Annotated in this window: 58 protein-coding genes, 1 other RNA gene, 1 pseudogene and 1 riboswitch (2 of these 61 cut by a window edge); of the genes and pseudogenes, 8 read left to right on the top strand and 52 right to left on the bottom strand. The window is 41.9% G+C overall.

The features are described 5' to 3' along the window. From MKZ02_RS10930 to MKZ02_RS10890, 9 genes are all read right to left on the bottom strand, one after another. Window positions 1–536, bottom strand: partial view of a lmo1851 family serine protease gene (locus MKZ02_RS10930; protein WP_120032416.1) — the 5' end (the start) only. Its footprint begins 940 nt before the window's first position; only the first 536 of its 1,476 coding nucleotides appear in the window; the start codon lies at window positions 534–536; the stop codon falls past the left edge of the window. Window positions 537–661: 125 nt separating this feature from the next. Then, window positions 662–1,465 carry a M15 family metallopeptidase gene (locus MKZ02_RS10925; protein WP_120032418.1) on the bottom strand — a complete coding sequence of 268 codons (804 nt, stop codon included), beginning with the start codon at window positions 1,463–1,465 and terminating at the stop codon, window positions 662–664. A 128-nt stretch (window positions 1,466–1,593) separates the two neighbouring features. After that, window positions 1,594–2,298, bottom strand: a complete 705-nt coding sequence (gene deoD / locus MKZ02_RS10920; RefSeq protein ID WP_340853534.1) for a purine-nucleoside phosphorylase — start codon at window positions 2,296–2,298, stop codon at window positions 1,594–1,596. A 98-nt stretch (window positions 2,299–2,396) separates the two neighbouring features. After that, a complete protein-coding gene (locus MKZ02_RS10915; protein ID WP_120032422.1) occupies window positions 2,397–3,167 on the bottom strand; it encodes a sporulation protein in 771 nt (256 codons plus the stop codon). A 169-nt stretch (window positions 3,168–3,336) separates the two neighbouring features. Beyond that, window positions 3,337–3,567: a YozE family protein gene (locus MKZ02_RS10910; protein ID WP_120032424.1), complete on the bottom strand. Its 231-nt coding sequence runs from the start codon at window positions 3,565–3,567 to the stop codon at window positions 3,337–3,339. A gap of 134 nt (window positions 3,568–3,701) precedes the next feature. Further along, complete coding sequence (gene msrB, locus MKZ02_RS10905) at window positions 3,702–4,139, bottom strand: peptide-methionine (R)-S-oxide reductase MsrB (protein WP_340853533.1); 438 nt, start codon at window positions 4,137–4,139, stop codon at window positions 3,702–3,704. Then, complete coding sequence (gene msrA / locus MKZ02_RS10900) at window positions 4,129–4,665, bottom strand: peptide-methionine (S)-S-oxide reductase MsrA (protein WP_340853532.1); 537 nt, start codon at window positions 4,663–4,665, stop codon at window positions 4,129–4,131. The genes msrB and msrA overlap by 11 nt, the downstream gene beginning before the upstream one ends. 121 nt (window positions 4,666–4,786) lie before the next feature. Next, window positions 4,787–5,365, bottom strand: a complete 579-nt coding sequence (locus MKZ02_RS10895; RefSeq protein WP_120032430.1) for a YpmS family protein — start codon at window positions 5,363–5,365, stop codon at window positions 4,787–4,789. Next, window positions 5,362–6,132: an SGNH/GDSL hydrolase family protein gene (locus MKZ02_RS10890; protein WP_340856381.1), complete on the bottom strand. Its 771-nt coding sequence runs from the start codon at window positions 6,130–6,132 to the stop codon at window positions 5,362–5,364. The genes MKZ02_RS10895 and MKZ02_RS10890 overlap by 4 nt, the downstream gene beginning before the upstream one ends. A gap of 161 nt (window positions 6,133–6,293) precedes the next feature. Here MKZ02_RS10890 and MKZ02_RS10885 point away from each other — a divergent pair, with 161 nt between their 5' ends. Further along, window positions 6,294–6,800, top strand: a complete 507-nt coding sequence (locus MKZ02_RS10885; protein ID WP_120032434.1) for a PCYCGC motif-containing (lipo)protein — start codon at window positions 6,294–6,296, stop codon at window positions 6,798–6,800. A gap of 58 nt (window positions 6,801–6,858) precedes the next feature. On the opposite strand, the gene MKZ02_RS10880 is transcribed toward MKZ02_RS10885, so the two are convergent. From MKZ02_RS10880 to mntR, 18 genes are all read right to left on the bottom strand, one after another. Further along, window positions 6,859–7,701: a DegV family protein gene (locus tag MKZ02_RS10880; protein ID WP_340853531.1), complete on the bottom strand. Its 843-nt coding sequence runs from the start codon at window positions 7,699–7,701 to the stop codon at window positions 6,859–6,861. A gap of 155 nt (window positions 7,702–7,856) precedes the next feature. Beyond that, a complete protein-coding gene (locus MKZ02_RS10875) occupies window positions 7,857–9,908 on the bottom strand; it encodes a sigma-54 interaction domain-containing protein (RefSeq protein WP_340853530.1) in 2,052 nt (683 codons plus the stop codon). A gap of 155 nt (window positions 9,909–10,063) precedes the next feature. After that, entirely contained in the window at window positions 10,064–11,224 is a 1,161-nt protein-coding gene (gene iadA, locus MKZ02_RS10870; protein WP_340853529.1) for a beta-aspartyl-peptidase, read from the bottom strand. Between the two features lie 21 nt (window positions 11,225–11,245). Next, window positions 11,246–12,697, bottom strand: a complete 1,452-nt coding sequence (nhaC, locus tag MKZ02_RS10865) for a Na+/H+ antiporter NhaC (protein WP_340853528.1) — start codon at window positions 12,695–12,697, stop codon at window positions 11,246–11,248. A gap of 297 nt (window positions 12,698–12,994) precedes the next feature. Continuing rightward, window positions 12,995–13,789, bottom strand: coding sequence for an ABC transporter ATP-binding protein (locus tag MKZ02_RS10860; protein ID WP_120032444.1), 795 nt, complete (start codon window positions 13,787–13,789; stop codon window positions 12,995–12,997). Next, a complete protein-coding gene (locus MKZ02_RS10855) occupies window positions 13,764–14,783 on the bottom strand; it encodes an ABC transporter permease (RefSeq protein WP_120032446.1) in 1,020 nt (339 codons plus the stop codon). The genes MKZ02_RS10860 and MKZ02_RS10855 overlap by 26 nt, the downstream gene beginning before the upstream one ends. 58 nt (window positions 14,784–14,841) lie before the next feature. Further along, a complete protein-coding gene (locus MKZ02_RS10850) occupies window positions 14,842–15,840 on the bottom strand; it encodes an ABC transporter substrate-binding protein (RefSeq protein WP_340853527.1) in 999 nt (332 codons plus the stop codon). 660 nt (window positions 15,841–16,500) lie between these two features. Continuing rightward, window positions 16,501–16,986: a dihydrofolate reductase gene (locus MKZ02_RS10845; protein ID WP_120032452.1), complete on the bottom strand. Its 486-nt coding sequence runs from the start codon at window positions 16,984–16,986 to the stop codon at window positions 16,501–16,503. 70 nt (window positions 16,987–17,056) lie between these two features. After that, window positions 17,057–18,085, bottom strand: a complete 1,029-nt coding sequence (locus MKZ02_RS10840) for an STAS domain-containing protein (RefSeq protein WP_120032454.1) — start codon at window positions 18,083–18,085, stop codon at window positions 17,057–17,059. Between the two features lie 202 nt (window positions 18,086–18,287). Then, window positions 18,288–19,244, bottom strand: a complete 957-nt coding sequence (locus MKZ02_RS10835) for a thymidylate synthase (protein WP_120032456.1) — start codon at window positions 19,242–19,244, stop codon at window positions 18,288–18,290. Window positions 19,245–19,249: 5 nt separating this feature from the next. After that, on the bottom strand, window positions 19,250–20,062 hold the full coding sequence (locus MKZ02_RS10830; protein WP_120032458.1) for a class I SAM-dependent methyltransferase: 813 nt from the start codon (window positions 20,060–20,062) through the stop codon (window positions 19,250–19,252). A gap of 41 nt (window positions 20,063–20,103) precedes the next feature. After that, on the bottom strand, window positions 20,104–20,538 hold the full coding sequence (locus tag MKZ02_RS10825) for a BrxA/BrxB family bacilliredoxin (RefSeq protein ID WP_340853525.1): 435 nt from the start codon (window positions 20,536–20,538) through the stop codon (window positions 20,104–20,106). Window positions 20,539–20,556: 18 nt separating this feature from the next. Next, entirely contained in the window at window positions 20,557–21,681 is a 1,125-nt protein-coding gene (locus MKZ02_RS10820) for a conserved virulence factor C family protein (RefSeq protein ID WP_340853524.1), read from the bottom strand. 70 nt (window positions 21,682–21,751) lie between these two features. Further along, the gene (locus tag MKZ02_RS10815) at window positions 21,752–23,632 is read right to left on the bottom strand and encodes an ABC-F family ATP-binding cassette domain-containing protein (RefSeq protein WP_340853522.1); all 1,881 of its coding nucleotides are present in this window, start codon (window positions 23,630–23,632) and stop codon (window positions 21,752–21,754) included. Window positions 23,633–23,656: 24 nt separating this feature from the next. After that, window positions 23,657–24,184: a hypothetical protein gene (locus MKZ02_RS10810; RefSeq protein WP_340853521.1), complete on the bottom strand. Its 528-nt coding sequence runs from the start codon at window positions 24,182–24,184 to the stop codon at window positions 23,657–23,659. A gap of 9 nt (window positions 24,185–24,193) precedes the next feature. Further along, window positions 24,194–24,871, bottom strand: a complete 678-nt coding sequence (locus MKZ02_RS10805) for a class I SAM-dependent methyltransferase (RefSeq protein ID WP_340853520.1) — start codon at window positions 24,869–24,871, stop codon at window positions 24,194–24,196. A gap of 117 nt (window positions 24,872–24,988) precedes the next feature. After that, entirely contained in the window at window positions 24,989–25,417 is a 429-nt protein-coding gene (locus tag MKZ02_RS10800; RefSeq protein WP_182916969.1) for a hypothetical protein, read from the bottom strand. 186 nt (window positions 25,418–25,603) lie between these two features. Then, on the bottom strand, window positions 25,604–26,023 hold the full coding sequence (gene mntR, locus MKZ02_RS10795) for a transcriptional regulator MntR (RefSeq protein WP_340853519.1): 420 nt from the start codon (window positions 26,021–26,023) through the stop codon (window positions 25,604–25,606). A gap of 252 nt (window positions 26,024–26,275) precedes the next feature. Here mntR and cspD point away from each other — a divergent pair, with 252 nt between their 5' ends. Then, window positions 26,276–26,476, top strand: coding sequence for a cold-shock protein CspD (gene cspD, locus MKZ02_RS10790; RefSeq protein ID WP_041096853.1), 201 nt, complete (start codon window positions 26,276–26,278; stop codon window positions 26,474–26,476). Window positions 26,477–26,517: 41 nt separating this feature from the next. Here the strand turns inward: cspD and MKZ02_RS10785 are convergent, their stop codons facing one another. Beyond that, window positions 26,518–26,706 carry a zinc-finger domain-containing protein gene (locus MKZ02_RS10785; protein ID WP_406909049.1) on the bottom strand — a complete coding sequence of 63 codons (189 nt, stop codon included), beginning with the start codon at window positions 26,704–26,706 and terminating at the stop codon, window positions 26,518–26,520. 21 nt (window positions 26,707–26,727) lie between these two features. After that, window positions 26,728–27,381 (bottom strand): reverse transcriptase-like protein, encoded by a 654-nt coding sequence (locus MKZ02_RS10780; protein ID WP_340853517.1) that lies wholly within the window; start codon window positions 27,379–27,381, stop codon window positions 26,728–26,730. A gap of 121 nt (window positions 27,382–27,502) precedes the next feature. Between MKZ02_RS10780 and MKZ02_RS10775 the strand changes: the two genes are divergently transcribed. The 3 genes from MKZ02_RS10775 (at window position 27,503) to MKZ02_RS10765 (ending at window position 29,731) form a co-directional block, all read left to right on the top strand. Further along, window positions 27,503–28,174, top strand: coding sequence for a queuosine precursor transporter (locus MKZ02_RS10775; RefSeq protein ID WP_120032476.1), 672 nt, complete (start codon window positions 27,503–27,505; stop codon window positions 28,172–28,174). Window positions 28,175–28,436: 262 nt separating this feature from the next. Then, window positions 28,437–28,829, top strand: a complete 393-nt coding sequence (locus tag MKZ02_RS10770) for a reverse transcriptase-like protein (protein ID WP_340856380.1) — start codon at window positions 28,437–28,439, stop codon at window positions 28,827–28,829. Continuing rightward, window positions 28,826–29,731, top strand: a complete 906-nt coding sequence (locus MKZ02_RS10765) for a DMT family transporter (protein ID WP_340853516.1) — start codon at window positions 28,826–28,828, stop codon at window positions 29,729–29,731. Before MKZ02_RS10770 ends, MKZ02_RS10765 begins: the two co-directional genes overlap by 4 nt. A 27-nt stretch (window positions 29,732–29,758) precedes the next feature. Here MKZ02_RS10765 and MKZ02_RS10760 read toward each other — a convergent pair whose 3' ends face one another. The 19 genes and pseudogenes from MKZ02_RS10760 to MKZ02_RS10675 all read right to left on the bottom strand — a co-directional run bounded on the left by MKZ02_RS10760 (window position 29,759) and on the right by MKZ02_RS10675 (window position 48,957). After that, window positions 29,759–30,034 (bottom strand): DUF6123 family protein, encoded by a 276-nt coding sequence (locus MKZ02_RS10760; RefSeq protein ID WP_340853515.1) that lies wholly within the window; start codon window positions 30,032–30,034, stop codon window positions 29,759–29,761. Between the two features lie 20 nt (window positions 30,035–30,054). Then, a complete protein-coding gene (locus tag MKZ02_RS10755) occupies window positions 30,055–30,972 on the bottom strand; it encodes a 5'-3' exonuclease (protein ID WP_340853514.1) in 918 nt (305 codons plus the stop codon). A 96-nt stretch (window positions 30,973–31,068) separates the two neighbouring features. Continuing rightward, on the bottom strand, window positions 31,069–31,905 hold the full coding sequence (locus MKZ02_RS10750) for a sulfurtransferase (RefSeq protein ID WP_340853513.1): 837 nt from the start codon (window positions 31,903–31,905) through the stop codon (window positions 31,069–31,071). A 15-nt stretch (window positions 31,906–31,920) separates the two neighbouring features. After that, on the bottom strand, window positions 31,921–32,148 hold the full coding sequence (locus tag MKZ02_RS10745) for a hypothetical protein (RefSeq protein WP_340853512.1): 228 nt from the start codon (window positions 32,146–32,148) through the stop codon (window positions 31,921–31,923). After that, the gene (locus MKZ02_RS10740) at window positions 32,129–35,770 is read right to left on the bottom strand and encodes a dynamin family protein (protein ID WP_340853511.1); all 3,642 of its coding nucleotides are present in this window, start codon (window positions 35,768–35,770) and stop codon (window positions 32,129–32,131) included. The genes MKZ02_RS10745 and MKZ02_RS10740 overlap by 20 nt, the downstream gene beginning before the upstream one ends. Before the next feature lie 663 nt (window positions 35,771–36,433). Then, entirely contained in the window at window positions 36,434–37,024 is a 591-nt protein-coding gene (locus MKZ02_RS10735; RefSeq protein WP_340853510.1) for a restriction endonuclease, read from the bottom strand. A gap of 745 nt (window positions 37,025–37,769) precedes the next feature. Next, window positions 37,770–39,077: a nucleobase:cation symporter-2 family protein gene (locus tag MKZ02_RS10730; RefSeq protein ID WP_120032491.1), complete on the bottom strand. Its 1,308-nt coding sequence runs from the start codon at window positions 39,075–39,077 to the stop codon at window positions 37,770–37,772. Further along, window positions 39,074–39,658, bottom strand: coding sequence for a xanthine phosphoribosyltransferase (locus MKZ02_RS10725; RefSeq protein ID WP_120032493.1), 585 nt, complete (start codon window positions 39,656–39,658; stop codon window positions 39,074–39,076). The genes MKZ02_RS10730 and MKZ02_RS10725 overlap by 4 nt, the downstream gene beginning before the upstream one ends. Window positions 39,659–39,778: 120 nt before the next feature. After that, window positions 39,779–39,880, bottom strand: a riboswitch (purine riboswitch). Window positions 39,881–40,010: 130 nt separating this feature from the next. Then, window positions 40,011–40,847, bottom strand: a complete 837-nt coding sequence (locus MKZ02_RS10720; protein ID WP_120032495.1) for a cytochrome c oxidase assembly protein — start codon at window positions 40,845–40,847, stop codon at window positions 40,011–40,013. A gap of 128 nt (window positions 40,848–40,975) precedes the next feature. Then, window positions 40,976–42,118, bottom strand: a complete 1,143-nt coding sequence (locus MKZ02_RS10715; RefSeq protein WP_340853509.1) for a THUMP domain-containing class I SAM-dependent RNA methyltransferase — start codon at window positions 42,116–42,118, stop codon at window positions 40,976–40,978. A gap of 107 nt (window positions 42,119–42,225) precedes the next feature. Continuing rightward, an RNA gene (gene rnpB, locus MKZ02_RS10710) (RNase P RNA component class B) lies at window positions 42,226–42,620 on the bottom strand. A gap of 73 nt (window positions 42,621–42,693) precedes the next feature. Continuing rightward, on the bottom strand, window positions 42,694–43,011 hold the full coding sequence (gene gpsB / locus MKZ02_RS10705; RefSeq protein ID WP_120032499.1) for a cell division regulator GpsB: 318 nt from the start codon (window positions 43,009–43,011) through the stop codon (window positions 42,694–42,696). 82 nt (window positions 43,012–43,093) lie between these two features. Continuing rightward, complete coding sequence (locus MKZ02_RS10700) at window positions 43,094–43,654, bottom strand: DUF1273 domain-containing protein (RefSeq protein ID WP_340853508.1); 561 nt, start codon at window positions 43,652–43,654, stop codon at window positions 43,094–43,096. Between the two features lie 58 nt (window positions 43,655–43,712). After that, window positions 43,713–43,948 (bottom strand): annotated as a pseudogene (locus tag MKZ02_RS23985) (CotD family spore coat protein). A 251-nt stretch (window positions 43,949–44,199) separates the two neighbouring features. After that, a complete protein-coding gene (locus tag MKZ02_RS10695; protein WP_340853507.1) occupies window positions 44,200–45,435 on the bottom strand; it encodes a ribonuclease H-like domain-containing protein in 1,236 nt (411 codons plus the stop codon). Window position 45,436: 1 nt separating this feature from the next. Beyond that, window positions 45,437–47,719 carry a DEAD/DEAH box helicase gene (locus tag MKZ02_RS10690; RefSeq protein ID WP_120032505.1) on the bottom strand — a complete coding sequence of 761 codons (2,283 nt, stop codon included), beginning with the start codon at window positions 47,717–47,719 and terminating at the stop codon, window positions 45,437–45,439. A gap of 131 nt (window positions 47,720–47,850) precedes the next feature. Further along, window positions 47,851–48,222, bottom strand: a complete 372-nt coding sequence (locus MKZ02_RS10685; protein ID WP_340853506.1) for a YppG family protein — start codon at window positions 48,220–48,222, stop codon at window positions 47,851–47,853. Window positions 48,223–48,285: 63 nt separating this feature from the next. Next, window positions 48,286–48,636 carry a DUF1798 family protein gene (locus MKZ02_RS10680; RefSeq protein WP_340853505.1) on the bottom strand — a complete coding sequence of 117 codons (351 nt, stop codon included), beginning with the start codon at window positions 48,634–48,636 and terminating at the stop codon, window positions 48,286–48,288. 99 nt (window positions 48,637–48,735) lie between these two features. Continuing rightward, entirely contained in the window at window positions 48,736–48,957 is a 222-nt protein-coding gene (locus tag MKZ02_RS10675; protein ID WP_340853504.1) for a hypothetical protein, read from the bottom strand. 392 nt (window positions 48,958–49,349) lie between these two features. Between MKZ02_RS10675 and recU the strand changes: the two genes are divergently transcribed. The 3 genes from recU (at window position 49,350) to MKZ02_RS10660 (ending at window position 54,571) form a co-directional block, all read left to right on the top strand. Beyond that, on the top strand, window positions 49,350–49,955 hold the full coding sequence (recU, locus tag MKZ02_RS10670) for a Holliday junction resolvase RecU (protein ID WP_120032513.1): 606 nt from the start codon (window positions 49,350–49,352) through the stop codon (window positions 49,953–49,955). A 55-nt stretch (window positions 49,956–50,010) separates the two neighbouring features. Then, window positions 50,011–52,896, top strand: a complete 2,886-nt coding sequence (locus MKZ02_RS10665) for a transglycosylase domain-containing protein (protein WP_340853503.1) — start codon at window positions 50,011–50,013, stop codon at window positions 52,894–52,896. 316 nt (window positions 52,897–53,212) lie between these two features. Further along, a complete protein-coding gene (locus tag MKZ02_RS10660) occupies window positions 53,213–54,571 on the top strand; it encodes an IS1182 family transposase (RefSeq protein ID WP_063442743.1) in 1,359 nt (452 codons plus the stop codon). A 121-nt stretch (window positions 54,572–54,692) separates the two neighbouring features. Here MKZ02_RS10660 and MKZ02_RS10655 read toward each other — a convergent pair whose 3' ends face one another. The 4 genes from MKZ02_RS10655 to asnS all read right to left on the bottom strand — a co-directional run. Further along, window positions 54,693–55,202 (bottom strand): YpoC family protein, encoded by a 510-nt coding sequence (locus MKZ02_RS10655; RefSeq protein ID WP_340853502.1) that lies wholly within the window; start codon window positions 55,200–55,202, stop codon window positions 54,693–54,695. Beyond that, on the bottom strand, window positions 55,199–55,852 hold the full coding sequence (nth, locus tag MKZ02_RS10650; protein WP_340853501.1) for an endonuclease III: 654 nt from the start codon (window positions 55,850–55,852) through the stop codon (window positions 55,199–55,201). Before nth ends, MKZ02_RS10655 begins: the two co-directional genes overlap by 4 nt. Before the next feature lie 15 nt (window positions 55,853–55,867). Continuing rightward, window positions 55,868–56,557 carry a DnaD domain-containing protein gene (locus tag MKZ02_RS10645; RefSeq protein WP_120032521.1) on the bottom strand — a complete coding sequence of 230 codons (690 nt, stop codon included), beginning with the start codon at window positions 56,555–56,557 and terminating at the stop codon, window positions 55,868–55,870. A 204-nt stretch (window positions 56,558–56,761) separates the two neighbouring features. After that, a protein-coding gene (gene asnS / locus MKZ02_RS10640; protein ID WP_340853500.1) for an asparagine--tRNA ligase crosses the window boundary here: on the bottom strand, window positions 56,762–57,671 show its 3' portion. Its footprint extends 383 nt past the window's final position; 910 of the gene's 1,293 nt are visible here — the last part of the coding sequence; the start codon falls outside the window, past its right edge — the gene reads right to left on this strand; its stop codon occupies window positions 56,762–56,764.

The following is a 57,671-nucleotide window of genomic DNA, read 5'->3' as shown; positions in this document are numbered from 1 at the left end:
CCTCTGATCAACAGAACGGCTTCCGATGAACTCATTCCCTCTAAGCTCTTGCCGTCCACTGACATAATGCGGTCATTCGGCCGGAGCCCCGCTTTCTCTGCAGGAGATCCTTTGATCGGTGAAACAATTTTGATCATGCCTTTTTCTTCTTGTATTTCTGCTCCAATCCCTTGAAAGGAGGAAGAAACACTTTCATGGAATTGGCTGGCTTCCTTTTTGTCCATATAGTCAGAATATGGATCATCAAGGGAGTCAATCATTCCATTAATAGCGCCATTCACCAGCTTATCTTTATTGACATCTTGGTAATAATTTTTTTCTAGTTTATCATAGGCCTCATACAGCTTTTCAAATTCCGGATGCGGCTTCATGCCGACCTCCGCCGCCTTTTCTCCTCCAAAAGCGAGCGCGAGCGTCGTAATGGCCGCCGTCGCGAATACGAGGAAGAATACAAGCATAACAAAATGAAATTTCTTCAACCGAATGTAAGGGGATTGATGCTTGCTGCCAGGCTGGTCAGACTTGTTTTCATCCATGATGCTCACCGCTTTCCATGCTTAATAATCATTAATTTAACTCTTATATTCTATCAGTTTTCTATTGAATTAAAAAGAAAAAACCTCTCCCGGTCAAAAGAGGAGAGATTTCAAAGGATGCCCTATTATATTTTTTGAACGTGATCAAAATATTCTTCCAGCGTCCAGCCATGCTTGTAAATCTCTTCTGCTGCCTTTATGCCAACATAGCGAAAATGCCACGGTTCATACATATATTTGGTCACATTCTCTTTTCCCTTTGGATAACGCAGAATAAATCCGTATTTATGAGCATTATTAGCAAGCCACTGTCCTTCTTTTGTTGTTTCAAACGCTTGAAGCAAATCAAATTGGACACTTTCTGCTGATATATCCATGGTAAGGCCTGTCTGATGTTCACTTTGCCCTGGTGGTGCTACAGCTTGAGCGGCTTTTTCGAAGGTGCCTACCTTCGCTATTTGGTTGTTCATGATTTCTACTTGTCGTTTATAAGAACGATAGCCAGAAACAGCAAACAAGTCAATTTGCTCCTGTTTAGCTGCTGCAAACATTTTTTCCAGCGCCCCGGCAGCTTCTTTTCTCATGTGACTTTTTTCAATATCTTGTTCACCAAACGAAAATGGCACTTTCGGCCGGACCAAATCTGGCGGTGTATAGTCTCCTGGCAAAGAAAACTCCTTATTAACGAGCACCATCATATTTTCAGGGTTTGTAATTACGGCTTTTCCGTTTACTTGTTTAATCTCATTAAAAAAAGCGGCTTCAAGCTTTAGACCGGCAGCAGCTTCCTTTTCCTGCGGCTGATCCGCCGGCTTTTCAGCCTTGTTTTTTTCCTGGGTTTCTGTCTGCTTGTCTTTTTCTGCTCCGTCCATCTGCTGGCAGCCGCTGAGCAGCAAAGCAGCCGTTAGTACCCATCCTGCTTTCTTCATTTTATCACCTTATTTTCTGCTATTATCTCTTAAAGCTCAGGCAAATGTTCAAAGGAAAACCAGCCCGTCAACAGGCTGGTGTTTTTTATTATTATCAAATGCAGTATCCTTCACCGCTCTATTGGATTTTACTCTTGAATAGCGGCTTCAAGGGCTACCTCGATCATCTCATTAAATGTTGATTGCCGCTCTGCAGCAGTCGTTTCTTCCCCTGTTAAGATGTGATCGCTCACCGTTAATACAGAAAGCGCTTTTCGATTGTATTTTGCCGCCAGTGTATAAAGAGCAGCTGTTTCCATTTCGATAGCAAGGATGCCATAATCAGCCCACTTTTGATGTTCGGCATTGTCGTTGTAGAACATGTCTGCAGTAAATACGTTGCCAACCTTTAAGTGAAGTCCTTTTTCGATACCGGCATCAAATGCTTTTTTCAATAACTCCCAATTAGCTGTGGGGGCATAATCAACTCCATTGAATGTAAATCGATTCATTTGAGAATCAGTAGACGCACTCATAGCTAAAATAACATCTCTTACCTTGACGTCTTTTTGGATCGCCCCGCAAGTACCGACACGGATTAAATTTTGAACATTATAGCTTTGCATCAGTTCGTTTATGTAGATGGAAATAGAGGGAACGCCCATCCCAGTTCCTTGCACTGAAATTTTCTTCCCTTTATATGTCCCTGTGTACCCGAACATATTTCTGACTTCATTATAACAAGCCGGACTTTCCAAAAATGTTTCTGCAATATATTTTGCCCGAAGCGGGTCACCTGGAAGAAGGACTGTTTCCGCTATTTCATTCTCTTTCGCTCCGATATGAATACTCATTGTAAACCCTCCTAAATAATCTCTCTCCGCTTTCACTATTGTAATTGTTTTTAGAAGGGTCTGCAATGAATATGAGTGCTTTCTTGTTCTACAGCAATTTAAGCATATTTAGCAATCACTTGTCTTAACTTTGCATTTAGCGCTGGAATTTCTGGGGAAGTCACTGTCATTCTAATATGGGTTTCATCCATCTCAAGCGCCTCTGCAAACAATCCGCCAATCCCTCTTGCTTTTCGATCGACTTGGATAAGCAGTTCCGCTCTTTCTTCTGTCTGGGCTAAGAACATAATTTCCAATTCATCTAGTTTGCCGCGAAAAGGCCCGCTTGTCGGCACGAATTCAAATTCTTGTACAAATGGAAAGCGGCTTCCTATTCTTCTTGGCGCCTGCTCACACTCTACCTCCCGAAGCCGAAAGCCAATTTGGCCAATCTCCTCAAGAACCGAAGCGACAAGCCTTGTTGGGCGTACTTCTATATAATCTTTATCGCTCGGATCGGCTGCATTTTTAATGTCGAGCCCCGTCGCCACCCAGACACGTGTATTGCCGTAGGTAATGGGTGTATCTATCGGGAGCTCCAATGAGAAAGGAAACGACTTTGTCTCATTCGCACCAATTTTAAATGGCTCATTCAATTTATGCTTTTTAACCGCTGCGTGATCGGTATACTTGCGGTCATCGGATTCTCGGATAAATGTTGTATATATCGTTAAGTAAATAGAATCAATTTGCTGCTCGGTGCTTCCCCCGTATATTTCTACTTGCCCTCTAATGGTTTCACCGGCTGTATAAGCTGACTTCTCAAGCTTTGTATCTACCTTAGCGCCTCCAATCCCTATACTGGCAAGCATCTTGTTGAAAAATGACATCTAAATTCCCCCTTTTCTATTTATACATTCACTTAACATACGCCATGTGGAATAAAAAGTTTCATCTTTATTTTCTTGAACCCTTCAAAAAAATAAGACTGCCTGCAAATGCCCTTCTCCACACACTAGCTGCAGGGGAGGTGTCCGGCTCTTTGCTTGCGGCAGTCTCTTATTTTTCTTCTTCCATATAGCGGTCCCACGCTTCATCAAATACCGTCATGCTTGATAAATAAAAACCATTCATTTCTAAATATCGGCTTAATTCATCGTAGTGACGAGACATTTTTGGAAAGCTGTGGTCGGTGAATGCATGATTCGCAAATGCCGCCAATTCATCTCTGGGCGGCTCTTCGCGAAATTTCATTAAATAGTGGAAAAATGACTTTCGCAAAAACCCCATCTCCTTTTTCACCAAATATAAAGGACAGGGGCACTTCATGTAAAGAAAAAATTTTTCAACTGATCACCCCTCAAAATAGATAAAGGGCTAGAGTTGATGAAGAAAAAACTTCTTCACATGGATTGCGTCAGTATTTATTTTTCTTCGAACAAGGGTAAAAGTTCGGCATAGCCTTCTTCCTTCATGTTCTCTTTTGGAATAAAACGCAAAGCAGCCGAATTGATGCAATAACGCAATCCTGCTGGTCCCGGCCCGTCAGGAAACACATGGCCAAGATGGGAATCTGCAGCTTTGCTTCTTACTTCCGTTCGTACCATATTGTGACTGAAGTCTTGCTTCTCTATAACCTCCCCATCTTCAATCGGTTTTGTAAAGCTTGGCCATCCACAGCCAGCATCGTACTTGTCCCGAGAAGAAAATAACGGCTTACCGGAAACAATATCGACATAAATGCCTTCCTCAAACGTGTTCCAATATTCGTTGCGAAAAGGCGGTTCTGTTCCATTATTTTGTGTTACTTCATACTGCATCCTGTTTAGCTTTTGCTTTAATTCTGGCTGATTATCTTTCATTTCTCTTTCCTCCCCAATGATTTCGGATAAAGGCTGCTCTTCCTGATCCTTGATGATAGGCTTCGTAATGAGACGGATTCTTTTTATAATAATATTGATGGTATTCTTCAGCTGGATAAAATGGTTTTGCCGGTAGAATCTTCACATTAATAGGAACAGGAAAACGGCCGCTTTCATTTAGCTTTTGCTTGGACTCTTCTGCAAGGCGCCGCTGCTCCTCTGTATGATAAAAAATAGCAGGCTGATAAGATTGCCCCCGGTCATAAAATTGGCCGCCAATGTCTGTTGGATCAATATTCATCCAATAAATATCAAGAAGCTGCTCATATGGAAAAACGGCCGGATCATACGTAATTTCTACCGCTTCATAATGTCCTGTCGTTTCACTGCATACCTCTTCATAAGTTGGGTTTTCTGTAACTCCTCCGGTGTATCCGGAAATGATTTTTTTAATTCCCGGCTGTTCATCAAACGGCTTCACCATACACCAAAAACAGCCTCCGGCAAAGATTGCTTTCTCTTCCATCAATTATCACCTCTTCAGAAAGTAATACCCCTTTTTATCATTTTAAATGTCTTCACAAAAAAGAGGAATTATTCAGCTCATAAAAAAGCTTGCCCCTGCATATAGGGGCAAGCTTTTTTTGCTATTGTTCTACGGGAAGCTGAAACGTAAAGCGGATATCATCCTTTTTAAGATCAATGCGATCCGCTTTAACCTTCAAATCACTCTCAAGCTTCATTTTATCTAAGGAGATATAAATTAATTCATCGTTAGGCATAATCTTTACCCAATCAGGAAATTGATACGCATCTCTTGCTGCTTTCAGCACATAGGAAACAGGTAAATTAATTCTACCCACTTTGATTCCCTTTTGCCGCAAAATCACATTGCCATTCTTTAAAGCTTCAGGTTCAAATGTTAGTTTATAGTCAATTCGCTCTGAAAATACGGCTATATCCCCATATAACTCTACTTGATCGCGCAAGTATACATTATAATCAACAAAACTTTTCTCTTTTTCTTTTTCAATAAATGTTTTTATTACTCTATTTAAATCTTCTTTATTGGACCGCACATGAAATTCAACAGCCTCCTTTGCTGGATAAGCTTTTGGCAACGGTTCATCTTTTATCGGTGAGAATAAGCCGATAACAAGGATAAAGATAATAATTACATTTAAAGCAAGCAACCCTAAAAACGCTAGTTTCCAACCTTTTTTCATTCGCTCTCCTCATTTGCGTAGATAATTTTTTTGTTCGTCAGCTCCTCAAGCTTCTGCCCGTCGATCGTTTCAAATATCCTGTTTGCTATCTGTTCATACCCTTTATCATTTGGATGAAACTGGTCATTGTACAGGAGATTTTCCTCCGTATTCTCGAAAAGATCTTCTACAGTAACAAAGCATGTTTGGTCATATTGTTCAACTACATGCTTGCTCGCCTCATTCCAATCATCTATAATAGCCGATACTTCCTTTACATCAGACAATACCTTCATAAACGGATTATAAAGACCCACTAAGACGATACCTGCATCTCTGTTTTCCTTTCTAACCGTTTGAATAACTTTATCAAGCCGCTCTTCATAAGATCCCCGCTGCTTGTCAAACGCCTTAACACTCAACTGTGTCAAGTTATCTTTAAATACCTTCATTATGTCATTTCCGCCGATTGTAATGATAACAAGGTCTGCTTTTTTCAGAGACTGTCTGACCTCTTGTTGATTTAGCCTTTTAAGCAGCTGGTCTGTGCGATTTCCTTTTACTCCGTAATTCACGAAACGGGCCTTTTTCACCTCGGCAAGCTGTTCTAGCTGCCGTTGCAAATAAGGGATATATCCGCCGCTTTCTGTACTGTCTCCCACTCCTTCAGTTAGAGAATCGCCAATTGAAACGACGTCTAAATTTTTCGGAATTACTTCTGTTGTTTCGTTTGGAAATGTGGAGCAGCCTGTTAAACTGAACACAAAGGCCAAGAAAATGATCCACATTTTTCTCAAGTTGTTCACCCCGCAGTTTGAATTATTCATATTATAGCATATTCCTTTTTTCGAAGAAGCATTGGCTTATCTTTCTAAATAGGCTCTTGATCGATTGTATAGTATACTATGTTTGACCGTATAGCAAAAACACTGAAAAGGAGTTTATTCCCATGAAGTCGCTTTATTATTTCGCTGTTCTTGGTATTTTGCTCGTCTTGATTGCCGGCTGTTCATCAAAATCGGAAAAAGAAAAAGCCAAAGAGCCTGAGCATTCCGGCCAACACGATGCACACACTTTGCCAAATGGAGATCTGCAAGAAACTACCTCTTCCGTTAAAGAAATGCCTACCTTTTTAAATGATAAAAACGATGACATGAAAACTGTCTATTTAGCAGCTGCTCAGCATCCCGATGTGCTTGCCTCGATGCCCTGCTATTGCGGATGCGGCGATTCAGCTGGACATAAGAGCAATTTAAATTGCTTCGTCGCTGACATTTCAGAAAATAAGGTCGTCTGGGACGATCATGGCACCCGCTGTGGCGTATGCTTGGAGATTGCTGCAGAATCCATCCTTATGTCAAAAGAAGGTAAATCACTGCAGGAAATCCGTCAATATATTGATGAAAAATATAAAGAGGGCTACGCCAAGCCTACACCAACTCCAATGCCAGCATAAAAAAGTGTTCCGAAAGCATACAGCTTTCGGAACACTTTTTATGTGGCAAACGAATCACTTACTTAGCCCAATACATCACGCCAAGAGCGCCTAATCCTGTATGCGTTGAAATAATTGGAGTGGTTGTTTCAATTTCAAAATTTTCAAACCCTGTCAACTCGATTAACTTCGCTTTAAGGCGGCTAGCCAATTCATAGCCGTCGGCGTGAACGAGACCGATCTTCATTATTTTTTTTCCTTTCACTTCTTCGGCAATATGAGTAGACAAATATTTAATGACTTGGGCATGGCTTCTTACTTTTGCCACCGGACTCAATTCGCCTGTGTCAAGATTAGCAATGGGCTTTATATTTAAAAGCGACCCGATAAAGCCTTTCGCTTTGCCGATACGCCCGCCCTTTATTAAATTTTCCAGTGTATCGACGACAATATAAAGCTTCGTCTGTGAGCGGATTTCCTGTAGCTGGCGAACGATCGCCTCCATCGGTACTCCTTGTTCAGAAAGCTTGGCTGCTTCCACTACTTGAAAAGAAAGCGCTTTTGAAATATAGCCCGAATCTACCACCGTAACATCCGATTGACTCATTTCCGCTGCTTGTTCAGCAGCTCGTACCGTTCCACTCATCTTTCCTGTCATATGGATAGACAGAATCTGGCTGCCATCTTTTCCTAACTCATCATATAATTCTACAAATCGCCCAACGGAAGGCTGCGAGCTTTTTGGCAATTCATTCGCCTTCTTCATTTCTTCTAGAAATTCATCAGGTGAAATATCAATAGTATCTAGATATGTTTTTCCATCTATGAAAATCGTTAAAGGTACGATCGTAATCCCGTACTGATCCAGCACTTCCTTTTTCAAATCTACTGTTGAATCCGTTACAATCTTAATTTTATGCACGACTCCACATCCTTATCATCAATCAACCTGAGGATATTATAACGTTAAATAAGACAATTAACATCCTCTTCTTTTGACAAAAAAAAGAACGAAGAGGATCTTCGTTCTTGAAAGAAACCTGTTTTTTCTTGCAGACAGATAACGGACAGAGCTCTTTATTGACTTCCTCCGTATGAGGGCAATTGTGCCATAATTTTTTTCGCTTGCTGTTTTCCTTTTTCACTTACCATGCAGCCCCTTACCCCTCTGTTCACTTCTATCCATCCCTTTTCCCTTAATGCATTTACTATGCTTTTTACCTTGCCTTCTCCAATAGACAGACCTTTTTCCATTAATTCCTCGACAATGCGCCTTCTTCCAATACCAAATTTTTGATAAATGATTAGAAGCACATGATCTTCTTCTGAAATCGATTTCTTTACATAATAGGGCTCTTTCAGCTGCTTATCCTTTTCCCATTCAAACATAAAATAGGCCGGCAAATCCTCTAAACTAATTTTTTGTCCCGGGTTTTTCATGCTTACCATGTATTCTACGACATTCACTAGCTCTCTTACATTTCCCGGCCAAGGGTGGTGGGTTAAAAAGTCCATCGTTTCTTTGTCTACATACTCATTTACATGATACACATCCTGTTGAGAAAAGAGGTTGAAATAATGATGAACGAGAGGAAGAATATCCTCTCTTCTTTCCCGTAAAGCTACCGTTTGCAACGGCAGAACATTTAACCGGTAGTACAGATCTTTTCTAAACGATCCATCAGTAATTTTACTTACTAGGTCTTGGTTTGTCGCGGCGATAATCCGAATGTCTACAGGTACCTGATGGTTGCCTCCGACTCTTCTTATTTCTCCTTCTTGGATTACCCTTAACAATTTCACTTGCAAATCAAGGGGCGCCTCTCCGATTTCATCCATAAAAATCGTCCCACAATTAGCCTCTTCAAATAGCCCTCTTTTCCCTCCTTTTTTCGCGCCGGTAAATGCTCCTTCTTCATAACCGAATAATTCACTCTCTAAAATAGAAGGAGAGAGCGCTGCGAAGTTCACTGGAACAAAGGGCTGATCAGAGCGTGACGATTCATTATGGATCGCTTGAGCAAGCAGCTCTTTTCCTGTGCCACTTTCCCCTTGAATAAGAATCACAGCATTTCTTCTTGCCATCCGCTTAGCCAATTGAATCATTTTATTCATCTTTTCATTGCGAGTATGCAGATGAGTGAAGTGATAGCGCGCTCTAAATTTACTGCTGTTAATTTTAGAACTGATTACCTTATCTACATACTTAAACGTGTCGTAATTTTCAAGTTCAATTAAATAACAAATGACCTCCTCTTCGTTTTCTACTTTATCTACTGATACGATATATGTATTGTTTTTTAAATGAAAAACTTCTTCCTCATAATGTGGAGCAGTACTTACATCAAATTCTGATCCAAACAAATCTTTCACATTTACATTTAGAAGGATATTCCCTTCAAAAATCCACTTCATTTTCTCATTGGAATAGGTAACATTCCCTTGTTCATCGCAAAACAGTAATGCTTTCGGAAACTTATCGAAAATAGTGGTCAAAAGGAGGTTTGAATGATCTAATTTCTGATTAATGGTTGATAGATACTTTGTTAAGTCAATGATTTCACTCACGAATTCAGAGGAAGCCAACATTCCTGCTTTTTTAAGAACATTTAATTCAGACATGATTTCAGTAATAGTAGTAATGTCAATTTGTCTGTTTCCTATGTCGATCACTTCTTGAATCTCCGGAGGCACAAACCGGCTCTCTCCAGGTGTGATTGCTATGGAACAGGAGGAATAACTCTTAATCCCTGGGTAGTAAGGGGAAAAAGTGAGTGATTGAAATCCGTGCCCCTTCAGTTGTTCAATCGTTTCATAACAACTTTCTTTCGTGTCATTGACTAATAAAATATTTGTTTTTTCTTTTAACATAAAAATCTTTTCGATGTGCCGATAGCTTAGTGCCCGTCTAGCAATGATAATCTTCTTAGCTTCCTGTACCTGTTTGGATACATGGGGCAAAATAGGTGCTCCTGTCAACAGTACAATTTTATCTTTAAAGGTTGCCTCTACTCCTTTTTCAATTGAATAACCTCGAATGATTACTTCGTCTCCTAGATAACGTTTAATTTGTTTGGTCATACTCTGCAACGTGTTATCACCTAAAGAAATAATAATCAGTTCCTTCACAGATAGCCCTCCTTCTCTACCAATCCCTCATTTACTATGACTCCCATTTTTAGCAGTTGGTCTCAGTATAAATAATAGAAGCATAATAAAAAAGAGTGAGTTCACCCCACTCTCATTCATTGTTCCTGCACAAATTGAATATGCTGCATACCTTGTTATTCAAATGCCCCTTTCTTTAATAGCTGATAATCTCTCATAAATGGGACCCCATTAACCCATACATCACGTATTTCCATATTTTCATCCATTAAGACGATATCTGCATAGCTTTGCTCTGCTATTGTCCCTCTAAATGGATACACACCTATCCCTTTTGCCGGAGTAATGGTGAACGGCTTTAATGCATCCTCCATTGAAAGCCCTTGTTCATTCACCAGTTCTTTTAAGGCCTGAATTGTGGGTTCGAACCCGGCTACTTCCAACCCTTCCAATTCACCTGTTTTATTAAATACCGGCATGCTGCCATTCGCATCAGAACTAACAGTAATTTGACTGATTGCCACACCATGATCCAGCAAATACTTGAGCGCTTGGGCAGCAGACAGTCGGCTGCCTTTTTTCTTTGTATTTATATTTGACGTAATATCTACAAGTCCCCCGCGATTGGCATATTCTATCGAAGCTTCTAACAAATCCTCACTGCGATTAATATGCGTTGGGCTAAATAAACTAATCGGCAAATCTGTTTCATACAGAATCTCATAGAGAGTATTGTAATGGTTTTTTCCCGTTCCCATATGCAAATGAATGAATCCTTTTTTGCCCGAAAGCATAGAAGCTACTCTTACGTGTGAGGCCAACCTTTTCAATTCTTCTTTTGTGACGTAAGAAGAACGGTGATCCTCAATCGCAAGCTTCAATCCTAATACTTCCTGGAAGAACATAATGTCTTCCCTCACGTCTCCGGTAAGTGTACTTGGCGGATAGCCATATCCTCCTGTTAGAATATAAGCATTCATTCCTTCTTCGTTTAAAGATTTAGCCTTAGACAATAAGCTTTTTGAATTCCGCCCTATATCATTTGTCCCCAGCAGGCCGACCACAGTAGAAATCCCATTTCTTATTAAAGATCCTAATTGAACTTCAGGTGTGCTTGAAGAGAATCCACCTTCACCGCCGCCTCCGGTAATATGAACATGACGATCGATTAGTCCTGGTATACATATCGTATGTTTCCCATTAATAATTTCAACATCTATCCCGCTTATTATAATGTCATCATCTATTTTAATAATTTTATCTCCCGCAATAAGAACGTCTTTTTCCCCTGCATACTCTGGTGAATAAACGTTTGTCTGTTTAATTACTTTCAACATTGTGTTTCCCCCTGCAACCGTTTAAATTTTATATTGAAAATCATCCTCTTTTGATGATTGTCCTTCTGTAGCAGCTTTGACTTTTTCAATTGAAAACCCAGTGTATCCATAAATAATGGCAAAAATAAACCCGACGTAACACATGACAGCCCAAGGTAAAAACTCTATGACGGGTACTCCTAAAGTGCTTGACATATACACTCCAGCTAAAGACCAAGGAACGATTGGGACTACTACAGTACCGGAGTCTTCCAACGTCCTTGAAAGATTTTTAGCATGTAATCCTCTTTCAGCATATACATTTCTAAAAAGCTCACCTGGTATTAAGATAGACAAGTATGAGCTTCCCGTTGTGACTGCAATCGTAATGCAAGACAATACTGTAGCCAAAATTAAACTGCCTGTTGACTTTGCCTTTTCATTCACTTTTTCCAATACGACTTCTAAGCATCCTACCTTACTGACTACCCCAGCAAAAGCGAAAGAACAAAAAGCAATTAAAGTGGTTCCCATCATCGAGCTCATTCCGCCACGATTGAGCAAACCTGAAACGTCTTCCGGTATTGTAGAAACATCTACCGTTCCTGACATCATACTGATGTTGAACCCGCTGACAGTTGCCAAGAAAGCATTTTCAACAGATATACCTTGAAACACAATTCCAAGAATAATAGCAGTTGCGGAAGAAGCAATCATGACTGGAATAGTTGGATATTTTAAAATAGAACCGGCTAAAACGATAATAATAGGGACCACCAATAAAACATTCCAATCAAATGTAGAGGTTAACATGGATGTCATTTCATTCAAGCCCTCTTGGTTATTTCCACCTTTTACTTCCATCATTTTACCTGCAATGAAATAAACAATTACTCCGATAATAGCGGCTGGAATAGTTGTATACATCATATGTTTTATATGTTCATACAATTTGCTTCCTGCCGCAGCTGGGGCTAAGTTTGTAGTATCGGAAAGAGGAGACAACTTATCTCCAAAATAAGCCCCAGCTACGACCGCACCCGCTGTAACCGGCAGTGAAACGCCTTGAACGAGCGCAATTCCCATCACTGCCACTCCAATCGTTCCTGCCGATCCCCACGAAGTACCGGTAAATGTTGAAACGATAGCTGCCACAAAAAAAGCAGTGATCAATAAGTAATTAGGATCGATTAATTTCAACCCATAGAAAATCATCATTGGAATCGTTCCTGAAACCATCCATGTGCCTATTAAAATACCCACAGTAATTAAAATAAGAATAGCAGACATCGATTTAGCTGTTGTTTGAACAATTCCTTCTTGCATCTCTTCCCATGAAACCCCTAAACTTTTTCCAATAAGAGCGGCGATGGCTGCGGCGATTAGAAGCAATGGCTCTGCCCTTAAATGAAACACACCGTATCCTATTCCCAGCAGCAGCAGCAAGGCGATGATAGGAGTGATGGCTAACATAAGACCGGGCTTCTTTTTCATCCTAAATTCCTCCTCTTCACTTTATCTATCTTTTATAATGCAATAATCATGCCATTAGTAAATTAATCAGAATTTACTGATATCTGCATACTATAAGCATGCTATCTCTTGTTGAAAGGGATAAAACGGGATAAGATACACCCATTGGACCGTTTCATCCCTTTCAACAAGTCCGTTTTATGCTCTGGCTTTCCAAGGCTATTTTGACAAGACAACAAAAAAGAGTTCGGAATGTTTTCATCCGAACTCTTTTTATCGAGCCGTCAAATCGAAGACGTTTTTCGATTCCACTCTTTATTAAGCTAGAAGTGAACGGTCACTTAGGAGGGCTTCGCCGCGAATTCTTTGGAATTCCGCCAGCAGCTTTTCTACCGTCAGATCCGGCTTTTCTTTTTCGTTTGCCTGGAAAATAATTTGACCTTTATCCATCATAATAAGGCGGTTGCCAAGATCTAGCGCCTGCTGCATATTGTGGGTGACCATTAGAGTTGTTAATTGAAACTTTTCAACAATTTCTTTTGTTAACTTTGTGATCAAATCTGCTCTTGCCGGGTCAAGCGCGGCTGTATGTTCATCCAAAAGTAAAATATCCGGTTTTGTAAATGTAGCCATCAACAAGGAGAGTGCCTGCCGCTCTCCGCCAGACAGCAGCCCTACCTTGGCCTGCAGGCGGTTTTCCAAACCAAGATGAAGAATTTCAAGCTGCTCACGAAAGAATTCGCGGCGCTTTTTAGTGACTCCAAATTGAAGCGATCTTGGCTTGGTTCGGTTATAGGCCAGCGCCAAATTTTCTTCAATGGTCATTGTCGGTGCTGTTCCAGCAAGTGGATTTTGAAAAACCCGGCCGATTTTTCTAGCTCGCTTATGCTCAGACATGGAAGTCATATTCGTACCATTAATATTTACTGTTCCATAATCAGGGAAAATATTTCCGGAAATGATGTTCATTAAAGTCGACTTTCCAGCTCCGTTACTTCCGATAACGGTTACGAAGTCACCTGGCTGCATTTGTAAATATAACTGATTCAGTGCAATTTTCTCATCCGGAGTACCTTCATAGAAAACTTTATAAATCTGATCTAGCTGCAGCAACCTGATCCCCTCCATTTGGCTTGGCCGAACTTAATTGTGCGGCCCGTTTTTTCTTTCTTGCTCCGGCTTTTTGCTTATCAATTAATTTAGGGACAACCAAAGCAAAGATAACAATAATAGCCGTAATCAACTTCATGTCACCTGTTTCAAGAAAATCTGCTCTTAGGGCCAATGTGACGATCAAACGATATAAAATAGCTCCGATCAATACAGCAAGTGTAGCCCTAACAATCGTTGCATTTCCGATGACAGCTTCTCCAATAATAACTGAAGCCAACCCAATAATAATCATCCCGATTCCCATTCCAACGTCACTGAATCCGTTATATTGAGCAACTAATGCTCCTGAAAAGGCAACTAATGCATTGGAAATACCTAATCCGAGAACTTTGAGCCAATCGGTGTTAGCTGAAAAGCTTCGCACCATTCCGTCATTGTCACCGACTGCCCGCAAGCTTAAGCCGATTTCTGTTTTAAGGAAGACGTCAACGATTTTCTTAATAGCAAAAGCTATGATGAACATAACAATGAGGATTCCCCAGGTAGAAGGAACATAATCAGCTAAACCAATAGAAGACAATAGACTTTGCATCATGTTGTCGAACCCTAATCCTTGCCACCAGGAAGTAATCTTGGTGATCACTGTTTCTTCCGAAAGAAGCGGCACATTCGGTTTATCCATAATGCGTAGGTTGATAGAATAAAGGGCAATCATCATTAAAATACCAGATAATAACGGATTAATTTTTCCTTTTGTATGAAGAATACCCGTCACACATCCCGCCAAAAACCCGGCTACCAATGCTCCAACGGTTGCAAGGAAAGGATTGACGCCGGAGATAATTAATACTGCGGCCGTTGCTCCTCCTGTTACAAAGCTCCCGTCAACTGTTAAATCAGGAAAGTCTAATATTCTAAAGGATAGATACACTCCCAAAGCCATAATGGCATAGATAACACCAACTTCTACTGAGCCAAATAAGGCCGTAAACATATAAATCTCCCCCTATTGGACGGATGATAAGGAGGCTTTGGCTAAGCCTCCTCATTTATTACTTTACAAATTCCGCTTCTTTTTTCCATTCGTCTTTAATTGGAATATTCATTTCTTTTGCTGCATTCTCATTAATAAGCAGCTTTAAATTTTGTGGAGGCTGTACAGCCATATCACCTGGCTTCTCTCCGTCTTTTAATATTTTCACTGCCATTTGTCCCGCTTCATAGCCAATGTCATAGTACTCAAAGCCGAAGGCCGCAAATCCGCCGCGCTTTACAGAATCAAGCTCACCAACAAATAAAGGTATATCTTTTTGGTTGGCCACTTGAACAACTGATTCAAGTGCAGATACAACCGTATTGTCCGTAATGATATAAATCATGTCAGCTTTTCCAGCAAGTGACTCGGTAGCCTGCTTTACCTCTGAAGAAGCCGATACCGTTACTGGCACCATTTTTAAACCATTTTTCTCCATGACTTTTTTCACTTCATCTACTTGGGCGACAGAGTTTTGTTCTCCCGCGTTATAAATAACACCTACACGCTTTCCTTCAAACTCTTTAGCCATAAATTCGATCGTTTTCGGGATTGCCTCTGGGTGCAAATCTGTTGTTCCTGTAAGATTTCCGCCCGGCTTTTCAGGGTCTTTTACTAAACCTGCTGCCTTCGCATCTGTAACTGAAGTGAAAACAATCGGAATATCTTTCGTCGCATTTAATGCGCCTGTAGCACTTGGAGTAGAGTTTGCGAATATTAAATCTACTTTGTCCCCGGCAAAGTTATTGGCGATGGTCTGATTGTTATTTTGATCGCCCTGAGCAATCTGCACATCATAATCTGCTTCTATCCCAGCATCTTCTAAAGCTTTCTTAAAGCCTTTGTAAGCGTTATCAAGGGATGGATGCTCAACAATTTGCGTAACGCCAATCTGGTACTTTTCCTCGCCCTTTCCTGAGGCTTCTTGTCCTTTTTCTTTGCTTTCTTCTCCGCAGCCAGCCAATAAAAGAGTACTCGCTATCCCAGCTGCCGTCATCCCTTTTATCCACTTTTTCATTCAATCTCCCCCTTTAGTCCCTATATTTCTGAAAATTTTGTACCTCTCTCTAAGATAAATTTATTATGCTTGAAAGGAAACAGAAAATCAAGTGTTTTCAGAATATTATTAAATTCGGTTTTTGGCGTTAATGCTTTTGTGCGTCATAGCATGAAAACTGAGTTTTCTCATAACTTTTATTTTTTGCATATTATCCAAAAAAAGCTTTCCTTGCATTTTTATCTGTTTTTTCTGACTATTCAAATCACCAAAATTACTATGCTTAAAAGCGGTTGTCCCTCTCCGGCAGCAAAATATAATCGTTAATCAGATTTGAAGACACCTTTGGAAAGTGACCATTTGGAAAAGACGAAAGGCCAGTCGTACTTTTCCACAAATAAATAACAGTATGGCTATGTTTTGCTCAGTCATCGCAGAGAAGTACTTTTCTTGCTTTAAAATTTAGTGCGGGAGAACTCAAATAGAAAGCAAGAGATTAGCCTCTCTTGCTTTCTTTATTTATATAGCGTTATGGTGGTTGGAGACTAGGCAAACAATGCCTTTTGCTTGTCAGCCAACAGGATCTTCCTTCTCTTTCATCCATATTTTTTATTTTAACTATAAATGAATGGAAGCCCATCCCGAAGGTTGGCTTCCAAAAAGAAACACGAATTCCTTCTATTATCTTCTTTTATAAATTCGGAAATAATATTCATAAGGATTGCGTTCGTTTTTGTCCCCTTGCTTTTCAGAAATGAGCTGCCAGTCCTCCCACTCAATGACATCAGGGAAAAATGTATCTCCTGGAAAAGAATGTTGGATAGCCGTTACATAAAGTTTATCCGCGTAAGGCATCATTTGTTCAAAGATTTCTGCCCCACCCGTGATAAATAGTTCCTCTTCATTCTTAGCTCTTTCGAACAGTTCTTCAAAAGAATGAACAACTGTGCAGCCAGCTGCTTTGTAATTTTTATCGCGGGTAATAATAATATTCTCGCGTCCCGGGAGCGGCTTGCCAATTGATTCATATGTTTTTCTGCCCATTACAATCGGATGGCCCATGGTTGTCTCTTTAAAAAACTTTAAATCCTCAGGAATTCGCCACGGTAAAGTATTATCCTTACCCATCACTCCATTTTCATCCATTGCCCAGATAAAAGAAATCACTCTCGTCACCTTCTTTTCAATTTGCCGTTGTACAGTCTTCAATAGAAAATACGGCTCATTTTACTCTTCCTCAAGTATTCTCACTTTTTCTTATGATTTGTAATCCTTGTTGGTCCAGAGCATAATGAATGCCTTGCTGTAATGTTGAGAAACAAGGCACTCCATCTATCTCATAGCCGCTCTGGGTAATTTGCATGCTCAGCTCCGGTGCTATTCCAACTAGCAGGCAACTCGTTCCCAGCAGAGAGGCTGCCTGGACAAACTTTTGCAGAAAAGATAACGTATACTCATCGACACCTTTTATCCCTGTCAAATCAAGAATGAGATAGGACGCCTGATAATTCGGCAAATTGAGCAGCGTTCTATTTAACAGCTCTTCCGCCCTGAACTCCTCATACTTTCCTACAAGAGGAATAACCAAGATCGATTCAATAACAGGAATAATAGGAGACGATATATCTTTAATAATGTCGGAAAGTATCTTTGTTCGCTCAGAAATACTCTTTTCCAATTCTCTTTGAGCTTGTTGCTCTTCTTCCTGAAACATGGCCTTAACATTTAATGTAGGCGTTATGTGAGAAGGGAAAAATTCATATTCAGTATAATCATCTCCCTCAATCTGGCTTTTTAAAATTTTGTACCAGATGTTCGCGTTAAATAGCCCACTCAACACACCAGCCCAATGCCCAGGCAGGAAAGTACCTTCCTCTTCCTTTTGCTGAGCTACATTAATTTTATACTCCCAGCTATTCTTTACTCGGACAATCGCTGTCTTTTCTTCTTCTGAAAAAGACTGAATCCCTGTGACGCCCCATCCGGCCGTCAAGTATGTATTCGGTAGTTTTTCTAAAATCGTTCCAACGTCCCCAATGGATTCCAAATAAAAGTTACTTACAATTCTCCCTGTCCTGTAGCCAGCCGTCTCCAACACAAGCTTAGCTGCCTTTTCGCCTGATATTTCTTCAATGGAATCAAGCAATGTTTTAAAAGCAGTATTCACCCAGAATAAAACGACTTCATCATTTTCAAATTTCAATGTCCCTTTTTCCAAATCCCAATCAAATAGAGAACCTTGAACATTTATCTCGTAGTTTGCCAACTTGAATGACCTCCACTATTTTTGCACGAATAATCCTGCTAGTATGTTGTTCCATCAGGCGAAAAAGAATCCGCTCATCTTATAAGGAAACATGCCCTTTCATTATAATAGTGCGATGAGGGCATTGTAAATTCAAATGGAATAGGGGACAGTAATAAAAAGCAGTGGAATGATTCACACTCCACTGCTTGCCTCCATATGTTCAAACTGCTACAGGCGCTTTAATAGGACCATGAGGATGGTAGCCGATTAACTCTATATCTTCTATAGAAAAGTCAAAAATATGTTTCACCCCAGAGTTCAACTTTAACTGCGGAAGCTCTCGCGGCTCTCTCAACAACTGCTTTTCCACCTGCTCCACATGGTTAGAGTAGATGTGCACATCAGCTCCTGTATAAATTAACTCGCCAACTTCCAACCCACACTCATGGGCAATTAAATGGGTAAGCAAGGCGTAGGAAGCAATGTTGAAAGGCAGTCCTAGGAAAACATCGTTTGAGCGCATGTTAAACATGCAGCTAAGCTTTCCATCTACCACATAAAATTGAAAAGCGTAGTGACAAGGAGGCAGCTGCTGATTTTTAAGCTCTGAGGCACTCCAGGCGTTGCAAAGCAGGCGCCGTGAATCCGGGTTTCGTTTAATTTCATCAATAATATACTGAATTTGATCGTATACTTCCCCATCTGCCCCTTCCCAGCTGCGCCACTGCTTGCCATATACACTTCCTAAATCACCAAATTTTTGAGCAAAAGCATCGTCATTCAGTACGTTCTCTTGGTAAATGGCAAGCTGCTCTTCATACATCCGCTTAAATTCTTCGTCTTTTTGGCTTCTAAGGCCAAAATCTTTCATATCCGGGCCGTCATATTCCTCAGACTCTACCCACTTTTGAAATCCCCATTCATCCCAAATATGATTATTATTTTGCAACAGATAGCGGAGATTCGTATCTCCTTTTAAAAACCACAAAAGCTCGCTGACAATGAGCCGGAAAGGAACCCGTTTTGTCGTTAGCAACGGAAAACCTTCCTGCAAGTCAAAACGCATTTGATAGCCAAATATACTAATGGTCCCTGTTCCTGTTCGATCTTCTTTTCTTCTTCCTTCTTTTAAAATATATCGGCATAAATCTAAATATTGCTGTTCATTCTTACTCATTCTGTTCACTCCTTGTTCGTCACACCGGCTGCCGTCTCTTTTTCACCTACTTCCATTGTTCCGAAATGAAAGAGAGACGTCGGCCGGATTTGTTGATGAAAGCCCAGATTGGAAAACCGGCTGGATTGATAATGGTCCTTTAATACGATTCGTTGCTTAGCCACTCGGAGTGCTTCTTGAATGGTCTCCTGTGTCAGCTCATCCTGAACAGCAAGCTTTCTCAGTCCCGCGATTCCTTCTGAAGTCAATATAGGCTTTGTAAACATTGGATCAAAGTAAACAACGTCAACCGACTGATCAGGGAGAGAGGCTAGCACCTGCTGATAAGAGCCGCTAATGACATGGATTCGCTTCATAGCCTCGCCCAACTCACGCAGCGATGATTCCCACTCGTTCAACCCATGCTTCACCATATAAGCAAGTACAGGGTTCCCCTCTATTCCCGTCACACGGCCGGATGGCCCGATTACAAAGCTTGCCGCAATGCTATCCGATGCCAGACCTAATGTGCAATCCAGCAGAGACATTCCCGGTTTTAGCCCGGAGGCCGTGATAAAAGGATCATCCTCTCCTCTCATTAACCGTTTCACTCGAAAAGAAGCAGAATTTGGATGAAAGAAAAAAGGCTCTTCTGCATCGGACGCGTAAAATTCCAGCCGATTTTTAGCAACAATCAGACAATCTGAATCATAATCAGCCTGGAGAGAGGCAACCGATCGTTTGTTCCTTTTTACAAACGGGCAGTCCAGTTCAGCGGCTGCCCTTCTCGCTTTTTCTTCGATTTTTTTATTAGTACGTGCAGATGTCGATACAATCATCTTTTCTCCTGTAAAAAAGGATGCCCGGAGACATCCTTTGTTTATTTGCAGTATTGGTCGAATGCTTTTGTTAAATCTTGAATAATGGAACCTATATTGTTTCCTTCAATGTGTTCCCTCGGGACGAAATGAACGACTTCCTGGCCCTTTAATAATGCCATTGATGGGGAAGATGGTTCATAGCCATCAAAAAACTCACGCATTTGAGCAGTCGCTTCCCGATCTTGTCCAGCAAATACCGTTACTAAATGCTCAGGTGCCGGCTCATGCATAGTGGCTTGTACTGCAGCAGGACGAGCAAGCCCGGCAGCACAGCCGCAAACAGAATTTACTACTACAAGTGTTGTTCCTTCTACAGTGGAAATAAATTCATTCACTTCTTCTGCTGTCGTCAACTCTTTAAACCCAGCATTCGTTAATTCAGCTCGCATCGGTGCAGCCATTTGCTTCATATATTCTTCATAAGCATTTGTCATGTTTTATCCCTCCATTAATCATTTTTCTCTTGCTTCCGTCATTTGCTTCCAAACAGACCCCTTTGCTTCCTCACCGACTTGAATGCGCTCAATCGCCATTTTAACCTGCATTTGCACTTCAAATTCCGGATCATTCTCTGCTTTCTTTAAGGCAGGCAAAGCTGTTTCATCGCCGACTTCATACAAAAACATAGCGGCCCGCCAGCGGACAATTTTACTTTTATCTTCAAGAGCCTTACACATAGCTGGAATCGCTTCTTTGAAACCAAGATCAGAAAGACAATCACCAGCCGTGCGGCGAACTGTTACCGTTGCATCATTCAGCCCCTCATATAAAAGCGGCAAAACTTGTTTGTCTTCGAGCATGCCGATATAAACAACAGCTAGACGGCGAATGGCTGGTTTGCCGTCTCTCAGAGCCAGCTGTAAGACAGGCAGATCTTCTTCAGTAGGGTCTTCCATCTGCTCAAGCCATTGATAACGCCGGCGCCAGTCTTCCTCTTCCTGCCACATAGATGTGGTGATTTTTAAGCCGCGCCGTTTTACCTCGGGTATTGCCTTGCCCTCCGCTCCGGCAGCGGCCAATCCTTCTAGACGCTCACGAGGATAGGCGGCAACAATCTCTTCCAGCGTTTCTTTTCCGACTTCATTCAAATCGCCGTAGCGAATGCCGAACTCCTCCCACTTTCTTTGAAGCACATAGTTATCATCTGTTAGCTGCGCTTTTTTGAATGCTTCCAAGAAATAATCAGGCAGCGGAAAGCGTTTTTCTTCCGTGGCAGAGGTTAGTTTCAGCTGAATAGGGATTCCTTTAAATGTTTGGATAGATGCCTGCACTTCTCCATACGCCTCTTCTGTCCCTTTCGAAGCGTTATCTCCTGAAACAGCTTCACCGAACACTTCTCTCACTTGCGGAAGCAAGCCTTGCCAATCATATTTTCCATTGCGTTCAATCGCTAAAAAATCAGCCACATGGTAGACGCCCTTTATTCCTTCGATAGAAAGGATAGATTGAATCTCTTTTGGGGCTCCTTCTCCAGCTCCAGCTTTATAATTGTTGCTTTTGCCCGCAGGCAGTTCTTCGTCCAAAATTACTTTCATTGTATTCGGACTTGGTGTAGGTTCAATTTTTAAAATACGCAAAGTGAACGGCTCCTTTCACAATCTTTACCGCCATTCTACCATAGATAAAACAACTGGCGCTTTCTTTTGCTCACTGCGTGAATTCTGATAAATAGCTCCAGCGTTCAATGAGCTGCTCCAGCTTTTCATTGAGCTGTTCCAGTTCCATGCTTAACTGCTGAGCTTTTTCAAAATCGCTGCCCACTGCTTCCAATTCTTCGTCCGCTTGAACTATACGATCTTCTACTTTAGCAATCTCTTCTTCAATGGTTTCCCATTCCCGTTGTTCATGATAGCTTAGCTTTTTCTTTGGCTTTTCTCTGACAGGCTCAACTTTCGTCTCTTTAACGGGTGCCTCCTCTAGCTTTTCAGCCATGGCCTGTTCGGCTAAATAGTCACTATACTGACCATAGTAGGATCCGATTACACCATCGCCCTCAAAGATAAGCAGCCGATCCGCCGTCTTATCCAGGAAGTAACGGTCATGGGACACGGTGATAACGACTCCAGGAAAATCCTCCAAGTAATCTTCAAGCACAGTCAGCGTCTCTGTATCCAGATCATTTGTTGGTTCATCCAGCAGCAAGACATTTGGCTGTGTCATTAACAGTTTCAATAAATAAAGGCGTCGCTTCTCTCCGCCGGATAGCTTGTAAATCGGTGTACCATGGGCATGCATAGGAAAAAGAAAACGCTCAAGCATTTGAGCAGCAGAAATTTTTTCTCCTGTCTTTGTTGTTATAATCTCTGCGGACTCGCGGATATAAGCAATTATACGCATATTTTCGTCCATGTCTGTCCGCTCTTGTGTATAATAAGCAATCTTCACTGTTTGACCGGTTATCATTTCCCCGCAATCAAATGGCAGTTTTCCAGCGAGCAAGTTCATAAAAGTAGACTTGCCGCTTCCGTTTTTTCCAATAACGCCAAAACGGTCTCCAGGTTTTACGAGCAAGTTAAAGTCCTTCAGGATCGCTTGGCCATCAAATGATTTAGAAACATTTCTTAGCTCAAACACTTGTTTGCCGAGCCGGCTACCCTTTACCGACAAATCAACCTGCTCTTTTTTTGGCCCTTGACCGAGTGCGCCTTCTAATTGTTCAAAGCGGCCAATCCGCGCTTTTTGTTTTGTTGTTCTTGCTTTAGCGCCCCGGCGCATCCAGGCCAGCTCCCGGCGATATAAATTTCTTCGTTTGTCTTCTTCGGCAGCCTGTTGTTCCTCACGCTCTGCCTTGGCAGCAATATAATCCTGATAGTTGCCTTTATATGTATATAAACGGCCATGGTCAAGCTCGAACATTCTATTTGTCACTCTATCCAAAAAGTACCGGTCATGGGTAACAAGCAGCACGGCTCCGGAATATTTGCTTAAGTACTCTTCCAGCCAGCGGATCGTTTCATAATCTAAATGGTTCGTTGGTTCATCAAGGATTAACAAATCAGGCGTTTCAATCAATACTTGCGCAAGCGCCACCCGCTTTTTCTGCCCGCCGGACAGCTCGCTGATTTTTCGGCTAAAATCAGGGATACCCAATCTTGTTAAAATCGCTTCGGCATTTGTGTTTGCTTCCCAGGCACCTAGTGCATCCATCTGCTTTTGCAGCTCAAACAACTGCTCGGCTACCTCTTGATCCTGTGGATCCTGTTCGAGCTGTTTTAATGTGCTTTCATATTCTTTTAGCAATTGAATCACTGGTGCGTCACTTAAAAATACTTGATCCATTACAGTCAACTCCGGATTCATTTCCGGTTCCTGTTCTAAATAAGCAATCGTATAATCATTCGGGCAAACAATCTCCCCGCTGTCAGGCATGTCTTTTCCTGCGACGATTTTTAACAGACTAGATTTCCCTGTGCCATTCACACCAATCAAGCCAGCCCGTTCTTTTTCGGCAATGGAAAAAGTGATCTCGTCAAACAGCAATTTTTCTCCGTACGATTTTGACATATCTTGCACAGTAAGTGCTCTCATTTTCTTTCTCTCCCCATTTGCAAATCATTCACTGCCTTTTGTTATCATTTGCAGCGAATCAGCGATAAAGCTGATTAACTCACCAAACTCTGTCATCATCTCTTCCGTGATCATTCGTTCAAAGTAAACGTGCCACTCACACATGGTCTCTGTTTGATCAGACTCGATTCTTCTCCATTCATAACGCCTCTCTTTTCCCCATATTTTTTCTAAAAGGCTCATATCCGCCGATGTCAAATCTTGCTCTGTCCCGCTGTATAAAATATGCAGCGACACGCCCGGAATAGCACCGGGAAGAGGCAACAGTTCGCCCGCCAACTTTTCAAGATTTGCTTCAACGGTCAGTGACACCTTGAGTTGCTCGTTTTCTTTGAGCGAAAATGTGATCGCTGCTTCTCGACTAAGATTGGCAAGATCCATCTTATCCGTACGGTTATGAATGTGAAAAAGGCCGGCCAGATCCCGGTCATATATTTCGGCTTGTATCATGAATTTGATGTTATCAAAAGCAGTCGGATCAAACAAATCAACACCTTCTTTATTGTTGTTCAAACAAACATCCTATTCTTTCTCCATCATAAATAATGTAAAAAAGGTCAATGACTGTTTCAATTCAGCGGAAAAAGACTGTACCGCCGCTTCTGTCATGCCGCCTTTATAAACATATTCTTCTGCTATAGGCTGAAAGCCGTTTTCTCGTGCGAGCTTGACAAATTCCCAAGGCATCATTGTATTCATAATAACTGGCTGGCCGCTCAAACGATTATAGCTGTTTTCCCGCGGACCGGCTGTTGGGCCTAATATCGCTGCACAAAATTTCCCAGAAGGCTTCAGCACTCGTTTAATTTCTTTTAACACATGATAGGGATTCTCAGTCCACTCCAAAGAATTAATGGCCATTACAGCATCGAGTTCATCGTTTTGAAAAGGTAGATTGGCTAAATCACCTTGCTTAAAAGTTAGCCGCTCTGTCTCAAATTTTTGTGCAAATTCCACCATTTTATTGGACAAATCGATTCCAACTACTTCGTATCCTGCTTGGTTCAGCTTTTGACTGCCATAGCCATCTCCACAGCCTAGATCGGCCACCAGGCTGTTTTTCGGGACGTAATTGGCAAAGAAAGGACAGACTCCTTTACGGCTGCCATTTTCCCACATGTCGGCACTTTTAGCTTGCCACCCGCCTGCTCTCGCATTCCATTGGTTTTTCGCTTCTTTTTGCCACGATACATCCGCCATTTTCATCCCTCCTGCTTTCTTTCATTGTAAGGGAATAGAATAGCTTTCGGCAATATAAATGAAACCGCTCCTGAGGTCAGGGGCGGCTTCCTTTTCATTCGAACGTGAAGGATCACTTTATGAACTGATCAGCGGACTTCTTGAGAAATAACGCAACGACTCTTCTTTGATGCGGGTAAACAATTGGGGATTAACGAAAGGAATAAGCTCTTCAGCAATCCTCCAGGCATTTAACTCAATTTGAGCCAAAACTTCGACGCTTTTCGTTTCTTCCAGTCGGGCACTTAAGGAAGGCAGCTCCTGGTCTAATGCATGCCCAAGCTCATGGGCAAAAATAATCCATTCATATTCCTTCAACTGCTCCAGTGATCCAAGAAGCCTTTCGCATTGAATGGCAATGTCTTGTTTAAAGAGGGTAATCGAATGGGTAGCGGGCGAATACTTCCCTCCTACACAACGAGCTCCTGGAAACTCTTTTTTTATTTCCAGCGTTAACGTCTGATCCATCTTCTTCATTAAAGAATAAAAATTTGGTTCCCCCTGCATTTCACTCTCAACTCACTCTGCTTTTTATCTTTATTATTTTCATTTTCGCCTTTTTATGCTTCTATGTAGGTTTGAAGGCTCATTAGTTTTTTAATAATAGATGAAAAGCATCAGTTTGTATATAGGCAGTAAGAACCATTAAAAAATTGTCCCGGCAATCAGCTGAAACTTTTGCGGGACAATTTTTTATTCTAACGGTTTTTTTTGCAGAGAGTGAAGCATGTCAACTCTTTCCGGATCTTCATTAAAATAATCCACCAGATCAGCAATGCGGTCAATAGAATTCCAGCTTAAATGATGTTCAATACCTTCTACATCTTCATAAATGTGTTCTTCTTTCACGCCGATGATCCGCAAAAACTCCTCAAGCAAATCATGTCTTTCTACAAGGCGTTTGCCAATTTTCTTTCCTTTAGCAGTTAAAACCAGCCCACGGTATCTCTCGTATACTAAGTACTCATCCTTGTCCAGTTTTTGGACCATTTTTGTTACAGATGAGGGATGGACAGATAATGCTTCCGCAATATCAGACACACGGGCGTATCCTTTTTTATCTATAAGTATAAAAATTTGTTCTATGTAATCTTCCATGCTTGGTGTCGGCATCGGGACCCTCCTGAATATACTCATCCCTTTAAGTTTACTATAAGAGCGATTTGAGCACAAGCCACCGGGCTTTTCCTATTCATAGGGAACAATGAAATTTTTTGACTTTTTCCCCTTTCCCTTCCTTGACTAATTTTACTTTTTCCGGTATATTATACGTATTATAAACAGTTTTTTCTGTTTGTAATGAATATTTTGATTTGGGCACATATAGATAAGATGTGTTTCGAAGATTTAGGAGGATTCATTAATATGCAAAACGGTAAAGTAAAATGGTTTAACAATGAAAAAGGCTTTGGATTTATCGAAGTAGAAGGCGGAGACGATGTATTCGTTCACTTCACTGCAATCGAAGGCGACGGATACAAATCCTTAGAAGAAGGTCAAGAAGTTTCTTTTGAAATCGTAGAAGGAAACCGTGGACCTCAAGCAGCTAACGTTGTAAAACTATAATTGAACTCATAAAGCCGGCAAGATTTGCCGGCTTTTTATTTTTATTTAAGCAGCTGTTCTCCACATTTTCTCAGCTGTTCCCCTACTGTGCATTTAGTGATACAAAACTTATGGGCATATGCTTTCCCCTTTTCCTTTCGAAATGTCACCTTGAGCAGGCATCCATCGCAATATGTTTGTAGAATCTCCTCTACCTCTGCCATAAGCTGTTTTCTTTCCAAGTAAGTCACACCTTTCTATACAGCTTTTGCTTAAGAAATCACGGAATGGCTGCTGACGAAATTTCCCTGCAGTGCTTGGTTCGCCAGTTTGTCCGCTTCTTTATTTTGCCTTCTGTCTACCGGTTTGTAAAGCGGTGACAAATGAAGCGATTGCATCTTTTGTTCAATCCGATCAAGCCATTTATTTAATGTTTCATCAAAGCAAGGCCATTCCCCTGACAGCTGTTTCAAGACTACATGAGAATCTCCTGTAATTGTAACCGGTACTTGTTTGACGCCGATTTCTTCAAGCAGTTCAATGGCCTTATAAAGGGCTGCATATTCCGCTTCGTTATTGGACTCCAATTGGAGAAGCTTTTCATTTATCCGACAGCGCCAATCTTCTCCATTCTTTTTATAGTAAACAGCAATCCCAATGCCGGCTATTTGGTTTTCTCTGTCAAAACCGCCGTCAAAATACACTTCTACTTCACCTGGTGCCTCATCAAGCTGCTTGTTTAGTTTAGTGAATTCCTTCACTGTCCATTCATTTAAGAGCTCATCAGTAACTGTAGCATTTTTCATTCTCCCTGTTTTATTTAAATCTTCAACAATGGGCAGCACCAGGTCTTTGCTTAGCCACTCTGATTCAAATTCTGTTTTCCTGCCTTTAAATTCATATTGCCACTTAATTTTCATTTTCATATTGATCCCCGCTTTCTTCTTGACCAATTTTCATGTTTTTGTATAATGTACGTTATGCTCAAACACAAGAATAAAGACAGACATTTTTCCGCTATTTCTTTCATATCACAGGAGGTTTTGTATGTTCAATGAATGGTTTGGCTTTATATTTATTATCATTAACTTTACTATATTTTTAGCCATGTATCGACTATTTGGGCGTACAGGATTGTTTACATGGGTTGGTGTCGCCACCATACTGGCTAATCTTCAAGTAGTGAAGACTATTGAAGTGTTCGGCTTAACCGCTACCCTTGGCAACACGATGTATGGGACCGCCTTTCTGGCCACGGATTTGCTCAATGAACGCTATGGGAAAGAAGATGCAAAAAAAGCAGTGTGGCTCGGCTTTTTTACGCTAGTCATGATGACAATGATCATGCAAATGGTTCTTCTTTTTAAGCCAGGACCATCAGATTTTGCTCAGGAGCCTATGAGCCAGTTGTTTAGTTTATTGCCCCGCATTGCTGTTGGAAGTCTTGCCGCCTATTTAGTGAGCCAATTTGCCGATGTATATATCTTTTCTTATTTAAAGAAAAAGTTTCCGACAGATTCACAATTTTGGATTCGTAACAACGGCAGCACGATGATCAGCCAGCTGCTGGATACTCTTGTTTTTACGAGCATCGCCTTTCTCGGTGCTTTCCCACTAGATGTTTGGGTACAGATTTTCCTTTCAACCTGTGCTTTAAAATGGATTATAGCGTTATTGGATACCCCATTTGGCTATATCGCTAAACGTTTTCCTAAATAATCACGAATCGATGGCTGAACGAAGCTCCATTTGTCAGTCATATTTTTTATGAGCGGAAACCAGGAACTAGTGGAACGTCCCTCCTTGGGCTCGAGGTCATAAGTCGACCTGGTTATGTGGCTGAACCACGCCACTCCACCATTTCGCCTTATGCTTGTCGCCCCAGGACAGGCGGCTTCGCTTTTCTTATTGCAAATTGTTTGTTTTTTCCGTAAAATTTATTGGTATGAAGCTAAACAAGGGGGGAATTCGATTGTTCGAAGTGTATACAGATGGAGCCAGCACTGGTTCTCCCGGCTGGGCGGGAGCGGGTGTTTTCATTAAAGAGGGCAGTCGTGTTGACCGCTATTCATTCCCTCTTGGTATAAGAGATACACATGAAGCGGAGTTTCTGGCCGTCATTCAAGCATTAAAGCTATTAAAAGAAAGACAAGCAGCGACCATTTCTTTGCGCAGCGATTCTCAGACAGTCGTTCAGGCAATTGAAAAAGAACATATACATAAAAAACTCTATCAACCGCTGCTGCAAGAAATCCTTTCACTATCAAAAGAGTTTCCGCTCTTCTTCGTCAAGTGGATCCCTAGCAAAGAAAATCGCGCGGATGGCCTTGCCCGTGAGGCAGTCAGACAAAATAAAGGTGTCGAAAAGTCATGAGATGGGCGGCTGAACTTTCCTTATTGTTTGTGGCCCTCATTTGGGGAGTGACTTTCGTCATTGTTCAACAAGCGATCGATCTGTTACCGCCTTTATTATTCAACGGTATTCGCTTTTTATGCGCTGCTCTCCTGCTTTTCCTGATAATCTTTCTTCGGAAGAAGATGGCCGGACTTACGATAAAAACATGGAAGCACGGCATTATACTCGGTATTTGTCTAGCCATCGGCTATGCTTTTCAAACGATCGGCCTTTTATATACAACAGTTTCTAAAACAGGCTTTATTACCGGCTTAAGCGTTGTGCTCGTGCCGCTTCTTTCTCTTATTCTTTTGAAAAAGAAGCCTGCACCAGGGGCGGCAATTGGTTCTGTTACCGCTGCGGGCGGTCTTTATTTGCTAACAGCTGGCGGAGCCGACGGCTGGAACATCGGTGACTTTTTTGTGTTAATCTGCGCCTTTGGGTTTGCCTTTCATATCATCTTCACCGACATATACACTCAGCTTTCTTCTGCATTGTCCTTAACAGCTGTACAAATTACCACGGTTGCTGTTTTGTGTCTTTTAGGCGGATTTATACTGGAAGACTGGCAATCTGCTTTAACCGCTGCTAATTTGCTTAACTCTTCTGTTTGGAGTGCGCTGCTCATTACTGCTTTTCTAGCGACAGCTCTTGCATTTTTTGTTCAGAGTGCAGCTCAGAAACATACAACACCGACAAGGGTCGTTCTCCTCCTGGCAATAGAGCCAGTGTTTGGCGCCTTAACCGCCTTTTTCTGGATTGATGAACGGCTCACTGCAGCGGGGTTAACTGGGTGTGCCTTTATTTTCATTGGCATGCTGCTCGCAGAGATCCCTGTCCAAAAATTACTTAGCTTAAGGTCTGCTGCCAATAAATCATAAAAAACGTCCGGAGAACCCGGACGTTTTTTATGATAGCAACCCATTAGAATAGGCAAAACTCAGAGCTGTCTGCCGATCTGCTATTCCTTTTTCCTTAAACCATTCTAATAAGGATAGAAAAAAGCTGCCGTCAAATTCCTTCTGTACTTTTAATGTAAGCTCTATGCCTGCTATGACCAATAGGTCTGAAGCATTGGTGGACCTCTTGCCAAAATAAATAAAAGCAATCACCTCGTCAGAAAAGCGAAATCCTTTTTCCTCCAGCTTGAGCAAATAATCTGCCAGCGTCTGTTCTTTCTCCACTTAAGTTCCCACCTTGAATGTTATGCAAACGGATCAGCTGTCTCTGCATAGGCAGCTGCAGCTTTCATTTGTGCCACATGGCGGCGTACCACTTTTAATTCTAGTTCTTCCACTGCGACCTCTGCCCCTCTTTCAATTCCTGTCCAGTCTGCTTCTTTAATATCCCAAACTAGCGGGACATGGCAATCAATTTCCGCCAGCTGCCGCGACAGTTGGAGCATGTCCACTCCCTCTGTTATCTTCTTCTGTTGTGAAGGAGTGAGCTGTTCAATATTTGAAAGAATCCCCTCAATGGTGCCAAACTCCCGTACAAGCTTAAAGGCTGTTTTTTCGCCGATTCCCTTAACACCTGGATATCCATCACTCGGATCACCCATTAGCGCCTTCACATCAATAAATTGCTTTGGAGTAATGGCAAATTGATCTGCAAAACTCTCAGCTGTATACGTTAAATAATTTCCAAAGCCTTTTTGCAAGAGCGTTACTTCAATATTGTGGTCAAGCAGTTGCAAAAGATCTTTGTCTCCGCTTAAAATTGTCACCCGCCGTTCTTTGTGCTCTCGTTTGGCAATTGTGCCGATGCAATCATCAGCCTCGTAACCCCTTACGCCAATATTAGGTAGCAAAAAAGAGGCTGCTACTTCTTTGGCTAAGTCAAATTGCGGCTGGAGTTCAACAGGAGGTGCCTGCCGATTCGACTTATAATCAGAAAACAATTCATTTCTAAATGTTTGGCTCCCCATATCCCAGCATACAGCTGCATGGGTTGGTCTCATATATTCAATCGCTGTAAGTACGTGCTTCATAAATCCCTGAACACCATTTGTTGGCATCCCCTTGGAATTCACCATAAATTGGCCGCTTACCGCTGTTGCAAAAAAAGCGCGAAACAGCAAAGCCATGCCATCTATGAGCAGCAAATGTTCTTGTTTATTCATTTTGTCACCTCTCTCTTATTTTATCATAAGTCGCTTGTCCATTGAAAAAAACAAACAAAAACCGCTCTGTTGTGAGCAACAGAACGGCTGTTATATTTATTGCTTTTCCTTTTCTACCGGTAAATCCTCATAAGACGACCAATCGCTATAGCTTCCGGGATAGAGACGGACATCGCGGAAGCCCGCTTGCTTCAATGCAATAATATTTGGAGTAGCCGATACACCTGATCCGCAATAAACAATAACCGGTTCATTTGGGTCTAATTGTTTAAATCGTTCTTTTTGTTCTTCTGGACTTTTCCAGCATGAACCGTCAAGGCCTTCTAAAAAGAAGTAATTTACAGCAGTAGGGATATGCCCTGGCACACGGTCAAGCGGCTCTACTTTCCCCGCATAACGTTCTGGTGCCCGCGAATCAATCAAAACAGCTCCTTCTTTTTCAAGCGCCGCTCTTTTCACATCTTCGATTGAGACAGCCCAGTCATGTTGCAGACTGATTGATAAACGTCCGCTTTTAGAGACAGGTATTTCACTCGTCATAGGGAGACCTTGCTTTTTCCATTCCGAAAAACCACCATCAAGAATATATACATGCTGATGGCCGATATAAGACATCAGCCACCAAAATCGTCCAGCAAACATGGCATCGCCATTATCATAGGCAATGATGGTTGTTTCATTTGTGATTCCGTAAGATTCTGCTATCTTTTGAAACTCATGCAGATCAGGAAGCGGATGGCGTCCGCCATGCGCTCCTTTCTTCCCTGATAACTGTCGATCAAGATGAGCATAAAAGGCACCGGGAATATGTGCTTCATTGTATTCTTTTTCACCAGCAGCAGGATCTGCCAAATGAAAACGACAGTCCACAATACAAATATTCGAATCATTTAAGTGCTCTGCTAGCCAGTCAATCGAGCGAATATACTTCACGTTCTCCTCTCCTTTTTACTCATCATTAGAGTTACTAATCTCGTCGAGTTTCCTGTTCAATAACTTAACAACCTGGTCTTTCGGATCCCAGCAATTAAATTGATAACGGGGTTTTGTTTCATACTGCAGCCGAGCACAATAATACCGCATGCCTTTTTCTGCTTTCACTGGCTGAAAGTGACGGCAAGTAGCACAAGCATGAAAATGGTTAACAATCGCTTTTTTACGGTCGCTCAAGTTCAACGAGTATATGCTCCCATTCCTCAATATTTTCAGCTGCATTCAATACTTGCAGCCAAGCAGTGAATTGCTCTTCAACATCAGAAGCTGCTGTTTCCTTCATGATATCCATACCTTCCACCGCTTCTTCCAGCGCCCATTTGCTTAATTTTTCTTTTTCTGCTGCCAAATAGCTATCAGCAAGCTCTGACAAACGGTTATGAAGAGCTTCCTGCATCAGCTGCTTTTCATTTTTCTCAAAGAAAGACTTCGCATTTTTGAATAGAGACAAAGCATCGCCAAATGCTTCAGGCGCCATTTCCTGAAAAGCAGCAGGAAATTCAGGTGTTTCCTTTGACGGCCACTCCATCGCTGAAAATTGTAGTTGCGGCTGGATTGATTGGCAATGCAGCTTCAGCGCTTCATACTTCTCTGCGAGCAGCTTGTGAGCCTGCTTTTCAGAACGCAGGCTGGTTGCCCGCATCTCCTGGGCTAAATCATAGCCAACAGCCTCGAGCAGCTCTTTCATCGCCTCGCTTAGCGCCGATTTAATCGGACGGCTGCCATTTAGGGATGCCGGATTAAACGACTCTTTAAAGAAATCAGAGAAGCGATAGAAGACACGCTGTTTTAAATAAAACACGAGTTCGTCCATTTCCTGTATCATACGCTTTTTAATGACTTGAGCTGTTTCATTTTTTATATAGCTGCTAATTTCATTCAACTGGCTTTCGAGCTCTTCTTTTTTCTGCTCCCGGTTTTCACGGTTTTCTTTAGCTGTTGCGATTAACTGACGAAGCTGTTCCAATCCACGATTCCATTCGGCTTCTGCAGACTGGATCGCCATTTCTGCCAAGTCACCTTCCAGAAATTGCTGGAACTCTTGTTTGAACGGGCGCAAATTCGAATAAGGATGATCAAGTTCTCCCCGTTCAATTTCCTGGATCGCCTGCAGACTGGACACACCGTGGATGCGAGGAAAACGAATGCCATATTGAAGCAGCTGCTCTTTCACATAATTGATGACATCCTCTACTTCTTCATCGCTGCTCGCTAAGTCGATGGCATTTACAATAAAGAACATTTTATCAAGCTCAAAGGCGTCTTTTACACGCCCAAGCTGAATAAGAAATTCTCTGTCAGCTTTTGAGAAAGCATGGTTATAATACGTTACAAACAAAATGGCATCTGAGTTTTTAATATACTCAAAGGCTACCCCTGTATGGCGGGCATTGATAGAATCAGCCCCTGGGGTATCGACAAGGGTAACTCCTTGGCGCGTAAACTCACAATCATAGTATAAGTCAATAGACTCGACGAAGCAGCTTTGCTTTTCATTAGCGACAAATCCCTGGAAAGCAGGAAGGTCTACAGAAAGCGTTTGACCAAGGTGGTCTTTGTATTCTTTATATCCTTCATAGAAAGCATTCAAGAAAGATAAGTGAATGTTTTCCCGACCTTCTCCCCCATTATTTTGTAACACCCCTGGGATAGCTTTATATGCGTCATCAAGCGACTGTACGGACTGATTGAAAAATTGTAGTGATTGCTGTAAATCAATCAACATCTGCTTTTCTGTTTTTAAATGAACAGCAGCTGTACGATGCCGATTTTTCTCATCCGGCGGGTGGATACGGTTAACAGCCGCTGTTGTTGGATTTGGTGAAACCGGCAATACTTTTTCACCGAGCATGGCATTAGCAAATGAAGATTTACCGGCACTGAACGCACCGAATAACGCAATCGTATATTTTCGTTGCTCTAGACGGTCAGCTTTTTGTTTGAGTCCATCGATAAAACGTTGGAATCCAGGTATACCAGCAAGCTGGCCGCTCATTTTCTTCAATCGTTCAGCTGTCTTTCCTACAGTAGCCGCCGGTTTTTCAACAGGCGCTGAAACATTTTCTTTTATCTCTGGTTTCTTTTCAGCAGGAGCCGCAGTAAGCTCAACTGCTAAATCTTCATTAAAAACAGTTACTTTATTCTGCTGCTCAGCCCATTGATGAACGAACGCTTCATATTGTGCAGGTAGGCTTAATGGCTCCTCTGCTAACAGGCGACGAATCGCCTTCTGTCTATTATCCACTGCTGCTTCTAAGCTGGCTAACTGCTGGATGGCTTCAAGCTTCTCATGCCAAGTAGACCATCTGGCTTGCAACTCCTGCCTCTCCGCTGCAAAACGCGTTTCCATACGAGCCGCTGCTTTTTCTTTTATTTCCTCGGTTAAGCTACGTGCATTTTTTTTCAACTGGCTGGCAAGATCGTCTGTATACGTAAGAACATAATCACCAGTAGCTCTTGCCCCCGGTTTGACCGTATTAGAAATGAGCTGTTCGTCCACTGATACAGCCAGCTCCTCTGCTTCAAGCTGCAATTCATCATCATTGAGCCCACTTGATTTAAGCCAACTGCCTAATTGCTGGCGCAAATGCCATTCAAGCTGCGTTTCTGCTTTCTCCTTGAGATCGGAGAGAAAGCGTTCCAGTCTTCGTTGGCGTTCTTCTTCCGTTTTCTTTTTGCTGAACAGCATTCCCACTTTAAAACCAGGCTGTACGGCTTCTAAAAACTCTCTGGCTAACTCGCGTGTAGAAGCAGGCATTAAATATGCGTTTTGCAGTACTTTCTCCCGCTCTTCTTCCCATTGGCGAACAAGTGCTTTAGCATCACGACTATCAAGCTGCTCTTTGGCCTGCTGCTCTTTCTCAACGATCTCTGTTTCGTCCCACTGATCACCAAGCACATTTAAGAGCTGCTCCTTTTTTTCAGCCTGCGCTTCTTTCAGCCAGGCAAGATGTTCGCTGACAAGACGATTCATCATTGTTTCAGCTGATCGGAGGGCAAGCTTTTCCCTGTCAGCCATGCTTTCTTGAATCAGATCCTTCACTTCCTGAAAGTCATTGCCCGGCAGGGAACGTTCTCTTAAACTCGTAAAGAAAAATTTCTCCGGTTTTACTCCCCAAGCAGCAAAGGATGTGTATACGGATTGCTTAAACTCTTCGAACGAGAGCTCTTCTTCCCGGTGCTTATCAATCTGATTAATGATCAGGTAAAGCTTAACCCCATGTGCAAGCAGCTCTTTCGTATAAATAAAGTTCAGTTCTGACTGCACATGATTGTAATCCATTACGTAGAACACCATGTCTGCGAGGTGAAGGGCTGATTCTGTTGAAATGCGATGGGCATCATCGGTAGAGTCAACACCTGGCGTATCCATTACAGTGACTTCAGCCGGCAGATTAGATCCGCTATGACCGATTTCAATCGCTTCTACTTCCTCTCCATTTTTGCAAAATTCTTTCACTCTATCAAAGTTGTACGGCGCCTTAAAAAGCAACGGCTGCTTTTCCTTATAATAAACTTTGGCAAAGTCCTCGGGAGCATGGTGAATTTTCACGAGGTTAGCGCTTGTCGGGATAGGGCTTGACGGCAGCAAGTTCTCACCAGTCAACTCATTAATCATCGTTGACTTACCTGCTGAAAAGTGGCCGCAAAAAGCCACGATAAATTCTTCGTCATGCAGTTTTTTTAAAAATAATTTGGCTTTTCCGGCCCGCTCCTCATCCCCGGCCTGTTGAAAAATCTCAAAAAGACCGACGGTTTTAGAAATCACTTGGGGCATTGATTGCTGGATAGTTGCTACTGACATTCTGTTAAATCTCCTTATATTAAGTTTCTCAGCTATTTGCAAGTTTCTTTTATTGTAAACGATTTTCGTCAACTTTCCTATACGAAAAAAAGAAGGCCTCGATAGCCTTCTTCTAGTTTATTATTTAATTTATAATCAATTGTGCGGTGCTTGTGGTTTGCCGACGTGGCCGACTACATATTTCATTACGCCTCCATATATCACAACTGTCGCCGTTACAAACATCCAAACCATGAAAAGCACCGTCCTTTTGATTAATATTTTTTCACAAGTTGAGAATAATTTTCATCTTCAATTACATCTTAGCATGGCCGATAATGATTTTCAATTATATTTTTATTTTTTTCTGTTTTTTTAATTTTGTATACTCTCTATCGATTTCTATTTCGCTAATCAAAGTGCATGAAATCAGAGAAATTGCTTCTCATTCAGCGAGCCTTCTAGTGTGAATTTGCCCTTTAGTCGCTTCGCTTTCTCAGAAGTTGAATGACATCCTTGCATTCCCTCATACAAGGTCATGCGAGTGCATGACGGAAGGACTTTCACAACCCCCGTTCCAATTAATCATATAACATCCACACGGACCTTTATTGAAAAAAAGCTGGCGCTAGATCCTATTATTTGACCAATACTCTCATCACCTGCAATGATTAAAAGGGCTGACTATACGTACGTTGGGATAACCGCTTTTACTTCTTGCTCAGTACTTTCCAACCACATTTCTACGAGCTTCATTCCGTCAATCAGCTCAATACTTATCCCATCCGCGTATTCTTTGGCGGCCTTGGTAAAAGAACCGATATTGATTACATATCCCCCTTTGGCTCCTTGCTTGATCATGTTGGAATGGAGTATGGCAATGGCTTCATACCCTATATCCTCCTTGCAACATTTAACTTGCCCTAAAAATAATCCTTCCTTGATCGTGTGTTCAAAGTCAACCCCAAAATCTCCGTTTGGGGGAGATACCCAGGTCGTGCCCCCTCTTGTTTTTTCGATTGCCTCCGCCACAAATAACTCAAAAGCTAACGGATCTTCCCTAATGAAAGCAGCTGAATAGTTTTCAGGCTGATCTTTATGTTCTTTTTTAAATCTTAAATAAAGACCCATTGCCAGCGTTTGTTTGATCTGTTTACTCATATCCATTTGATGGGCAATCAGGGCTGTTTGATAAGTATTTTTTCTTTTTGTTATGTGAAAATGAAGAAATGCAACGATTAAAATTATGCCCGCTATTACTTCAATAAGCAACAAACATAATCCCTCCTTAGGTCATAGTTGTCGGCATTATGTTCAATAAATATTCACTAATCATGATTTAAAAACAAGGCTCTGGCTCTGTTATACTTGAATGTTGATTTTAACTGCAGGCGGACTCTTTCCGCAGGCGGTCCGTGAGTCTCCTCGTTGTATGCACTCCTGCGAGGTCTCGCCAGGAAGCTCTTTTGCAGCTGGAGCCACCGCCTTCCTTTGCGATCAACGGTGGAAAAACAACATTTATCTTTAACAGATCCAAAAACAAAAAGACAAAAAATGAGTACCCATTAAGGTACTCAAGTAGAAATCTCTGTAGCATTCTCTTTGTTACATTCATTCACTCTTTCACTTATGCTTATCCGACCATGACAAGCTTATGGCTGTTTCGTGTAACAGCGTGCTGAAAAGGCTCGTTCTATTGAGTGATCGTTATGGCCTGACATCAGAGACAATCAACTGTTGTTTCTTATTATTCTCACTGTAAGCAGCAGTTACTCTATCCCATCCGCCACCATGTCGATACTTTTTCAGTCCTGATATATAACTGATTTTGAAATTCTTATTCCTTGATCACCCATGACATTCGAAATTCTTACGAATCTACCTTTCTGCATTCTATACACCGCTGCTTGATCAGTTGAAAAACGCCCCTTCCATTACTTTACTAAAAAGTAATGGAAGGGGCGTTACGATGTTTTAAACCCTTGGTGATGAAAAAGAATCTTGCTGAATGTACACGATATTATGAAACTTTCGATTCTGCCAGTTTAACAACCTTTTTGTTCTTGCTGCCAAGTTCGTTAAATAAGATATTCAAGAAAATGGCAGTCAGACTGCCGGCAACGATACCATTGCTCGTTAAAATTTGGACACTGGATGGCAGGCCGGCAAATAATCCCGGCACCACCGTTACTCCAAGCCCCATACCGACTGAGCAAGCAATGATTAATAAGTTTTCCTGAGAAGACATATCTGCCCGGCTCAGCATTTTAACTCCTTGGGCAACAACCATCCCAAACATGGCTACCATCGCTCCCCCTAAAACAGCGGAAGGAATAATCGTTGTAAAGGCACCAATTTTTGGCACCAAGCCAAGAATAACTAAGAAACCAGCTGTATAATAAATAATCGTTTTAGATTTCACACCGGATAACTGCATGAGACCGACGTTTTGTGAAAATGCTGTGTAAGGAAAAGCATTAAAAATAGCGCCGAGTGTATAAGCAAGACCTTCTGCACGATACCCTTTTGCTATATCTTTTTCTGATATTTCCTTGTCGCAAATATCAGAAACGGCAAAGTAAACACCTGTTGATTCTACCATGCTCACCACTGCCACAAGAATCATCGTAATAACCGATGCCCATTCGAAGGTTGGCCATTCGAAGTAAAATGGATGCACCATATGAACAACCGCCGCATCTTTTACAGGTGAAAAATCTACCTTTCCCATAAAAGCAGCGATCACTGTGCCCGCAAGCAACCCAATAAGCACTGCAATAGAACGGACAAAGCCTTTAAAAAAGCGGAATAAAGCAATAATAATAAATAAAGTAGCAAATGCTAGAATAATATTAGATGCAGAGCCAAAATCCTTGCTTCCCTGTCCACCCGCCATATTGTTCATTGCCACTGGAATAAGTGTAAGTCCAATAATGGTTACCACTGATCCTGTGACGACCGGCGGAAAAAAGCGGACGAGACGGCTAAAAAAAGAAGAGATTAACAAGACAAATATCCCTGACGCTAATACTGCTCCGTAAATCGCTGAAAGCCCGTGTTTCTCACCAATCTCTACCATCGGACCGACAGCTGTAAATGTACATCCTAAAACGACCGGCAAACCAATTCCCACAAAGCGGCCTTTCCATACTTGTAGGAAAGTCGCCACTCCACACATGAAAATATCAATAGAAACTAAATATGTGAGTTGTTCAGCTGTCATCCCCATCGAATTTCCGACAATCAACGGGATAATCACAGCGCCGGCATACATTGCTAACACATGCTGAAAGCCTAATGAAGCTGATTTTAAAACGGAAGGTTTCATACGAGTGCTCCTTCTGCAAAGGTCACTTTGCCATTTTCAAGCGACTGTACTCTGGCAAGGGACTCCACCCTTACATTCTTTTCACGGAGCAGGTTGCCGCCGTCTTGGAAAGCTTTTTCAATGACTATGCCAATGCCTGCAACAGTAGCGCCGGCTTGTTCAGCGATTTCTAATAAGCCTAAAGCGGCTTGTCCATTAGCAAGAAAATCATCAATAATTAATAGATGATCCTCATTCGTTATAAAGGACTTTGAGACAGCAATCGGATTTGTTTCTTGCTTTGTAAAGGAATAGACGTCTGCTGTATAGAGGTCCTGTGTTAATGTAAGGGATTTACGCTTTCTCGCAAAAACAACTGGTACATCGAGCACAAGACCAGCCATGACACTTGGCGCAATCCCGCTTGATTCGATCGTCAAAATCTTTGTGATCTTTTCACCAGAAAAGCGACGAACAAACTCTTCACCAATCTCCTTCATTAACTTAGGGTCAATTTGATGATTTAAAAAGGAATCCACCTTTAATACTTGATCTGAAAGTACTCTGCCTTCTCTTACAATCTTTTCTTGCAAACTCTTCACTTTGTATCCTCCTCAACTTTTTCGATCATTTGGACAGAAAAAACCCCAAAGATCATGTCATTCCTCAATTATTGAGTGAAGCAATGCCCTTTGGGGTTTGAGAAGACAGCAAGAAAGACTGCCCTTCCACTGCTCACTCATAGTCAAATGATTTACGGTCATCCGGTAGAAACTTGCAGGCCATATTCCTGCGATTATATGAGCGAATGTTGCATTTAATTGTATTCTAATTATATCAGCATAAAAAAGAATTTCAATGCTATTTACGAACATTTTTGATTTTTTCTTCTCTATTATTCGCAACTTTCAAACAAAATAGCAAACAACAACAAATTAGCTCCCATAATTATCCTTATTTTTTGATTGGATGATTTAGGGCTTGTCCCGGATGGAACGGAAAGTCATCATCCGGCTCTTCCTCTCTCTTTGCCCATTTAGAAATAAGAAGGAAAAGAGCAATGCCATAAGAGGCTAGCTGGATTCCTTTTAACATCCCTCCGGCTAGCTGTTGATCTTGAAGAGCTGTTAAATTAGGTAACAGCTGTTGGCCTTGCGTATATACAGTATAGAAAGGACTATCAGCAACCAGCAAAAAAATTCCGATCGGCAGCAACAGCAAAGAAGCGACAAACACATACATCACCCGTATAGATTCAGATAGACGGTTAATCTCGGGCAAAGGCGAAATTATGGTCCACCACATTAAAAAAGCAGCTCCTAGCATAACCACCTGAGTGATTCCTAAAAGAATCGCATGTTTTTGTAAAAAATTAAAAATTGCCGGAGCCAGATAAGCAGACAGCAGCAAATTAAATAATAAGGCCGTTACCCATGGATGAGTAAACACCTTTAACGCAAATCTCATCCGATAAGACCAGAAGAAAGACCGCAACCATTCTTTCGGCAGGCCTAAAACAAAAAGCGGCGGCACGACAAATAACATAACCATTATTTCGACAACATGGGCACTGAATAAGTCCTCTGCCGCAATGGCAGCAAACGGACTGCCCACAAAGAGATAAAACAAAATCAAGGCTGAATAAAAGTAAAATCGCTGCATCCGTTTAAAGGTATATTTGCTAGAAGAAGCTAACCTTGCATACAGAAAAGACAACAATCCTAAGACAACAAGGTAGCCGACTCCCCATAGCTGAAACCAATTAGCATCAGAAACAACTTTTCCGATCACTTGATTGTCCTCCCATTATAAAAAATAATGAAAACAAGCTAACTTATCTATATTTCCTCTATCTTAACAAAGATTCACATCTTTTCCAGACCTTCTCCTGAAATGCTTCCGTCATGCTGCTCGCTTATTTAATCATTTTTTCTTGGCGGACGTTTCCCCCAATATTGATAATAATCCGTTCGGATAAATCCATTGAACAGCTTCCGCTTTTTTGTCGCCTTCTTACCATAAAATTCCTCAAATCCTTCATGCGACGTTAACATATACACTGACCACGTATCATAACTAGCGAACGCTTGACCCATTTCCCGGTACATTGCTTCTACTTCCGGCCGGTCTCCGAGACGCTCACCATAAGGGGGATTTCCAACGATCACTCCGTACTCTTTTGATGAGGAGAAATCTTTTACATTCATTTGCTTAAATTGGATCAAATCGGCAAGTCCTGCTTCAAACGCATTTTTTTGAGCCACTTCCACCATTCGGTGATCAATATCTGAGCCTCTAATATCAAGTGGCTGATCGTAGTTTGCTACATCCTCGGCCTCAATTCTGGCATTCTCCCACACATCTTCGCCCATCCAATGCCAGTCTTCAGAAATAAATTCCCGGTTAAAGCCCGGAGCGATATTCTGGCCAATTAAAGCCGCCTCTATCGGAATGGTTCCTGAGCCGCAAAACGGATCGACAAACGGCCGATCAGGCTGCCAGTTCGTTAACTGAATCAGAGCAGCTGCTAGCGTTTCCTTTAATGGGGCACCTCCCTGGGCAATTCGGTATCCCCTTTTATGCAGGCCAGCTCCACTCGTATCAATCGTTAATGTTGCTTTATCTTTTAACAAGGATACTTCGATTTTGAACAAAGGCCCTGTCTCCTGCAGCCATGTTTGGATTTTATACTTACTTCTCAACCGTTCAACGATTGCTTTTTTGACAATGGCTTGGCAATCAGAAACACTGAATAAAGTCGATTTCACAGACTTCCCCTGTACCGGAAACTCTGCTTCTTTTGGTAAATATTGTTCCCACGGCAAAGCCTTCGTTGCTTCAAACAGCTGGTCAAACGTAGTTGCTTTGAATTCACCAACAATAATTTTCAAGCGGTCTGCCGTTCGCAGCCACATATTACAGCGGGCAATAGCTGATTCGTCTCCTTGGAAAATTACTTTTCCATTCTCTGTCCGGCACTCATAGCCAAGATTTTTCACTTCGTTTGCTACAACTGATTCCAGACCCATTGCCGCTGTAGCCATTAATGTATAGGTTGACATCTAATCACCTGCACTTATAGAGTTATGTATTGATTGCAAGAAAATATCCATATAGAACAAAAGCTCTCCATAAAGGAGAGCTTGTGAAATTATATCCCATAATAACGTTCTGTAAGCCATGTTCTGTACCATCGTACTGCAAGCGATCAGGGATGATCTTGTACTCCGGCGGTAATCATCTATCTGCGGACGTTCTAAAACATCCGCCCCTCTTATCGTTCATTTCCTTAAAGAGAGTGCCCCTACCTAAATTTGGGTTGCTCACTCGCGGGGTTTACCTCGTTCCACCTTTATAATTTCTTATAAAGCTACGTCACTGTGGCACTTTCAAGGTAATCATGCCATATCCGAAGACTTAGGCATTTTCCCTGCCGTCAATCCAACCTGAGCCGAACTGCCCTAGCTTACTTTTTCGCTAGGCACGAACACTACGGGCATCTCAGCACCGTGTGAGCATGGACTTTCCTCTGCAGCGGAAAGGCTGCAGCGATTACCCGAACGCTATTATTGTCACCTGCACTATTATATAGGAAAATAACAATTAATGCAAGAGTCCTTTTGAATTAAGCATTATCTTATTCGTTATACAACTTATCCCCAAATACGTGCCGTTCCAAATTCGATAATCGCTTCAAAATATCAAAGTTTGTAGAGCCGGCAGCTGGCTGCGGAGTTGGAGCTGGCTGTGAGCGGCGCATCGTTGTTTCACTTTGCTTTTTCAAGCGGAGATTTTCCTGTTGAAGTTCTTCAATTGCCTGATGAAACGCTTCATAATCCTTAATGATTAAATCTAGAAACTGATCTACTTCATCTGGATTATATCCTCTCATAGAGGTTTTAAAATCTTTTTCCAAAATATCCTTTGCTGTCAGTTTCACTTTATTAGATAACATTCCCGTCATCACCTCAATATATTCCAAACCATGTTTCATTTATTTTTTCAAAAACGGACTGATTTGTCAATCTATTCAGCTGCTATTCCCAGTCTGTTTCCTTCAGTTGTTCCTCTTCTGCAACGAATTGCAAATCATAAAATGTCACTTGGCGAACATCCAATGGGTGATCCTGTTGAAAAGAACGAGCCATATCCCATAAGTATTGCGGTGAACCCGGATGTTCTTCATCATAGACCGCTAACAAACCATCAGCTTTTCGCAAAAACAGCTGGTTCTTATTTCGAAATTGGGCCGGGCTTTTATAAGGCTCTTTAGAAACAGAATCCACAAAATCCGCTCTTGCTAGGATCATTTCATAATAGCTTTTGTTGTTCTCATTCCAGTTTTCGTTTTGTTGCAAAAAAGGGGTCAGTACAGCAAGCTTAACAGCAGGAAATTCCTCTTTCAATTCAAACAGCACTTCTGCCGCCCAGCATTCAACACCGAGTTGACCGCTGATCAACAGCCAATCCATCCCTTCATCAAGTAGCCGACGCAGTTCATTTTCGATTGCTTTTTTTATGAAGAAAACTGCTGGATCATCCTGTTTGAAAATACCGAGCTCATAAGGCTTATACCCAGCTACTGTCCACACAGACATTGGAAAACCTCCTTTAGCATAACAAAAAAGCAAGGAGCTTCCTTGCTTTTTTATCTACTTAGAAGCCAAACGGCCGACGAGGGTGTCCCCCACAAAGTAATTGTTGATTGCACACATCTTGAGCAAAGGATTGAGTATGCGGATAATAGTGTTGATGTTAATACATTGATGAGTAATGTTGGCCGTATGTGTTGGATGAATAAGCGGCACAATAAATTGCTCAAACGTGCGACTTTTACAATGGATCGGCGGATGAATGACCGCCGGCAATACCGCAGGTCGGTTACAATACATTTACATAAAGTTAGAAAAGCTGTCTTTCATGTTCGTCATAAAGAAAGCAGTTAAGCCGACAACAACAAAAAATAACACAAATAAAGCGCGATACACGTTCATTCCACCCCATAAATATTTTCTCTTAGCTTTTCGTACCATTCTACATTTTACAGTCTTTTGTTGTAAGAAACAATAAACAACACGAAATAATTTTGACGAAAAAGATAAAAGATTGTCGCTTTTGTAAAATAAAAATGAAGAAAAAATACCTACCTATTGATTTTTTGCTGAAGCCGTTTTTTTCTTTTGGCTAAATCTTCCGTCAATCGTGCTCTCACACCGTCATGAAGAGCGTCAGCTGCTTCCGCATGATGCAATGATTGAGAAGGGTTTCTTTCTTTGTGTTCATAGTATTTACTTAGCTCAATATGCGCTTCGATTCTTTCAGATAGCGTCCCTTTGCTGCACACTCTTTCCCAAAGGTCTACCGCCTGTAGCCATTTCTTCTCTTTTTTAAAATGAAAAGCTAGTGCATGGCTGGCGGAGATTTGCACTTCTTCATGCTGCTCATCAACCAATTGCTGGTATGTTCCTGCTGACAATTCTTTCTCACCGACCGCTGACAGCCACTTGGCGACTTCTAGTTTTTCCCGACTTGTCTGGCTCTCCTCTGCCTGTAAGATTTGCAGACTAATGTGGGTATAGAGAGTGATGAGTGTTAGAATATCCTTTTCGTTATGCTCCATTACCTTTAATATACCCTCTGGATGTTTCCTTTCTACAAAATCAAAATAAATCATTGGAGCTAAATAGCCGGGAACATCTTCTGTGCGGCAAATGTCCAACTTCTCTCTTTCAACGTTCACAAGTTTAACGGACTCCATCGAGTGCTTCCACAACCTTCTAGAAGCATGGTATAAGTCAAAGTGACCAAAGCTCGGCAGTTTTGGCACATGCTCCCGGACGAGTGTATGACGGGTTTTTACTTGTGGCCAGTCAAATGACTTGCCGTTATACGTGACCAGGGTAGTATAATCCACTCTTTCCAAAAAGCTTGAATATAACGCCACCTCATTTCCCGGGGCAGGCAAAAAATGCTGACGCACAATCACTTCCTCTTCCTGTATTCTCGCATAGCCGAGCAAAAAAATCGTATTCCCGGTTCCGCCCCCTAGACCAGTCGTTTCCGTGTCGAAAAAAAACAAATCAGAAGCGGATAGGTCTTTGGCAGACAAGGGATGCGTCCCTTCCCATTCATTCCATTTAGCGATCACTTTTTTTGCATCGGAAAATGAATGTTTGCCATGTTGGAAAGAGAGCGGATAGCGCGCTTCGCGAATGAGACACCACTGATCACCAAGAACATAAGGCTTTACACCGGCTTTTTCCCACTCCTCCTTGTAAGGCAAATCCATTTTTTGAACATCCTTCTTTTCTATAGGCTTTTCCATCTCTTCTCTAACAATATGACGCTTCATCCGCTGAAGCTTTCCCGATAATCCCATTTTACTTCTCTCCCATTGTGAGAAACATCTTCAGCAGGCGGTAGGCATCCTCTTTGGCAGAACGAAGAGCGGTATCTGTGCCGATACAAGAAGGGCAACCACTCGGACAAGGACAATGACCAATAAGCTCTGCTGCCTGCTTTACAATTTCATCTAATTGATTAAAAACTTGTTCACTGAGCCCAACCCCACCTGGATAATGATCATAAACAAAGATAGTCGGCTTTTCATTGTGACTCGCTTTTACTTGCGGTACGATATGAATGTCCTGCGGATCGCACATCGCAAACAGCGGAATAATCGCCTTTAGCGAATGAGCGGCTCCAATCAGACCATTCTCTAAACGCTCTTCAGAAAACTCTTTTAGCTCTGTATTCAGTGACATCCACACTGCATTCGTATGCAGTTCCACCTCTGGCAAATGAATCGGTCCTGATCCGATATTTTCATGAGTATCAAATTTAATTTTCTTGAAGATGGTAGCCATCGCGTGAACAGCTACATCCCCATAGGAAAATGTGATGTGTTCTTTTTCTTGTTTTTTATCTTCTTCTAGTACTTGAAGCTGAACCGCTAAATTGGCATCCGTAAAGTAATCCACCTCTACCTCGCGAACATACGCTTTCTTTTCTTCCCAATCAAGCTCTTCCACTTGATATTGAATCCCTTGATGCAGATAAATGGCTTCATCATGCAGAAGCGTCATGGCACTGAACGTATCCATTTCTCCAATGACCTTATGGCTGCCTGTTATAGAAATATCAATAATAATGACGTTTTCTTGCGAAGCAGAGCGCAAGCTAATGTTATGGGCTGGGAAAGAATCGTTCATCCAGAACCATTGGCCTTGATTTTCATGAAGCACTCTTTCTTCTGCTAAAAACTCAAGCACTTCCTCCACATCCGTCTCTCCAAACAGCTCTCCTTGCTTAAATGGCAGTTCATAAGCTGCACACTTTAAATGATCGACTAAGATTACTAGATTATCAGGGTTAATGCGAGCCGTTTCCGGCGTCCGCTTAAAGAAATAATCAGGATGATCAACGATAAACTGATCAAGCGGATCGGAGCTGGCAACCATGAGAACAAGCGATTCTCCGTGGCGGCGTCCTGCTCTTCCCGCCTGCTGCCAGGCGCTGGCGATAGTCCCTGGATAACCAGTCATGACACAAACCTGTAATTGGCCGATGTCTACTCCCAGCTCCAGTGCATTCGTACTTACTACTCCATAAATTTCTCCATTTCTTAATCCCTTCTCAATTTCACGCCGCTGTGTCGGCAAATACCCTCCTCGATAGCCTCTAATTGACTTGGCTCCGAGTTCATTTCTAACGAGCTCCTGCAAATACGTTAATAGAATCTCTACCCGTACCCGGCTTCTGGCAAAGACAATCGTTTGAATTTTATTTTTTAACATTTCGCCGGCAAGCCGACGAACTTCTAAAACAGCACTACGGCGAATGTTAAGCGGCTTATTAATGATCGGCGGATTGTAAAACACAAAATGTTTTTTGCCAGCTGGTGCTCCATTTTTATCTATTAATCTAATCTTTTTTCCAGTTAGCGTTTCGGCAAGTTCAAGCGGGTTTGCAATCGTGGCCGATGTACAAATAAAAACCGGGTCGCTTCCATAATAACGACAAATGCGCTGCAAACGGCGCAGAACATTCGCTACATGGCTGCCGAACACCCCTCTATATATATGAAGTTCATCAATAATAATGTATTTTAAGTTCTCAAACAGCGACACCCATTTTGTATGATGCGGCAAAATAGCAGAATGAAGCATGTCAGGGTTAGTAAGAATAACTTGTCCAGCTTTTCGTACTTTTTGCCGGATGTTTGCCGGCGTATCTCCATCATATGTGTAACTGTTGATTGGCAAGCCGACTTCTTGAATTAATTCATTAATTTCGCTTTTTTGATCCTGGGCAAGCGCTTTGGTAGGAAATAGATAAAGCGCCCGGGCTTCGTCATTTTCGATTACAGATTGAAGCACCGGCAAATTATAGCAGAGTGTTTTCCCAGAGGCTGTCGGTGTTACTGCCACAAAGCTTTCGCCACTCCTTGCAGCTTCATAAGCCGCCAATTGATGGGTATATAATTGCTCAATCCCTCTCTTTTTTAATGCAGCGGCAAGCTCAGGAGCCATGTCAGCCGGCAGCGGAACGACCGTCGCCTCTTTTTCCGGTATCGTATGCCAATGAATAATATTTGAACGAACAGCTTCCTCCTGCCTTAGCCAGTCAATGGCTTCTTGCAATGTTTTTCTCCTGAATAGCATGCTCTCACCTCTCCTTCATTTTAGCGAACAAACGATCCATTTGGAAGAAAAAACAGCCCCTTCTTGAAAACGAACGATTTCTGCACCTCAAAAAAGACCCTGAAGGAATTATTCCTTTAGGGCCGGGGTGTTTAGGCTTTCAGCCAACCGGACATATCTTTTACAACTTTTGACAACTGTGATACGGTATTCACCATCATCCCCGCTGTATCCATCGCTTTATTAATATCAAATGTTCCATCTTTATTTTGGAAAGACTTTAGCAAAAGCTGGCTGTTACTTTTCGCTGGTGGTGTCGGCGGGATATTTTGCGGCATAGAAGAAGCGGGCGGATACATTTGATACGGTCCTTCTGGCAACTGCATTTGATAAAGTGGATGGCTCCACAATTCCCCCGGAAACTGGGAGTATCCAGAGGGAGAAGGCGTATGGCCAGGATAGGCCGGCGGTGAATGATAAGGATAATGTCCGGAATATGGATGCACCTGATCCCACGGATTCATCTTTTTTCCCTCCCGCAACATTAGTTATAACATGCTATGTTGCACCAACGGAAAAAGTGAATACTATTCCAGCTCTTTTAACAATTGTTGCAAAACAAAAAGTGTTGATTCCACATAATTCCGAAAGCGTTTATAACTTGTTTCCGGGAAAAAGGCCTGTACTGAAATCAACTCTATATTCTCAACGACCGCTTTCACTTGTGGATAATGGATATGCTTAAAGTGCCTCGTTTTTAAATAAGTGGAAATTTCCTTTTCCCATTCCTCTACCTGCGAGCGAGCCTTATCAGCAAATGGTTTTACCTCTGTATAAAAATCTCCTTTTTCTTGCTGCTCTCTCGCCAGATGGTACCGATCATTGGCGCGGGTGACGGTGTCTACCAGCTGTTCTGTTAACTCTTGAAGTCTGCTCATATTCTACTCTCCTCTTCACCCTGTCATTCTTTATCTATTCTATAATTTTATAAGTTTTTCCGATAGTCTTCAAGAGAGCTCTGTGAAAGCATTATAGATTCAAAAAGATTGCACCATGCGGTAGTTAGAGGTAGTAGCCAATAAGAAATCAGCTCCCTCTTCAAGCTGTTGCATGCGTTCCATTACTAACTCTTTCTTTTTCCAGAGACGGGAATAGTGGGCTTTATGCAGAATAGTCACTCTCTTTTTTAATACATTTTCGATTTGTTCTACCTTCTCTTCAATCTCATTTAATGTACGAAGCACTTCTTCTCTTGTCATCCTTCCCACTCCTTTATCTATTCTTTTCATTTTTCTCTTGCCCAACTCTTTCTTCCCTCTCTTAACGAACTCCTTCCTACCTGACAAAACTAGGTGTCATTCGGCAAAGAAAGAAGCAACCGGACAAAAGTCTTATTTTATTCGACAAAGCTTTTATCCTCTGAAAGTACTATATTCTGTGAAATGCAGATCACACGTGAAAAGGTTATAATAAAGAAGTGTGGAAAGGTTATATGAGGCGGGCAAACTGCATAACTGTACAAGAGGGTTAAAGAGTAGCGGACAATAAAACTCCGCAAACTAAACGGAGAAAGGGAAAAAATGATCCTATTTTATTACCCCGTGTATAATTTTTTCTGTTATGATATGTATTATCTTGTGAGGTGTATGCGATGACGATAAGATATCCGAACGGAAAAAAATATGTGGCGGATACGAAAGCAACTGCAACCAGGCAGCCTCCTCTGCGGGATAGTTACAGCAATAGAGGAATGACTCTTGAAGAAGACTTAAATGAGACTAACATCTTCTATCTTGAACGTGGCCTGGCTGTTATCCATAAGAAGCCGACACCTGTGCAAATTGTTCAGGTTGATTATCCAAGAAGAAGTGCCGCAGTCATTAAGGAGGCCTACTTTAAACAGGCTTCCACTACGGATTACAACGGCGTATATCGGGGGAGATATGTCGACTTTGAGGCAAAAGAAACAAAAAATACAACCGCCTTTCCATTAAAAAACTTTCATGAACATCAAATCATTCATATGAAAAACGTGGAAAAGCAACAAGGTATTAGTTTTGTTATTATTCGTTTTACTACAACACAGGAGGTATTTTATCTTCCAGCCAGCCGTTTGTTCGAGTATTGGGACAGAATGGAAAACGGCGGCCGAAAATCGATTACAAAAGCGGAGATGGAGAGCTCAAGCTTTTCGATTCCGACAGGCTTGCACCCCCGCATTCCTTATTTGTCTGTCATCGATCAGCTATATTTTTAGGGTCATAGATCTTAACAATCTTTATTTCCACCGAAAGCGAGGATATTGAACAAAAATGTCTGATCAATACAATTCACGTATAGAAAGAAGAAAGAAACAAAAGAAGCGTGCGCCAAAAAACACGGCGCCAACGCCAGCTGCAAAAAAACAAAAAAAGAAAAAATCATCTTTAGCTAAAAAAATATTCCTTACTTTTGCTGCCTTATTTCTTTTATGCCTGGCAGGCGGTGTAGGAACATTTGCAATGATGGTAAAAGATGCTCCAAAGCTGGACGAAGGACTGCTGCGCGATCCGATTTCATCAAAGATCTACGATATGAATGGTGATTTTGTTACATCTGTTGGTTCGGAAAAACGTGATTATGTAAAATATGAAGATGTCCCTCAATTAGTAAGAGACGCTATTCTTGCCACAGAAGATGCCCGTTTCTTTAAACATCATGGTGTGGATATTATCCGTATCGGAGGAGCGGCCATAAAAAACGTAACAAATGGCTTTGGTTCAGAGGGAGCGAGTACGATTACCCAACAAGTCGTAAAGATGTCCTTCTTGTCTCCTGACAAAACATTGAAGCGAAAAGCCCAGGAGGCTTGGCTTGCTTATCAGCTTGATAAGGAATACTCCAAAGAAGAAATCTTTGAAATGTATGTGAACAAAGTATATATGTCAGACCGCATCTTTGGCATTAAAGAAGCAGCTAATCATTATTTTGGAAAAGATTTAGATGAATTAACTTTGCCCGAAGCAGCCCTTATTGCAGGTATGCCACAAAGCCCAAATAACTACAATCCATTTGATCATCCGGACCGGGCAGAAAAGCGCCGGAATGTTGTGCTGTCTTTAATGGAGCAGCATCATAAAATTTCGAACACAGAAATGGCGAAAGCAAAGCAAGCTTCTTTATCTAGCCAGCTGGCTGAAAAAAAACCAGACACTGGCAATGCAAAGAAGTTTAATTCTTATATCGATTTGGTCATTGAAGAAGTGGAGAAAATGGGCGAATATAACCCTTACTCTGATGGATTAAAAATTTATACAACCCTTGACCCGAAAGCGCAAACCTATATGGAAAAATTGCTTGACACAGAGGATATCATTAATTATCCGAGTGAGCAATTCCAAGCGGGGATTTCTCTGATTGATACGCAAACAGGAGAAGTTCGGGCGATTGGCGGCGGCCGTAACCAAAAAGTAGAGCGCGGCTTCAACTATGCAGTAGATTTAAAACAACGCCAGCCAGGATCAGTCATTAAGCCGCTTATTGACTATGGACCGGCTATCGAATATTTGAAATGGTCTACCTATCAGCAACTAGATGACCGTCCAGATACTTATTCGAACGGAACGCCGATTCGAAATGCCGGCGGTTCTTACATGGGACCTTTATCTATGAGAACGGCTCTCGTGTATTCCCGTAACATCCCGGCTTTACAGACATACAAAAAAGTCGGCCATGAAAAAGCGAATGAATTTTTAAACAATGTAGGCATTCAAATTCCAAAGCAGCAATCGGAAAATGAATCTAACTCCATTGGAGCGATGAGCGGCATTTCTCCACTTGATTTATCCGGTGCTTATGCAGCTTTTGGCAATGGAGGTACCTACAATAAACCTCACACAGTGAAGAAAATTGTTTTACCTGATGGTGATACAGAAGTAAGAAACAATGTCAAACCGAAAGAAGCAATGAGCGATTATACAGCTTATATGATTACCGATATGCTAAAAGATGTTGTGGATGAAGGAACGGGTCGTTTGGCGAATATTCCTGGACTTCCTTTAGCTGGTAAAACCGGGACAACAAACTACACAGCTAAAGAGAAAAGGGAGTGGAATATCCCTTCATCTGGTTCACCTGATTCCTGGTTTGTCGGCTACACAACAAACTACACAGCAGCCATCTGGACAGGATACGAAAGTAAAAAGGAATATTTATCAAAGGACAGCCAAAAGATTTCCAAAGAACTGTTTAAGCATTTAATGGAAGAAGTTTCATCGGACGAAGAAACCAAAAACTTTAAAAAACCAAACAGTGTAGTGGAGTTACCAATTAAAAAAGGATCAAACCCAGCTGAAATCGCTGGCGCAGGCACACCTGACAGCGAGAAAGTATATGAATTGTTTGTTAAAGGAGAAGAGCCTAAAAAAGTATTTAATGATTTCAAAGAGAAGGATAAAGAAAAGGATAAGGACAAAGAAAAAGAGGAAGAAACAGAAGGAAAAATTGAAAATCTAACGGCCTCTTATAACGCTTCTTCCCAAAGCATTTCTGTAAGTTGGTCGTTCGGAGGAAAAGGATCACCAAGCTTTACCGTTTCTTCTTCTACCGGAGAATCACAATCGACCGGCGGATCATCTGCCGTCTTTGGCAATGCACAACCGGGAAATTCATACAGTTTTACTGTAACAGCTACAGTCGATGGCAAAACAGTTGATACAGCCTCAACATCCATTACTGTTCCATCGGGAGAAGAGCCTCCAGTAGATGAGGATCAGGATAACCCGACACAGCCTGATGACAATAACCCAGATAATCCAGACAGTGATGATAACAATAATGGCGGAGACAATGGCAATGGTGATAGCGGTGGTGGCAATAACGGCGGCGGCAATAACGGCGGCGGCAATAATGGCGGCGGCAATAACGGCGGCGGCAATAATGGCGGCGGCAATAATGGCGGCGGCAATAATGGCGGCGGCAATAATGGCGGCGGCAATAATGGCGGCGGCAATAATGGCGGCGGCAATAATGGCGGCGGCAATAATGGCGGCGGCAATAATGGCGGCGGCAACAGCGGAACGCCGACTCCTCCCACAACTGAGACTCCTGGGTCAGGTGGAGGAACGCCGACTCCTCCTTCCGGAAATGGCAATACACAGCAAGATACACCAGCCACACCACCTCCTTCTGGAAACCAGAAACAAGGTACTGATGAATAATAAAAATAAAAGGATGGCCTACAGGCCATCCTTTCAGACTGTAGACAAACTCAATGAAATTCTAGAGTTTGTCTACAGTCCTTTTTATTTTGCTTGTGAATGGGGGCTGTTGATTTCCATTCCAGGCGCTTCGCTTTCCGCGGGGCGGGCGGTGAGCCTCCTCGCCGCGAAAGCGCCTGCGGGGTCTCACCTGTCCCGCTGATCCCGCAGGAGTCTTTGCGCCATCCATTTCAATCAACAGGGGTTACAAAGTTAGAGTAGCCGTACAACCATACCTGTTTTAAAATAAATAGATCAAACACTTGAGGTGAGAAAGATGCTTTCGAAAAACAATCCAATCCAACGGAATCAAATAGAAATGATCGCTCTAGACCAGCTTGTACCAGAGAATCACCTGGTCCGTAAAATGGAGGCAGCGATGGATTTCTCTTTTATTTATGACTTGGTGGAAGGATTGTATGCGGAAGTGGGCCGCCCAAGCATTGATCCAATTATTTTAATTAAACTAACATTTATCCAATATGCCTTTGGCATTCGATCCATGCGCAAGACGATCGAGGAAGTGGAAACGAATATGGCCTACCGCTGGTTTCTCGGTTATGGATTCCATGATAAAGTGCCGCATTTCTCTACCTTCGGTAAGAACTACGAGCGTCGCTTTAAAGATACCGACCTGTTTGAACAGATCTTCTATCGTATCTTAAAAATAGCTGCCGAGAAAAAGCTCATTAGTGCGGAGCACGTTTTTGTGGATTCCACTCATGTAAAAGCTAGCGCGAATAAGCGTAAATTTGAAAAGAAAATGGTTCGCAAAGAAACACGCGCGTATCAGGAACGCCTCCAAGAAGAGATTAATCAGGACCGAGAGGATCATGGAAAAAAGCCGTTCCCGCCAGATAAGTTCGATAAAGAAGAAACGAAAGAAATCAAGGAAAGTACAACCGATCCGGACAGTGGCTACTACGTTAAAGACGAACGAACCAAACAATTTGCCTATTCCTTTCACGCGGCCGCAGACCGTAAGGGATTCGTAATTGGCACAATGGTCACACCAGGCAACACACATGACAGCCAGATCTTAGAGCCGTTAATGGAGAAAGTGATAGAAAAGGTAGGAAAACCTAAAGCTGTTGGTGCAGATGGAGCTTACAAAACACCTGCCATTGCCAGTTATTTAATGGAAAACGGCATGATACCTGCCTTGCCTTATACACGGCCGCGCACAAAAGAGGGCTTCTTCAGAAAGCATGACTATGTGTACGATGAACATTTTGACTGTTACCTTTGTCCGGCAGGGGAAGTATTGAATTACTCAACGACGAATAAGGAAGGCTATCGTGAATACAGATCACCCAAACAGGTTTGTACCTCCTGCCCTTTTTTAGCTAAATGCACGGAAAGCAGAGATCATCAAAAAGTGGTGACACGCCATATTTGGCAGAAATATATGGAAGAGGCCGACCATCTTCGCCACCACGAAGAAGTTAAAGCGATTTATGCGGAGCGAAAAGAAACGATTGAGCGTGTATTCGCAGATGCAAAAGAAAAGCATGGCATGCGTTGGACAACGTTAAGGGGACTTAAAAAATTGTCGATGCAAGCGATGCTTACTTTCGCTGCCATGAATCTCAAGAAAATGGCCAGCTGGACTTGGCGAGAACCAGAAATGGTTTAAATGATGACCTCGGAGAGGTCTATCTTTCTCTCGAAGGGCTTTAAAACTACCGAAAAATCAAAAGGGGTTCGGAATAAGACTATTCCGAACCCCTTTTTTGTCGACAAACTGAAAGGATGGCCTACAGGCCATCCTTTTTGTTCTTCTTTTTAATTGCTAAATATTTTGCTGTTTGTTTTTCTTGCTCGATCATCAGCTCAGATACTTGCATATATGAATGATAAGAATAAGGCCGCTTAAAGATAAATTCAAGCCGCTCCTCTACGTTCACCGGTTTGATGCTCAACTCCCTTATTCTCTGCTTCCAATCATGCAATTGTACTGGCTGGCCATTGCTCCAAAACAAATTCATCAAAAATAAGGCTATCATCGCCTTTGCTTCGTTATGTACCTCTCGATCCCGCTGCTGGAATTTACGTTCAAGCTGCTCCTTTAAACGAGGCCATTCTTCTTTAATGAGAGGCAGTCCTTTCTCTTCACTAAGCCATGGCTGTTCCGTTCCCGAAAGCTCATAGATAAAAAAAGGGGCTGAAGACAGAGAAGCTCCAACTGGCAATTCTCCCACCCCTTCATTGGGAAAGAACAGTGGGTGCTTTAACTGTTCAACAAGCTTTATACGGTCTTTTTTCATCCTAACCTTCTCTTCATCCTTTTTTGTCCCTCTCGACATAAATCAAGCAATGGACAAATTTCACATTGAGGAGACTGCGCTTTACAATGATAGCGCCCGAAAAAAATGAGTCTGTGATGAGTGACAGACCATTCGTCTTTAGGAATTTTTCTCATAAGAGTTTCTTCAACTTCTGTAACAGAGTCTTTCCATCGACAGAAACCGAGCCGTTTACTCACTCTCTCTACATGGGTATCCACGGCAATAGCAGGCACACCAAAAGCAACAGAGGCAACCACATTGGCTGTTTTTCGGCCAACACCCGGAAGCTTCACTAACTCTTCCTGTGTTCTCGGCACCTCTCCGCCCATCTCTTCAATCAGCATGCGACACAGCTTCTGAATATTTTTCGCTTTATTGCGAAACAATCCGATCGACCGAATATCTTCTTGTAGCTCTTCAAGTGGAACAGCCAAATAATCCTCTGGTGTTTTATACTTTTTAAATAAATCCTTCGTTACCTTATTAACCAAGGCATCTGTACACTGTGCGGATAACAGGACAGCAATCACCAATTCAAATGGATTATCATGGCGAAGCTCACAATGCGCTTCAGGAAACATCTCGGCAATCGTATCAAGGCAATAGCATATTTGTGTTTTGTTCAACATGACTGTTCTCTCCTTTTACTGCTCAAGCCAATTATAGAACGGTACAGCTTTTTTGGAACGCTGTACTTGATCAGAGGGAGATTGGTTTTTCCGGAAGCGTTGTCCATATTCTCTCGCCTGTTCGAGCGTTTCAATCCCCTGTTTCTTCCATTCAAATAAAATCCGGTCAATATATCGAAAATTCATCTTTCCGGAAATAACAGCTTCTCTCAAGGCAGCCTTAATAATAACTGCATCATGATGGTCTTGGTCGATCCAAATTGCCAATGTTTCACATTCAAGTGGAGAAAGCGGACGGCCAAATTCCTTTTCAAAACAAGTATACAGATCCTGCTCTTCGCTCATGGCTTGATGCAGGGCAGATTGTCTTGATTGCTGCAGCATAAAATCAGCAAGTTTTTTCCAAAGCGGCTTTAAAGAATAGCTTTCAAAACCCAATGTATCTCCTTGTTCAATGGCAAGCATTTGCTGCTGGACAAGCTTTTTTACTAAAAGAGAACATTCTCCAGAAGAAATAGTCATATGAGCAGCAAGCTCCTCGAATGTCGGAAAATGCCGACCTTTTTGTTTGTAGGAAAAAATTTGCAGCAATAGAACAAGCTCAATTTCCGTAAGCTTCAATTTATTATAATACGCGAGTAACACTTGAGGAACGCTAACCATTCCTTCATCCATCCAATTCATTAACAACTCTTTTTGCTCCATTGCAGACACCTCACAATTAAGTATATCACGGGGAAGTTATAAAATTTAGGATTGACAAATGAGAAATTGTGATTTGCCTTTTTGATCATGATTAAACAGTAGAAAAAGGCCATCCCACTTGCTCTCCGAACCTTTGAGCCATGTTTTTATAAAATGATGGCTCAACGAGTTTGTTCTTGGCTAGCGGGATGACCTTAATAGTAATTATGGATAGAGACGGTTCAACAAACGAGGGAAAGGAATGGTTTCACGGACATGTTCCACTCCACTAATCCAAGCAACTGTCCGTTCAAGCCCTAGACCAAAGCCGGAATGAGGGACAGAACCATATTTTCGCAGTTCAAGATACCACTTATATGCTTCTGAATCAAGTTTGTGTTCCTTCAGCCGCTCACTTAATAAGTCCAAATCATGAATCCTTTCCGAACCGCCGATAATTTCTCCATATCCTTCGGGAGCAATTAAATCGGCACATAAGACTACTTCTTCCCGATCTGCATCCGGCTGCATATAAAATGGCTTAATAGAAGTCGGATAGTGAGTAATAAATACAGGTTTTTCATAACTTTCCGCAATGGCTGTTTCGTGCGGGGCCCCGAAGTCGTCCCCCCATTCAATGTCAGTAAACCCTTTTTCATGTAAAAATTCAATGGCTTTATCGTATGTAATACGCGGAAAAGGCGCTTTGACCTGTTCAAGCTTTGAAATATCACGACCAAGCCGTTCAAGCTCCAGGCGGCAGTTTTCTAGAACCGACTGGACAACATGTGCCACGTACTCTTCTTGCACTCTTAAATTATCCTCAAAGGTATAGAAAGCCATTTCTGGCTCGATCATCCAAAATTCAATCAGGTGACGGCGAGTTTTTGACTTTTCAGCGCGGAATGTCGGTCCGAAAGAAAACACTTTTCCGAGCGCCATTGCTGCTGCTTCCATATACAACTGCCCGCTTTGGGAAAGATACGCATCTTCGTCAAAGTATTGGGTATGAAATAATTCAGACGTTCCTTCTGGAGCGCTGCCTGTTAAAATCGGCGGGTCTACTTTTACAAATCCCCGCTCGTTAAAAAACTCATATGTTGCCCGGATAATTTCATTGCGAATTTTCATAACC

The organism is Pseudobacillus sp. FSL P4-0506 (assembly GCF_038003025.1).
Lineage (GTDB): Bacteria > Bacillota > Bacilli > Bacillales > Domibacillaceae > Pseudobacillus.
This window is presented reverse-complemented; position numbering and strand designations above follow the sequence as displayed.

What these genes read in the sequence shown, in the direction of transcription:
- MKZ02_RS10925 (WP_120032418.1), bottom strand. Translation starts at nt 1,465, where the DNA reads ATGAAGAAAGCAGGATGGGTACTAACGGCTGCTTTGCTGCTCAGCGGC.
- deoD (WP_340853534.1), bottom strand. Translation starts at nt 2,298, where the DNA reads ATGAGTATTCATATCGGAGCGAAAGAGAATGAAATAGCGGAAACAGTC.
- MKZ02_RS10915 (WP_120032422.1), bottom strand. Translation starts at nt 3,167, where the DNA reads ATGTCATTTTTCAACAAGATGCTTGCCAGTATAGGGATTGGAGGCGCT.
- MKZ02_RS10910 (WP_120032424.1), bottom strand. Translation starts at nt 3,567, where the DNA reads ATGGGGTTTTTGCGAAAGTCATTTTTCCACTATTTAATGAAATTTCGC.
- msrB (WP_340853533.1), bottom strand. Translation starts at nt 4,139, where the DNA reads ATGAAAGATAATCAGCCAGAATTAAAGCAAAAGCTAAACAGGATGCAG.
- msrA (WP_340853532.1), bottom strand. Translation starts at nt 4,665, where the DNA reads ATGGAAGAGAAAGCAATCTTTGCCGGAGGCTGTTTTTGGTGTATGGTG.
- MKZ02_RS10895 (WP_120032430.1), bottom strand. Translation starts at nt 5,365, where the DNA reads ATGAAAAAAGGTTGGAAACTAGCGTTTTTAGGGTTGCTTGCTTTAAAT.
- MKZ02_RS10890 (WP_340856381.1), bottom strand. Translation starts at nt 6,132, where the DNA reads ATGTGGATCATTTTCTTGGCCTTTGTGTTCAGTTTAACAGGCTGCTCC.
- MKZ02_RS10885 (WP_120032434.1), top strand. Translation starts at nt 6,294, where the DNA reads ATGAAGTCGCTTTATTATTTCGCTGTTCTTGGTATTTTGCTCGTCTTG.
- iadA (WP_340853529.1), bottom strand. Translation starts at nt 11,224, where the DNA reads ATGTTGAAAGTAATTAAACAGACAAACGTTTATTCACCAGAGTATGCA.
- nhaC (WP_340853528.1), bottom strand. Translation starts at nt 12,697, where the DNA reads ATGAAAAAGAAGCCCGGTCTTATGTTAGCCATCACTCCTATCATCGCC.
- MKZ02_RS10855 (WP_120032446.1), bottom strand. Translation starts at nt 14,783, where the DNA reads ATGTTTACGGCCTTATTTGGCTCAGTAGAAGTTGGTGTTATCTATGCC.
- MKZ02_RS10850 (WP_340853527.1), bottom strand. Translation starts at nt 15,840, where the DNA reads ATGAAAAAGTGGATAAAAGGGATGACGGCAGCTGGGATAGCGAGTACT.
- MKZ02_RS10835 (WP_120032456.1), bottom strand. Translation starts at nt 19,244, where the DNA reads ATGAGTAAGAATGAACAGCAATATTTAGATTTATGCCGATATATTTTA.
- MKZ02_RS10830 (WP_120032458.1), bottom strand. Translation starts at nt 20,062, where the DNA reads ATGATTGTATCGACATCTGCACGTACTAATAAAAAAATCGAAGAAAAA.
- MKZ02_RS10825 (WP_340853525.1), bottom strand. Translation starts at nt 20,538, where the DNA reads ATGACAAATGCTTATGAAGAATATATGAAGCAAATGGCTGCACCGATG.
- MKZ02_RS10815 (WP_340853522.1), bottom strand. Translation starts at nt 23,632, where the DNA reads ATGAGAGCACTTACTGTGCAAGATATGTCAAAATCGTACGGAGAAAAA.
- MKZ02_RS10805 (WP_340853520.1), bottom strand. Translation starts at nt 24,871, where the DNA reads ATGGCGGATGTATCGTGGCAAAAAGAAGCGAAAAACCAATGGAATGCG.
- MKZ02_RS10800 (WP_182916969.1), bottom strand. Translation starts at nt 25,417, where the DNA reads ATGCAGGGGGAACCAAATTTTTATTCTTTAATGAAGAAGATGGATCAG.
- mntR (WP_340853519.1), bottom strand. Translation starts at nt 26,023, where the DNA reads ATGCCGACACCAAGCATGGAAGATTACATAGAACAAATTTTTATACTT.
- cspD (WP_041096853.1), top strand. Translation starts at nt 26,276, where the DNA reads ATGCAAAACGGTAAAGTAAAATGGTTTAACAATGAAAAAGGCTTTGGA.
- MKZ02_RS10780 (WP_340853517.1), bottom strand. Translation starts at nt 27,381, where the DNA reads ATGAAAATGAAAATTAAGTGGCAATATGAATTTAAAGGCAGGAAAACA.
- MKZ02_RS10775 (WP_120032476.1), top strand. Translation starts at nt 27,503, where the DNA reads ATGTTCAATGAATGGTTTGGCTTTATATTTATTATCATTAACTTTACT.
- MKZ02_RS10765 (WP_340853516.1), top strand. Translation starts at nt 28,826, where the DNA reads ATGAGATGGGCGGCTGAACTTTCCTTATTGTTTGTGGCCCTCATTTGG.
- MKZ02_RS10755 (WP_340853514.1), bottom strand. Translation starts at nt 30,972, where the DNA reads ATGAATAAACAAGAACATTTGCTGCTCATAGATGGCATGGCTTTGCTG.
- MKZ02_RS10740 (WP_340853511.1), bottom strand. Translation starts at nt 35,770, where the DNA reads ATGTCAGTAGCAACTATCCAGCAATCAATGCCCCAAGTGATTTCTAAA.
- MKZ02_RS10730 (WP_120032491.1), bottom strand. Translation starts at nt 39,077, where the DNA reads ATGAAACCTTCCGTTTTAAAATCAGCTTCATTAGGCTTTCAGCATGTG.
- MKZ02_RS10715 (WP_340853509.1), bottom strand. Translation starts at nt 42,118, where the DNA reads ATGTCAACCTATACATTAATGGCTACAGCGGCAATGGGTCTGGAATCA.
- gpsB (WP_120032499.1), bottom strand. Translation starts at nt 43,011, where the DNA reads ATGTTATCTAATAAAGTGAAACTGACAGCAAAGGATATTTTGGAAAAA.
- MKZ02_RS10700 (WP_340853508.1), bottom strand. Translation starts at nt 43,654, where the DNA reads ATGTCTGTGTGGACAGTAGCTGGGTATAAGCCTTATGAGCTCGGTATT.
- MKZ02_RS10695 (WP_340853507.1), bottom strand. Translation starts at nt 45,435, where the DNA reads ATGGGATTATCGGGAAAGCTTCAGCGGATGAAGCGTCATATTGTTAGA.
- MKZ02_RS10690 (WP_120032505.1), bottom strand. Translation starts at nt 47,719, where the DNA reads ATGCTATTCAGGAGAAAAACATTGCAAGAAGCCATTGACTGGCTAAGG.
- MKZ02_RS10685 (WP_340853506.1), bottom strand. Translation starts at nt 48,222, where the DNA reads ATGAATCCGTGGGATCAGGTGCATCCATATTCCGGACATTATCCTTAT.
- MKZ02_RS10680 (WP_340853505.1), bottom strand. Translation starts at nt 48,636, where the DNA reads ATGAGCAGACTTCAAGAGTTAACAGAACAGCTGGTAGACACCGTCACC.
- MKZ02_RS10675 (WP_340853504.1), bottom strand. Translation starts at nt 48,957, where the DNA reads ATGACAAGAGAAGAAGTGCTTCGTACATTAAATGAGATTGAAGAGAAG.
- recU (WP_120032513.1), top strand. Translation starts at nt 49,350, where the DNA reads ATGACGATAAGATATCCGAACGGAAAAAAATATGTGGCGGATACGAAA.
- MKZ02_RS10665 (WP_340853503.1), top strand. Translation starts at nt 50,011, where the DNA reads ATGTCTGATCAATACAATTCACGTATAGAAAGAAGAAAGAAACAAAAG.
- MKZ02_RS10660 (WP_063442743.1), top strand. Translation starts at nt 53,213, where the DNA reads ATGCTTTCGAAAAACAATCCAATCCAACGGAATCAAATAGAAATGATC.
- MKZ02_RS10655 (WP_340853502.1), bottom strand. Translation starts at nt 55,202, where the DNA reads ATGAAAAAAGACCGTATAAAGCTTGTTGAACAGTTAAAGCACCCACTG.
- nth (WP_340853501.1), bottom strand. Translation starts at nt 55,852, where the DNA reads ATGTTGAACAAAACACAAATATGCTATTGCCTTGATACGATTGCCGAG.
- MKZ02_RS10645 (WP_120032521.1), bottom strand. Translation starts at nt 56,557, where the DNA reads ATGGAGCAAAAAGAGTTGTTAATGAATTGGATGGATGAAGGAATGGTT.